The organism is Acinetobacter sp. CAU_H_60 (assembly GCF_058599385.1).
In genome coordinates, this window is the sequence record NZ_CM178653.1 from 461,372 (window position 1) to 519,042 (window position 57,671).

Annotated in this window: 53 protein-coding genes and 1 pseudogene (2 of these 54 running past the window's edge); 37 read left to right on the plus strand and 17 right to left on the minus strand. The window is 42.6% G+C overall.

Translation table 11 applies throughout. The features are described from left to right. The 3 genes in view from AC4MBN_RS02140 to AC4MBN_RS02150 are tightly spaced (at most 10 nt apart) and all read right to left on the minus strand, a layout consistent with a single transcriptional unit that may run on beyond the window. Positions 1-1,081: the 5' portion of an efflux transporter outer membrane subunit gene (locus AC4MBN_RS02140; protein ID WP_419374810.1), read on the minus strand. 332 nt of this gene lie to the left of the window's left edge; only the first 1,081 of its 1,413 coding nucleotides appear in the window; it begins with the start codon at positions 1,079-1,081; the stop codon falls past the left edge of the window. Positions 1,082-1,091: 10 nt separating this feature from the next. Then, complete coding sequence (locus AC4MBN_RS02145; protein ID WP_491880573.1) at positions 1,092-3,068, minus strand: MacB family efflux pump subunit; 1,977 nt, start codon at positions 3,066-3,068, stop codon at positions 1,092-1,094. 2 nt (positions 3,069-3,070) lie between these two features. Then, positions 3,071-4,444: a MacA family efflux pump subunit gene (locus AC4MBN_RS02150; protein WP_491880574.1), complete on the minus strand. Its 1,374-nt coding sequence runs from the start codon at positions 4,442-4,444 to the stop codon at positions 3,071-3,073. A gap of 599 nt (positions 4,445-5,043) precedes the next feature. Here AC4MBN_RS02150 and AC4MBN_RS02155 point away from each other — a divergent pair. Further along, positions 5,044-5,491 (plus strand): annotated as a pseudogene (locus tag AC4MBN_RS02155) (bacteriohemerythrin). Here AC4MBN_RS02155 and holA read toward each other — a convergent pair. The 4 genes from holA to AC4MBN_RS02175 all read right to left on the minus strand — a co-directional run bounded on the left by holA (position 5,488) and on the right by AC4MBN_RS02175 (position 10,405). Next, on the minus strand, positions 5,488-6,486 hold the full coding sequence (gene holA, locus AC4MBN_RS02160) for a DNA polymerase III subunit delta (protein ID WP_491880575.1): 999 nt from the start codon (positions 6,484-6,486) through the stop codon (positions 5,488-5,490). The pseudogene AC4MBN_RS02155 and the gene holA sit on opposite strands and share 4 nt — an antisense overlap. A 9-nt stretch (positions 6,487-6,495) precedes the next feature. Next, a complete protein-coding gene (locus AC4MBN_RS02165) occupies positions 6,496-7,029 on the minus strand; it encodes an LPS-assembly lipoprotein LptE (RefSeq protein ID WP_004782084.1) in 534 nt (177 codons plus the stop codon). Between the two features lie 282 nt (positions 7,030-7,311). Continuing rightward, positions 7,312-9,933 carry a leucine--tRNA ligase gene (gene leuS / locus AC4MBN_RS02170; protein WP_491880576.1) on the minus strand — a complete coding sequence of 874 codons (2,622 nt, stop codon included), beginning with the start codon at positions 9,931-9,933 and terminating at the stop codon, positions 7,312-7,314. Positions 9,934-10,054: 121 nt separating this feature from the next. Next, positions 10,055-10,405: a DUF4124 domain-containing protein gene (locus AC4MBN_RS02175; RefSeq protein ID WP_491880577.1), complete on the minus strand. Its 351-nt coding sequence runs from the start codon at positions 10,403-10,405 to the stop codon at positions 10,055-10,057. A gap of 682 nt (positions 10,406-11,087) precedes the next feature. On the opposite strand from AC4MBN_RS02175, the gene AC4MBN_RS02180 reads away from it, so the two are divergent. The 15 genes from AC4MBN_RS02180 (at position 11,088) to AC4MBN_RS02250 (ending at position 27,106) form a co-directional block, all read left to right on the plus strand. Then, positions 11,088-12,815: an acetolactate synthase 3 large subunit gene (locus AC4MBN_RS02180; RefSeq protein ID WP_004782089.1), complete on the plus strand. Its 1,728-nt coding sequence runs from the start codon at positions 11,088-11,090 to the stop codon at positions 12,813-12,815. After that, complete coding sequence (ilvN, locus tag AC4MBN_RS02185; protein ID WP_004782091.1) at positions 12,812-13,303, plus strand: acetolactate synthase small subunit; 492 nt, start codon at positions 12,812-12,814, stop codon at positions 13,301-13,303. The genes AC4MBN_RS02180 and ilvN overlap by 4 nt, the downstream gene beginning before the upstream one ends. A gap of 107 nt (positions 13,304-13,410) precedes the next feature. Beyond that, the gene (gene ilvC, locus AC4MBN_RS02190) at positions 13,411-14,427 is read left to right on the plus strand and encodes a ketol-acid reductoisomerase (protein WP_005232140.1); all 1,017 of its coding nucleotides are present in this window, start codon (positions 13,411-13,413) and stop codon (positions 14,425-14,427) included. Positions 14,428-15,549: 1,122 nt separating this feature from the next. Beyond that, the gene (locus AC4MBN_RS02195; protein ID WP_004782094.1) at positions 15,550-16,101 is read left to right on the plus strand and encodes a phosphatase PAP2 family protein; all 552 of its coding nucleotides are present in this window, start codon (positions 15,550-15,552) and stop codon (positions 16,099-16,101) included. 88 nt (positions 16,102-16,189) lie between these two features. Then, on the plus strand, positions 16,190-16,390 hold the full coding sequence (gene iscX / locus AC4MBN_RS02200; protein ID WP_005232138.1) for a Fe-S cluster assembly protein IscX: 201 nt from the start codon (positions 16,190-16,192) through the stop codon (positions 16,388-16,390). Between the two features lie 109 nt (positions 16,391-16,499). Next, positions 16,500-16,931, plus strand: coding sequence for a nucleoside-diphosphate kinase (ndk, locus tag AC4MBN_RS02205; RefSeq protein ID WP_004782097.1), 432 nt, complete (start codon positions 16,500-16,502; stop codon positions 16,929-16,931). A gap of 121 nt (positions 16,932-17,052) precedes the next feature. Continuing rightward, positions 17,053-18,288, plus strand: a complete 1,236-nt coding sequence (rlmN, locus tag AC4MBN_RS02210; protein WP_005232136.1) for a dual-specificity RNA methyltransferase RlmN — start codon at positions 17,053-17,055, stop codon at positions 18,286-18,288. A 14-nt stretch (positions 18,289-18,302) separates the two neighbouring features. Beyond that, positions 18,303-19,103, plus strand: a complete 801-nt coding sequence (gene pilW, locus AC4MBN_RS02215; RefSeq protein WP_004782101.1) for a type IV pilus biogenesis/stability protein PilW — start codon at positions 18,303-18,305, stop codon at positions 19,101-19,103. Next, the gene (locus AC4MBN_RS02220) at positions 19,094-19,879 is read left to right on the plus strand and encodes a RodZ domain-containing protein (RefSeq protein WP_419374815.1); all 786 of its coding nucleotides are present in this window, start codon (positions 19,094-19,096) and stop codon (positions 19,877-19,879) included. The genes pilW and AC4MBN_RS02220 overlap by 10 nt, the downstream gene beginning before the upstream one ends. Before the next feature lie 23 nt (positions 19,880-19,902). Next, complete coding sequence (gene ispG / locus AC4MBN_RS02225) at positions 19,903-21,024, plus strand: flavodoxin-dependent (E)-4-hydroxy-3-methylbut-2-enyl-diphosphate synthase (RefSeq protein WP_004782104.1); 1,122 nt, start codon at positions 19,903-19,905, stop codon at positions 21,022-21,024. A gap of 3 nt (positions 21,025-21,027) precedes the next feature. After that, complete coding sequence (hisS, locus tag AC4MBN_RS02230; RefSeq protein WP_419363604.1) at positions 21,028-22,323, plus strand: histidine--tRNA ligase; 1,296 nt, start codon at positions 21,028-21,030, stop codon at positions 22,321-22,323. Between the two features lie 30 nt (positions 22,324-22,353). After that, complete coding sequence (locus tag AC4MBN_RS02235; protein ID WP_005232125.1) at positions 22,354-23,052, plus strand: YfgM family protein; 699 nt, start codon at positions 22,354-22,356, stop codon at positions 23,050-23,052. Beyond that, a complete protein-coding gene (gene bamB, locus AC4MBN_RS02240) occupies positions 23,049-24,197 on the plus strand; it encodes an outer membrane protein assembly factor BamB (RefSeq protein ID WP_180002361.1) in 1,149 nt (382 codons plus the stop codon). The genes AC4MBN_RS02235 and bamB overlap by 4 nt, the downstream gene beginning before the upstream one ends. A 176-nt stretch (positions 24,198-24,373) precedes the next feature. After that, positions 24,374-25,786, plus strand: coding sequence for a ribosome biogenesis GTPase Der (gene der / locus AC4MBN_RS02245; protein WP_004782108.1), 1,413 nt, complete (start codon positions 24,374-24,376; stop codon positions 25,784-25,786). 97 nt (positions 25,787-25,883) lie between these two features. Beyond that, a protein-coding gene (locus AC4MBN_RS02250; protein WP_491880288.1) for an IS3 family transposase occupies positions 25,884-27,106 on the plus strand; the annotation gives its coding sequence in 2 pieces (ribosomal slippage) (positions 25,884-26,220 and positions 26,220-27,106; 1,224 coding nt in all). A 50-nt stretch (positions 27,107-27,156) separates the two neighbouring features. On the opposite strand, the gene AC4MBN_RS02255 is transcribed toward AC4MBN_RS02250, so the two are convergent. After that, the gene (locus tag AC4MBN_RS02255; protein ID WP_491880578.1) at positions 27,157-27,726 is read right to left on the minus strand and encodes a hypothetical protein; all 570 of its coding nucleotides are present in this window, start codon (positions 27,724-27,726) and stop codon (positions 27,157-27,159) included. A gap of 268 nt (positions 27,727-27,994) precedes the next feature. Here AC4MBN_RS02255 and AC4MBN_RS02260 point away from each other — a divergent pair, with 268 nt between their 5' ends. Continuing rightward, entirely contained in the window at positions 27,995-28,609 is a 615-nt protein-coding gene (locus AC4MBN_RS02260) for a 4'-phosphopantetheinyl transferase family protein (RefSeq protein WP_491880936.1), read from the plus strand. Positions 28,610-28,634: 25 nt separating this feature from the next. Here the strand turns inward: AC4MBN_RS02260 and AC4MBN_RS02265 are convergent, their stop codons facing one another. Continuing rightward, on the minus strand, positions 28,635-29,405 hold the full coding sequence (locus AC4MBN_RS02265; protein ID WP_491880579.1) for an SDR family oxidoreductase: 771 nt from the start codon (positions 29,403-29,405) through the stop codon (positions 28,635-28,637). Positions 29,406-29,494: 89 nt separating this feature from the next. Between AC4MBN_RS02265 and mazG the strand changes: the two genes are divergently transcribed. The 16 genes from mazG (at position 29,495) to AC4MBN_RS02345 (ending at position 45,684) form a co-directional block, all read left to right on the plus strand. Then, the gene (gene mazG, locus AC4MBN_RS02270) at positions 29,495-30,307 is read left to right on the plus strand and encodes a nucleoside triphosphate pyrophosphohydrolase (RefSeq protein WP_491880580.1); all 813 of its coding nucleotides are present in this window, start codon (positions 29,495-29,497) and stop codon (positions 30,305-30,307) included. Then, positions 30,267-30,692: a ComEA family DNA-binding protein gene (locus AC4MBN_RS02275; RefSeq protein ID WP_419363594.1), complete on the plus strand. Its 426-nt coding sequence runs from the start codon at positions 30,267-30,269 to the stop codon at positions 30,690-30,692. Before mazG ends, AC4MBN_RS02275 begins: the two co-directional genes overlap by 41 nt. A 136-nt stretch (positions 30,693-30,828) precedes the next feature. Further along, positions 30,829-32,304 (plus strand): polynucleotide adenylyltransferase PcnB, encoded by a 1,476-nt coding sequence (gene pcnB / locus AC4MBN_RS02280; protein ID WP_419363592.1) that lies wholly within the window; start codon positions 30,829-30,831, stop codon positions 32,302-32,304. Beyond that, positions 32,301-32,786 (plus strand): 2-amino-4-hydroxy-6-hydroxymethyldihydropteridine diphosphokinase, encoded by a 486-nt coding sequence (gene folK, locus AC4MBN_RS02285; RefSeq protein WP_419363590.1) that lies wholly within the window; start codon positions 32,301-32,303, stop codon positions 32,784-32,786. The genes pcnB and folK overlap by 4 nt, the downstream gene beginning before the upstream one ends. A gap of 52 nt (positions 32,787-32,838) precedes the next feature. Then, positions 32,839-33,648 (plus strand): 3-methyl-2-oxobutanoate hydroxymethyltransferase, encoded by an 810-nt coding sequence (panB, locus tag AC4MBN_RS02290; protein WP_004782128.1) that lies wholly within the window; start codon positions 32,839-32,841, stop codon positions 33,646-33,648. A 1-nt stretch (position 33,649) separates the two neighbouring features. Then, a complete protein-coding gene (gene panC / locus AC4MBN_RS02295; RefSeq protein WP_005232104.1) occupies positions 33,650-34,498 on the plus strand; it encodes a pantoate--beta-alanine ligase in 849 nt (282 codons plus the stop codon). An 18-nt stretch (positions 34,499-34,516) separates the two neighbouring features. Next, a complete protein-coding gene (gene rapZ, locus AC4MBN_RS02300) occupies positions 34,517-35,368 on the plus strand; it encodes an RNase adapter RapZ (RefSeq protein WP_004782131.1) in 852 nt (283 codons plus the stop codon). Then, entirely contained in the window at positions 35,365-35,634 is a 270-nt protein-coding gene (locus AC4MBN_RS02305; protein WP_034169914.1) for an HPr family phosphocarrier protein, read from the plus strand. Before rapZ ends, AC4MBN_RS02305 begins: the two co-directional genes overlap by 4 nt. A 2-nt stretch (positions 35,635-35,636) precedes the next feature. Then, positions 35,637-36,170, plus strand: coding sequence for a ribosome biogenesis factor YjgA (gene yjgA / locus AC4MBN_RS02310; protein WP_005232100.1), 534 nt, complete (start codon positions 35,637-35,639; stop codon positions 36,168-36,170). Between the two features lie 654 nt (positions 36,171-36,824). Then, positions 36,825-38,093, plus strand: coding sequence for a sensor histidine kinase (locus tag AC4MBN_RS02315; RefSeq protein ID WP_491880581.1), 1,269 nt, complete (start codon positions 36,825-36,827; stop codon positions 38,091-38,093). Positions 38,094-38,179: 86 nt separating this feature from the next. After that, positions 38,180-40,930 (plus strand): bifunctional [glutamate--ammonia ligase]-adenylyl-L-tyrosine phosphorylase/[glutamate--ammonia-ligase] adenylyltransferase, encoded by a 2,751-nt coding sequence (gene glnE, locus AC4MBN_RS02320; RefSeq protein ID WP_491880582.1) that lies wholly within the window; start codon positions 38,180-38,182, stop codon positions 40,928-40,930. Between the two features lie 24 nt (positions 40,931-40,954). Beyond that, positions 40,955-41,881: a branched-chain amino acid transaminase gene (locus AC4MBN_RS02325; RefSeq protein ID WP_005232095.1), complete on the plus strand. Its 927-nt coding sequence runs from the start codon at positions 40,955-40,957 to the stop codon at positions 41,879-41,881. Between the two features lie 394 nt (positions 41,882-42,275). After that, positions 42,276-43,046, plus strand: coding sequence for a glycosyltransferase (locus tag AC4MBN_RS02330; protein WP_419363578.1), 771 nt, complete (start codon positions 42,276-42,278; stop codon positions 43,044-43,046). 21 nt (positions 43,047-43,067) lie between these two features. Then, on the plus strand, positions 43,068-43,811 hold the full coding sequence (locus AC4MBN_RS02335; RefSeq protein ID WP_432241858.1) for a hypothetical protein: 744 nt from the start codon (positions 43,068-43,070) through the stop codon (positions 43,809-43,811). 2 nt (positions 43,812-43,813) lie between these two features. Beyond that, on the plus strand, positions 43,814-44,620 hold the full coding sequence (locus AC4MBN_RS02340) for a glycosyltransferase family 25 protein (protein ID WP_491880583.1): 807 nt from the start codon (positions 43,814-43,816) through the stop codon (positions 44,618-44,620). Positions 44,621-44,631: 11 nt separating this feature from the next. Next, positions 44,632-45,684 carry a glycosyltransferase gene (locus tag AC4MBN_RS02345; protein WP_491880584.1) on the plus strand — a complete coding sequence of 351 codons (1,053 nt, stop codon included), beginning with the start codon at positions 44,632-44,634 and terminating at the stop codon, positions 45,682-45,684. A gap of 3 nt (positions 45,685-45,687) precedes the next feature. On the opposite strand, the gene AC4MBN_RS02350 is transcribed toward AC4MBN_RS02345, so the two are convergent. The 6 genes from AC4MBN_RS02350 to AC4MBN_RS02375 form a co-directional block, all read right to left on the minus strand. Next, positions 45,688-46,710, minus strand: coding sequence for a glycosyltransferase family 2 protein (locus tag AC4MBN_RS02350; RefSeq protein WP_491880585.1), 1,023 nt, complete (start codon positions 46,708-46,710; stop codon positions 45,688-45,690). A 1-nt stretch (position 46,711) separates the two neighbouring features. Continuing rightward, positions 46,712-47,830: a glycosyltransferase gene (locus AC4MBN_RS02355; protein WP_491880586.1), complete on the minus strand. Its 1,119-nt coding sequence runs from the start codon at positions 47,828-47,830 to the stop codon at positions 46,712-46,714. A gap of 21 nt (positions 47,831-47,851) precedes the next feature. After that, entirely contained in the window at positions 47,852-48,715 is an 864-nt protein-coding gene (locus tag AC4MBN_RS02360; protein ID WP_491880587.1) for a lysophospholipid acyltransferase family protein, read from the minus strand. Positions 48,716-48,733: 18 nt separating this feature from the next. Further along, a complete protein-coding gene (locus AC4MBN_RS02365) occupies positions 48,734-48,955 on the minus strand; it encodes a hypothetical protein (RefSeq protein WP_005232078.1) in 222 nt (73 codons plus the stop codon). A gap of 115 nt (positions 48,956-49,070) precedes the next feature. Further along, positions 49,071-50,855 carry an aspartate--tRNA ligase gene (gene aspS, locus AC4MBN_RS02370; protein ID WP_034704264.1) on the minus strand — a complete coding sequence of 595 codons (1,785 nt, stop codon included), beginning with the start codon at positions 50,853-50,855 and terminating at the stop codon, positions 49,071-49,073. Between the two features lie 161 nt (positions 50,856-51,016). Beyond that, on the minus strand, positions 51,017-51,781 hold the full coding sequence (locus AC4MBN_RS02375; protein ID WP_491880588.1) for a DUF4184 family protein: 765 nt from the start codon (positions 51,779-51,781) through the stop codon (positions 51,017-51,019). A gap of 141 nt (positions 51,782-51,922) precedes the next feature. Between AC4MBN_RS02375 and znuD the strand changes: the two genes are divergently transcribed. Together znuD and AC4MBN_RS02385 are read left to right on the plus strand one after the other, a co-directional pair. Beyond that, on the plus strand, positions 51,923-54,037 hold the full coding sequence (gene znuD, locus AC4MBN_RS02380; protein WP_491880589.1) for a zinc piracy TonB-dependent receptor ZnuD: 2,115 nt from the start codon (positions 51,923-51,925) through the stop codon (positions 54,035-54,037). Positions 54,038-54,142: 105 nt separating this feature from the next. Beyond that, positions 54,143-55,606 (plus strand): phospholipase D family protein, encoded by a 1,464-nt coding sequence (locus AC4MBN_RS02385; RefSeq protein ID WP_491880590.1) that lies wholly within the window; start codon positions 54,143-54,145, stop codon positions 55,604-55,606. An 82-nt stretch (positions 55,607-55,688) separates the two neighbouring features. On the opposite strand, the gene AC4MBN_RS02390 is transcribed toward AC4MBN_RS02385, so the two are convergent. Then, positions 55,689-56,147: a hypothetical protein gene (locus AC4MBN_RS02390; protein WP_484457957.1), complete on the minus strand. Its 459-nt coding sequence runs from the start codon at positions 56,145-56,147 to the stop codon at positions 55,689-55,691. Positions 56,148-56,325: 178 nt separating this feature from the next. Between AC4MBN_RS02390 and AC4MBN_RS02395 the strand changes: the two genes are divergently transcribed. Further along, the gene (locus AC4MBN_RS02395; protein WP_004782152.1) at positions 56,326-56,766 is read left to right on the plus strand and encodes an RcnB family protein; all 441 of its coding nucleotides are present in this window, start codon (positions 56,326-56,328) and stop codon (positions 56,764-56,766) included. A gap of 91 nt (positions 56,767-56,857) precedes the next feature. Here AC4MBN_RS02395 and AC4MBN_RS02400 read toward each other — a convergent pair whose 3' ends face one another. Next, on the minus strand, positions 56,858-57,355 hold the full coding sequence (locus AC4MBN_RS02400) for a phosphate-starvation-inducible protein PsiE (RefSeq protein WP_005232065.1): 498 nt from the start codon (positions 57,353-57,355) through the stop codon (positions 56,858-56,860). A 173-nt stretch (positions 57,356-57,528) separates the two neighbouring features. On the opposite strand from AC4MBN_RS02400, the gene AC4MBN_RS02405 reads away from it, so the two are divergent. Beyond that, positions 57,529-57,671, plus strand: partial view of a hypothetical protein gene (locus tag AC4MBN_RS02405; protein WP_125279369.1) — the 5' portion only. 64 nt of this gene lie beyond the right edge of the window; 143 of the gene's 207 nt are visible here — the first part of the coding sequence; it begins with the start codon at positions 57,529-57,531; the stop codon falls past the right edge of the window.

Genomic DNA, 57,671 nt, shown 5'->3' on the forward strand with positions numbered 1-57,671 from the left:
CCTGTAAATCACGTTTCATGTCATTCCATTGCAGGAATGGCAGGCTGAGTCCTGCACCTAAGGTTGCCACCGGATTTTTAAGTGCATCTGACAATGATGAACTGGTGCCCACGCCAGTACTTAGGCTGCCAGTCAGGCTGATCGAAGGATAATAACTGGCCTTGTTGGCATCCTTGTTGGCCAAGGCTTTACGCAAACGCAGTTCAGTGGCTCTCAAGTCAGGACGACGGGAGAGAAGGCTAGCAGGCAACCCAGCTTCAATCGACGGTAAAGCAATATTCGGCAAACGTTTAGGTTCATGAATCGAAAGCTGTTGCACAGGCATATTCATGAGTACTGCCAGCGCTGTACGTGTTTCCACACGCTGCTGCTCAATCTGACTTAAGGTCGCTTGCTGGCTTTGGATGGCCTGTTCAGCTTGGGTTAAATCCAAACCAGAGACAGCACCGGCGCGATATTGAACATTGACCAGATCATAAGTACGCTGTGCGGTTGCCAGGTTTTGTTGAACCACACTATAACGTTCATTTAGATAACCCAGCTGCCAGTACAATTGCGCAGTTGTGCCAATCAGACTTTGTGCAGTCGCCTGCAAGTCCTCTTCAGATGCCAGAGCTTCCCAGCGTGCTGCTTCAGTCTGATTGGCCAGTTTACCGAACAGATCCAGTTCATAGCTTAAGCCAGGGAAATTGACACCAAAACCGGATGAACTGCTGCCATCTTCCAGATCAAAGCTTCTACGCGTGGTTAATCCAGCATCACTGATACGTACACCTTGCTGGCTTTGTGTCTGTCTGGCCTGAATACGAGCTTGCTGTAAATTGATCCCGGCCACGGCCAGATCACTATTGGCTGCCAGTACGTCATTCACCAGACTATTCAATTGGGGATCTTTAAATAGAGTCCACCATTGGTCTGCCAGAATATCAGCATGAATTTGCTGGCTTACAGCTTTACTGTTTTGAAAGTTGTTAGGCACCTGTACAGCAGGTTGTTCATACGGTGTTTTCACCACGGCCGCACAGCCGACCAGTGAACTCCCGAGGAGTAGGGCACTGGCAAGTTTGGTAAGAGTATGCATATCAGATTCCTTATTCTCGAGAAAGTGCATCGACCGGATTCAAACGGGCTGCGTTACGTGCCGGGATAAAGCCGAACACAATACCGATTAGGCTTGAGCAGACAAAGGCTGCGATAATCGATGTGGTCGAGTATGCCATCTGGAAGGTTCCTCCAGCAAAATGGGTAATCAGTTGACCGATACCGAGTGACAGCAATACGCCTAAGATGCCGCCCAGAATACAAACCAGAACAGCTTCAATCAGGAATTGCTGCAGAATGTCGCTTTGGCGCGCACCGACCGCCATCCGTACCCCGATTTCCTGAGTACGTTCAGTCACGGAAACCAGCATAATATTCATTACCCCGATCCCACCGACGACCAGTGAAATCACTGCAATTGCAGAGATCAGCAAGGTCATGGTTTGAGTCGTTTGCTGAATCGTTTCACGGATACTGTCTGCATTTTGTGTAAACACATCCTGCGCACCGTGACGTTGGACCAGTAGATTTAAAATGGCATTTTCAGCGGCTGCACTTGGATATTCATCCTTAATACGCACAATAATCTGACGCACATTGGGCTGACCCAGCATACGGCTCATAACAGTAGAGTAGGGCAGATAGACATTCAGGCTATCATTATTGCCCATCATGCCTTTTTGCGCATCAATGACGCCAATCACCCGGCTCGGTACACTGCCTAAGAGCAGCACCTGACCGACAGGATTGGTGCCATCTGCAAAGAAAGTATTTTGGGTGTTGGTATCAATTACCACATCCTGCGCCTGCTCAGTAATACTTTCTTTATCAAATGGCTGACCTGATTTAAAGGTCATACCTTTGACATAGAAGAAGTCTTCACTGACGCCGTTGACAGTAGTCGATGCTTCGATCTCTTTGAAGCGTCCGGTGACACTACTGTTGACCGATGGACTGACCCCATCCACATAAGGCTGTTCTGCCAGTGCATCGGCATCAGCGGGAATCAGGGTCTTGGATTGGGAGGAACGTGAGTTATCCCCGAAGCCCCGGCCCTGGAACACGGTAATGGTATTGGTCCCGAGACTGCTGATATTTTCCAGAATCTGCTTTTGTGAACCGTTACCGAGCGCAACGACTGAAACCACCGACGCGATCCCGATAATGATCCCGAGCATGGTCAGGAAGGTTCGCATCCGGTGTGCATTCATGGCCAATAGAGCCATACGGAAAGCTTCACCGAGACGGTCTACCGCGGAACGCCAGCTTGAGATTTTCTTCTGTTCATTTCGGACCAGATTTTCTTTCTCGAAACCATCATCAACTTCAGGCACATTCGGTTTATCTGAAATGATATTCCCGTCTGAAATCTCGATAATGCGCGTCGCATTTTTTGCCACGTTATGATCGTGTGTGACCAGAATAATAGTATGACCTTTGGCATTCAGCTCACGCAGAATCCGCATCACTTCAATACCGCTATTCTTGTCGAGTGCACCGGTCGGTTCATCGGCAAGAATCACGTCACCGCCGTTCATCAAGGCACGGGCAATCGAAACACGCTGCTGCTGACCACCAGACAATTGACTCGGACGGTTCTGGGTTTTTTCACCCAAGCCCAAATCAGTCAGTAACTTGACAGCACGTTCATGACGGGCATCTGAATCTGCGCCAGCATAAATTGCAGGAACTTCAACGTTACCTGCCGCACTTAAATCACCGAGCAGATGATAACGCTGGAAAATAAAGCCGAAATATTCACGACGTAATTGCGCCAGTTCATCGGCTTCAAGTTCGCGGGTTTCACGGCCTTTAACTTTATAGCTGCCCTTGGTCGGCTTATCCAGACAGCCCAGAATATTCATCAGGGTAGACTTACCCGAACCGGACTGACCGACAATAGCGACCAGTTCCCCCGGATAGATCTCCAGATTGACCCCTTTGAGAATCTGGACCGTGCTTTCACCCGCAGGGAATTCACGAACCAGATTTTTGACCTCGAGTAGAGGTTGCTGTTGTTGATTCATGCTTACATTCTCATTGGGCCGGCGCCACCAGGACCACGGCCACTGCCGCCACGTTTAGCACCGTCATTAGAAGTATCAGAGCCATCTGCAATCACAACCTGATCACCACGTTTCAAGCCTTTGATCACTTGTGCGGTTACACGGTTATTCAGGCCAATCAGGACAGGAGTTGGTTTTGCTGTACCGTCTGCCTGCAATACACGAACCATGGCACGCTGAGCTTTACCTTGTTCAATCAGGGCACGTTCCGCATCAGAAAGTTCTAAGCGAGGAGGGCGGTCACCTTCTGGACGTTTACTATCGCCACGGGCTTGATCCTGACCTTCGCCACGTCCAGATGGGTCACCAGCACCGCGAGAGCCTTCACCACGATTCGGACGTTGTGGGCGGTTAGAACCTTGAATGGCAGCTGCCGGAACAGTCAGTACATTTCGTGCTTCATCCAGCACGATATAAACTTGTGCCGTCATATCAATACGCAGCTTGCCATCTTCATTCGGGACATCAAACAGGGCGTTGTAATACACTGCAGAGCCTGAAGTCGAGCTTGAAGTATTGGTTTCGGTATTAATTGAATTTGGTGCAGGTTCGACCTGACGAAGTTTGGCGTAAATTTTCTTGTCAGTATTCCCCAAAGTAGTGAAGTACACTGTCTGGCCTTCCTGAACTTTCATCACATCGGCTTCGGAAATTTCAGCCTTAATGGTCATGGTATCCAGCTGCGCCAGTTTCACAATCGTTGGTGCACTTTGATTGGCGTTTACAGTCTGACCTTCTTCAGTCACGATCGCTACGATAGTTCCATCCATTGGCGCCACAATTTGGGTATAACCCAGATCTTCTTTCGCGGTTGCCAAGGTTAAACGTGATTGTTCGATCTGTGCATTAATCGCAGTGATATCTGCCTGAGCCGTTTTGTAGCTGGCTAATGCAGATTCCAGTTCTGAACGCGAGGTTGCATCTTGGGCATACATGGCTTGCTGACGCTTATACTCGGCTTCCACCTTAGCGAGGTTGGCCTGTTTCACGGCAAGCTGTGCCATCTGGTTTTTAATGCTGGCTTCAGCAGTCTTTAAATCATTTTCCTGACGAACAGAGTCAATTCGGGCAATTAACTGGCCTTGTTTGACCTGATCGCCGAGTTGCACATACATTTTTTTAACCTGACCCGAAACCTGGGCACCGACACTGACCATTTTGGTGGCTTCAAGTACACCAGTTGCCAGTACCGAATTTTCAATATCCCCTTGGGTCACTTCAGCTGTAATGTATTGTGGCTGCTGCTCTTTTGGTTTCAGAAAATACCAGGCAGTGACTGCCACCAGGATGGCAATTACAATCGCCATAATGAGTTTCGTAGGTTTTATTTTTGGCATATGGATTCAGATTCGGGTCGTAGGATAACAGTTGATTATAAAAGCGAAATTAGGATAAAACGTGAATTTTTTTTATTTAAAATGAGAACTATTTTCCACTGCCTGGTTTAAAAAAGCATATAAGATAAAACCTGATTTTATATAAGGGATTCATTGAACTACTCCTATTAGAGTTATCTTTTTTAGGTGAAATTTTATACGATTTAGCTATCTAAAAAATATTGATCATATGATGAATTAATTAAAACTTCATGGGAGTATAAAGTACTTCTCAGACATACTGCATGCAAAAACCTGGCCACTAAACTGCTGGTAAAAATACGCCATAATGCTGCTGAATATCATGGAAGTTTTTAATGATATTTGTTGTAAAAATAATTCTGCGCTAAAGCCAACCTCTTTCATTTTTAATCTAATTTTTCGAACGATGTGTTCTACTAAAATTTAAAAAATCTATGTTTTACATATAGATTTAAGCGAATAAAGTTTATAATTTTTAATTCCATAAAAAAAATATGGGTTTATTCATTAAGAGAATATGCTCATTTAATGAGCGGAAAATAATGCGACTTTACTAAGAAAATTGATGAGGTTCATAGATGAAATGGAATGAAAGTTACAATATTGGAATTGAGGTGATTGATCATCAACATCGCCAGATTCTGGACTATATAAATGCTTTAGAGCAGGTCAAAAGTACCGGAGATCGCGATAAAATCCGGGAAGTTTAGATGATTTGATCGACTATACCCAGTCACATTTCAGCTTTGAAGAAAACCTGCTGGAACAGGTGAGTTTCAATATTTGCCTTCACATCGCGGCATACATGAATTATTTGTCAAAAAATTAAATGATTATCGTCTGAAGTTTGAGCAAGGTCAGTCCATTGAAAAAGATTTATATCGTCTTCTGTCCAAATGGCTCATCAACCATATTCAGCACGATGATCAGGATTATGTAGAAGCAGTACGGGACAATATGCTGAGCTACCTGCGAACGCAGGAGAAGAAAAAAGGCAAAGGCTGGTTTGCGCGTTTCTTTAGTTAGGCACTCGGAGATGCAAACAAGCTTTGACCGCACATTTCAGCAATGGCCTGCAAGATCAGATGTTCAGGGTTCTCTCTGGACATCCCTTTGATTGCAGCATCGATCCGGATCAAAAGCTGAGGCCAGCTTAAAAAGCGCTGTGGACTTAAACGACGCAAGGCTTGCTGATATAAGCTCACTTTAGTCTTCCAGATACCGATTTGTAAGGCATTTTGTGGCTGTTCAAATAATTGCATCAATAGACGCATTTCTTTGCTGATACTCCACAAAATCAGGCTCATCGGTTCACCTGAGGCAATCAGATAATGAAAGATCTTAATTGATTGTGCCAAATTCCCATTCAGCAAGGCATCACTCAGATCATAGGTGCTGTAACGGGACTGATCCTGCAAGCAGGCATATAGATGGTCAATCTGGATAATATCTACTTCAGCAAAGGTATCTGCTACGCGCATCAGGCTATTTTTGGCTGCCAGCAAATTGTGCTCATGATGCTGCTCTAGCCATTGCCAGGCGTCATTGGCCAGCTTAATTCCTAGTTTTTCCGCTTCAATTCCGAGGATCTGTTGACGATCTTTTGGGTAGTTGGCCACTAGCGATACATTTACGCCATTGGCATCAATGGTCTGGAAAAAGCTGGATTTCAGGCTGCTGGCATCCTGCTTCGGCATAACTACCAATAGCAGGTTATCACTGTCCTGTTGCAGATAGTTTTTTAACAGTTTGAGACCACTGGCATCCGGTTTGATATTGCCATGCACTTCAATTGCCAGTTGGCTAGAAAATAATGACAGGCTGTTTAAAGCATTAAAGACATTTTTCCAGTCAGAGGCAGAGCTAATATCATAACGCTGGCGTTCAACTTCACGACTTTGCCAGCTGCTACGAAAGGCATCTACCAGATTCTGTTCCAGCAAAGGCTCCTGACCATGTAACACCCAGGCACCGCGAGCTTCATTGACACGTTTTAATGCCTGGAGGTAGTCAAGTTTCATTGGGTCGTCTTATTGGGCTGGTTGAGTCGAAGTTTCTGGTTTTGCCAATGGCAAACGATTCGATGAAATTTGACGGGCAATCTGCTGGGCCACATCATCAATCAGGACCTGATTTAAGAATTTTTGTTCCTGGTCATCCGTATTCACGGTTTCAATATCATATTGATAGGTACGGGTCGCGATTACAGTACGAGGTTCAGTCACCGGATTGCCTTGTGCATCTTCGATTCGGAAAGTCACATTCAGACGCAATAAGGTTTCCACCAGTTTGCCATTCAATTCTAAACGGCGAGGGGTGTAATCTAGGACACGTAAGACATAAGCATCAGGTGCATTACTCAGCTGTACTCCAGCAGCACCCAGGTAAACAGCCAGTTTTTCCTGAAGATCTTCAGTATTGTCAGGGAGGGCCAGACTCATGACTGAGTAAGCTACAGGTGCGGAACTCGGATTGGTTCCTTTTAAATGAAAGCCACAGCCGACGAGGCCTGCACTTAGACCACAAGTTAAAACAATTGCTGCTAAACGTTTGCCTAAATGCATGAGTATCCTCTTTTCCCTTGGGGAAATATTTGAAATCCTGAACCGGATTGTAAAGTCAAAGCCCGTTGGCTGGCAACGGGCTTTGTTTGGAATTGTGAAATCCTTTCTCTCATCCTAACCTTCTCCCAAAGGGAGAAGAAATTTCCCTCTCCTACAAGGAGAGGGTTAGGTAGAGGTTAATTTAATCCCTCCCGACCTCCCTTTAAAAAAGGGAGGAGACTTCATTTTTTTATTTGAAGTGGGAAGTCCCCCTTTTGTAAAGGGGGATTTAGGGGGATTAAATTAAACCACCAAGTTCACTAACTTATTCGGCACCACAATTTCTTTCTTGGTTGGACCCGTCAAGAATTGCTGAACTTCAGGCAAGGCTTTGGCTTGAGCAAGAATGTCATCTTTAGATGCATCTACAGACACTTCAAGTTTGCCACGAAGTTTACCGTTCACCTGAACCACGATGGTTTGTGTATTACGAGTCAATGCAGATTCATCCACTTGTGGGAATTGCGCTTGAGTTAACTCAATCCCAAACTGAGCCAATAAAGTCTGGCTTAAGTGCGGTGCAAATGGTGCCAATAAAGTAAGAAGCGTAGTGATTGATTCACGTGCTACAGCAACGTCATTATCATCTTTCGCTTCAAACTTGTTGTTCGCATTTAACAGTTCCATCATCGCTGCAATGGCAGTGTTAAATGCATGACGACGTTCAATGTCATCACCCACTTTCTGGATGGTTTCGTGAGTCTTGCGGCGTAAATCTTGCGCAGCTGTAGAAAGTTTCGCTTTATCGAATTCAGTCGCAGTATTATCTTTTTCAAGGAAACCTGTTGCCAAACGCCATACACGTTTCAGGAAGCGGTTTGCACCTTCAACACCGGCATCAGACCATTCAAGTGATTGATCAGGTGGGGCTGCGAACATCATGAATACACGTGCAGTGTCTGCACCGTATTGGTCAATAATCGCTTGCGGGTCGATACCGTTGTTTTTCGATTTCGACATTTTTTCCTGACCGCCAACAGTGACTTCTTGACCATCACCTTTGTATTTGGCAGAAAGAATACGACCTTTTTCATCGCGTTCAAGTTCGATGTCGGCAGGGTTGAACCAGGTTTTCTTGCCTGATTCAGATTCGCGGTAATAAGTATCCGCAAGCACCATACCTTGAGTGAGCAAGTTAGTGAACGGCTCGTTACCTTGTACCACGCCTTCGTCACGCATCAATTTGTGGAAGAAACGTGCATAGAGCAAGTGCAGAATCGCGTGTTCAACACCACCGATGTATTGGTTTACTGGAAGCCAAGTTTGACCTGCTTCTGGTTTCACCATGCCATCAGTAAAGTCTGGAGATGCATAACGTGCATAGTACCAAGATGATTCTACGAATGTATCTAGCGTATCTGTTTCACGACGTGCATCGCCACCACAGCAAGGACACTTGGTTTCATAAAATTCAGGCATTTTGTTTAACGGGTTACCTGAACCATCTGGAACCACGTCAGTTGGAAGAACAACAGGAAGTTGATCTTCAGGTACCGGCACTTGACCGCACTTGTCACAGTTGATCATTGGAATTGGGCAACCCCAGTAACGCTGACGAGATACACCCCAGTCACGTAGACGGAATTGAACTTTTACATTCGCAAGACCTTGTGGTTCTAATTTTGCAAGGAATGCATCAAATGCGCCTTGGAAGTCTAAACCGTCAAATTCGCCTGAATTGATCAATTTGCCTTCTTTAGAGCCGTACCATTCTTGCCATTGTGTTGCATCAAAGTCTGCATCTTCTGCGCCTTTAGCATCAATGACTTGCTTGATGGTTAAGCCATATTTATTGGCAAATTCGAAGTCACGTTCATCGTGTGAAGGTACTGCCATCACCGCACCTGAACCATAAGACATAAGAACGTAGTTTGCGATCCAGACAGGAACTTCTTCACCTGTCACAGGATGTTTTACAGAAAGACCTGTTGCCATGCCTTTCTTCTCAGCAGTCGCAAGATCTGCTTCTGCCACAGAACCCATACGGCATTCTTCGATGAATGCTTGAAGCTCAGGATTGTTCTCAGCTGCTTTTAGCGCCATTGGATGTTCTGCTGCCACTGCAACATAAGTCACACCCATTAAAGTGTCGGCACGTGTTGTGAATACTGTTAAGCCGTTTGCATACACGTCTGGATTCGCTGAAGGGAAGGTGATTTCCATACCTTGTGAGCGACCAATCCAGTTGCGTTGCATGGTCAAGACTTGTTGTGGCCAGCCGTCTTTCAGTGTTTCAAGATCGTCCAGTAATTCTTGCGCATAATCTGTGATGCGGAAGTAGTACATTGGGATATCACGTTTCTCAACCAATGCGCCTGAACGCCAGCCGCGACCATTTTCAACCTGTTCATTGGCAAGAACGGTTTGATCCACTGGATCCCAGTTGACTGTTGAAAGTTTACGGTAGATCAGGCCTTTTTTATAAAGCTGAACGAATAGCCATTGTTCCCAGCGATAGTATTCTGGTGTGCAGGTTGCGAATTCACGATCCCAATCTACAGACAGGCCAAGTTTTTTCAACTGATTACGCATGTAATCAATGTTTTCAAAGGTCCATTTTGCAGGAGCGACCTGGTGTGCAATGGCAGCGTTTTCCGCAGGAAGACCGAAAGCATCCCAACCCATTGGTTGTAATACAGTTTCGCCTTTTAGACGGTGAAAGCGGCTGATCACGTCACCAATCGTATAGTTACGCACATGACCCATATGCAGTTTGCCACTTGGGTAAGGGAACATCGAGAGGATATAACGACGTGGACCTTCTACAGTGTCGGCAACTTTAAAGGCTTTGCGAGATTCCCAGTCCTGTTGGACTTGAGGCTCAATCGCACTGGCTTGATATTCTGAGTCAATGTGAGTAGTCATATACGTAATACAAGAGAACGGTTAAAAAAATATAAGGCACAGCATAGCGCAAAACGCACCTAAAAGTGAATTTTGCATACGGGATTCTGCAGGAAAAATCTAAATTGGCAGACGAGTATGATTAGAAGGCTACACGCTCAGACTGACCACGTTGTAAAGCTTCATTGGCTTCACGCTGTTGCTGCTCATTTTTAGAAACGACAGGCACAGGTGCAGATGAGTTTGAGTTACCCGTTTCGGTCTGGTTCTCATTTTCGGTTGTTCTTGCTGGGGTAGGCGCGGAATTGTTCCAGCCATAGGTTTCTACTTTGCTTTTGTGCTTGGCATTTTTAGGAGGCGGGGTTTTAGTGTAGTGAGTCACGCCTTTGGCATCGACCCATTTATAATATTCAATCGCTAAAGCAGAGCTGCTTGCTACACCTAAAACAAACGTAGTGGCAAAACTTAATGCGGTCAGGAAAGATCTTTTCATGAGTAAAAGTCCTGAAAATTTCAAGCGGTTAAATAGGGTTGTTATTGTAGAGAATTTTTTGCCATAAGATGATTTTTAATTCAATTAATTTTGTGATCAGTAGTGATCTTAATGTTTTGAGCTGATACCTAAAAAGAGTAATTTTATATAAAAAGAAATTTATTTATAAACAGTTGCATTGAATTTCTTAAAAATTCATTCAATTTTTTTATATAAGACATATTAAAAATTTATAAAATTAAAGTTTTAAGTATATGAAATTTATTAATTTAAATTAGAATTTTAAAGCTAAAAACCAGAGTTAAAGTCGAAATTGCCTGTAAAAGCAGCAAATTTTAGACGTATAAACAATAATAGCCTGTTTTTTAAACTTGACTTTAAAGGCTGAAAACACAAGAATGCAGCAATAGTTTTATATGCCTTAGATCGATCACCCTTCGAATAAGTGTCATGTCATGCAATGGGCAATTTTTCTAGCCGAAAAATTGAACAAAGCGAACAAAATATGTTTACCCCAACATGTTTTAGATCTTGTATTGCTCGAACAGCAGGTAGATCGGATTTTTTATTCCTATTGCTTTGAAAACTATGAAATTTGTGTGCTATAACAGTGCAGACAGTTAATGAATGAACACTGCAAATGCCTCCCATTTGTGCAGTGAATAATATAGGGTGAATCACGTTGGAACTTCTATCTGGTGGTGAAATGCTCGTTCGCGCATTAGCGGATGAAGGCGTTGAACATGTTTTTGGATATCCAGGCGGCGCAGTACTGCATATTTATGATGCGCTATTTCAACAAGACAAAATTAATCATTACCTCGTACGTCACGAACAAGCTGCCGGTCATATGGCGGATGCTTACTCACGCGTAACAGGTAAAACTGGTGTTGTGCTGGTCACTTCTGGCCCTGGCGCGACCAATACCGTTACTCCAATTGCAACGGCTTATATGGATTCCATTCCAATGGTGATCCTGTCTGGTCAGGTCGCAAGCCATTTGATCGGTGAGGATGCGTTCCAAGAAACTGATATGGTCGGTATTTCTCGCCCAATCGTGAAGCACAGCTTCCAGGTTCGCCATGCCAGCGAAATTCCTTCAATTATCAAAAAAGCATTCTATATCGCGTCATCTGGCCGTCCAGGTCCGGTGGTTGTTGATATTCCTAAAGATGCAACCAATCCAGCAGAGAAATTTGCTTACGAATATCCTGAAAAAGTGAAGATGCGTTCGTATCAACCACCATACCGTGGTCACTCAGGTCAAATCCGTAAAGCGATTGATGAACTGATTCATGCGAAACGCCCAGTGATTTACTCAGGCGGCGGCGTGGTTCAGGGCAATGCTTCAGCACAATTAACTGAGCTTGCACATCTATTGGGTTACCCAGTTACCAATACCTTGATGGGTCTTGGCGCATTCCCGGGCGATGATCCACAGTTCATCGGCATGTTGGGTATGCACGGAACTTACGAAGCAAACATGACCATGCACAATGCAGACGTGATTCTGTGTGTAGGCGCGCGTTTCGATGACCGTGTAACCAATAATCCTGCGAAATTCTGTCCGAATGCCAAAGTCATTCACATTGACATCGATCCGGCGACCATTTCTAAGACTATCATGGCGCACATTCCAATCGTGGGTGCAGTAGAACCTGTGCTGAACGAAATGCTGAACCAGTTGAAGCAAATGAATGTGTCCAAGCCAAATCCTGAAGCGATTGCGGCATGGTGGAAACAGATTGATGAATGGCGTCAGGTTCATGGCTTGAAGTTCGATGTACCGACTGATGGTTCTATGAAGCCACAGCAAGTGGTTCGTGCTCTAGATAAAGTCACCAATGGCGAAGCGATCATCACGTCTGACGTTGGTCAGCACCAGATGTTCGGCGCGTTGCACTATCGCTACAAACGTCCTCGTCAATGGATCAACTCTGGTGGTCTAGGTACGATGGGTGTAGGTCTGCCATATGCAATGGCGGCTAAGCTTGCATTCCCGGATCAGCAAGTGGTTTGTATTACTGGTGAAGCGTCTATTCAGATGTGTATCCAGGAACTTTCTACCTGTAAGCAATACGGCTTGAACGTTAAAATCCTGTGCCTGAACAACCGTGCCCTAGGTATGGTGAAACAGTGGCAGGACATGAACTACGAAGGCCGTCACTCTAGCTCTTATGTAGAGTCTTTACCTGACTTTGCAAAATTGATGGAAGCTTATGGTCATGTAGGTATTCAGATTGACCATGCGGACGAGCTTGAGTCTAAGCTTGAAGAAGCGATGGCAATCAATGATAAGTGCGTATTTATTAACGTAATGGTTGACCGTACAGAACACGTATATCCAATGCTGGTTGCGGGTCAATCGATGCAGGATATGTGGTTAGCAAAAGGGGAGCGCACGAAATGAGACATATTATCTCTGTACTCGTAGAAAACGAAGCAGGCGCGCTTTCTCGCTTGGTGGGTTTATTCTCACAACGCGGCTACAACATTGAAACATTGAACGTTGCGCCAACTGAAGACCCAACACTTTCACGTCTGACTTTGACCACGTATGGTGATGATCACAAGATCGAACAGATCACCAAACAGCTGAACAAGCTGGTAGAAGTGGTTAAAGTAGTGGATCTGTCTGAAGGTGCGCACATTGAACGTGAGTTGATGCTGATCAAAGTGAAAGCTTTAGGTGCAACCCGTGATGAAATCAAACGTACGACCGATATTTTCCGTGGTCAGGTGGTTGACGTAACGCCAACAACCTACACGATTCAAATCGCGGGTACGACTGAAAAAATCGACGGTTTTATTGATGCATTAGCAGAAAACACGATTCTGGAAGTGGTGCGTTCAGGCGTATCAGGTATCGCACGCGGCGAAAAAGTACTAACCATCTAAATTTTTTAAATTATTTCCTCATTCTAATAAGAAGGGGGCTTCAGGCAATGTGATCAAGGATCATTGCCTGATGAAACGGACACACAAGCATTTAAGCGGAGACAGCAATGCAAATTTTTTACGATAAAGACTGCGACTTATCTATTATCCAATCTAAGAAAGTAGCAATCATTGGTTATGGTTCACAAGGTCACGCACACGCGCTTAACCTTAAAGATTCTGGTGTTGACGTAACTGTTGGTCTACGCGCGAATTCTACTTCTTGGAAAAAAGCTGAAAACGCTGGTCTTAAAGTTGCTGAAGTTCCTGCTGCTGTAGCTCAAGCTGACGTAGTCATGATCTTGACTCCAGATGAGTTCCAAGCTCAACTTTATCGCGACGTGATCGAGCCAAACATCAAAGAAGGCGCGACTCTTGCATTTGCTCACGGTTTCTCTGTTCTTTATAACCAAGTTGTTCCACGTAAAGACCTAGACGTAATCATGGTTGCGCCTAAAGCTCCTGGTCACACTGTACGTTCTGAATACCAACGTGGTTCAGGTGTTCCTGACTTAATCGCGATCCACCAAGATGCTTCTGGTAACGCACGTAATGTTGCGCTTTCTTACGCTTCAGGTGTAGGTGGCGGCCGTACTGGTATCATCGAAACTTCTTTCCGTGAAGAAACTGAAACTGACCTGTTCGGTGAACAAGCGGTTCTTTGTGGTGGTGCTGTTGAACTGGTTAAAATGGGCTTTGAAACTCTGGTTGAAGCTGGTTATGCACCTGAAATGGCTTACTTCGAATGTTTACACGAACTTAAACTGATCGTTGACTTGATGTTCGAAGGCGGTATTGCTGACATGAACTACTCAGTATCTAACAATGCTGAATACGGCGAATACGTAACTGGCGTTGAAGTAATCAACGAACAGTCTCGTGAAGCAATGCGTAATGCGCTTAAACGTATCCAATCTGGTGAATACGCGAAGATGTTCATCCAGGAAGGTGCGTTGAACTACCCATCTATGACTGCTCGTCGTCGTCAAAACGCTGCACACGGTATTGAACAAACTGGTGCTAAACTGCGTGCGATGATGCCATGGATTCAAGCAAACAAAATCGTTGATAAAGAGAAAAACTAATTTCTTGAATCATTTGATTTGAATGCGAAAACCCACTCACTAGAGTGGGTTTTTTTATATAGTCGAATAATAATTTAAATAAATATAAAAAGATAAGATGAAAGATCGAACTGAATTTTTAATATAGAAAATCATATCTATGCTTGGACTGAAGTAGGAGTAGGTGATCAAGAGTTTGAGCAATATGCATTCGAATTAAAAAATACCAAAACTTCATGGCAGCAAATCCAAACAATTATTTATCGTGATGTATTGTGGGGTAGTTGGCTTTCATTAAGTTTGTGGTTAGCTGTCTTAATTTTAATTTTATTGCTTAGAGCAGCTTTGTTGGTTGACTGGGGATTTGAAGATAAAAGGTTATCTCAAAAAATAAATCATATTCAAAAATGGCAACTATTTTACAAGTTGAATTCATTGGCATGGATCAGGTATTTAATCGGTTATTAGTTGAGCATAAGTATAGTAAAGAAATTGAAAAGGTAGATGGAACAGACATAAAGCATCAGCAAGTTTGATAATGTAAGAAATGCTAAGCTCCCATAAATCAATTCATAAAACAGTCACACTTGAACCCCATACTTAATCAAAAGTATGGATAGTTATATCTCATTAACTTTTAAATGCTTTGAAATAACCAAATTTTGAGTAAGAGCAAGGCAAGAAGCGGCTTCCAGATACATTTTCACCAAAGTCTTGGGCGCTATAACTGCACTATACTCGAAGCACATTCGATCCTTCTCAGGTTTTGTTCAGACTTATTTCAATAAATACCAGTACAAATAAATCATCTATTAACAGTTCAAGGATAGGTCGGATTGAAAGGTTAAAAATATAGTGCAGGAGGCGATGGCCAGCGGTGGAGCAGTGATCGCTAATGATCATGGACGTACTGATTTACAGGTGCAACATGATTGGACAGGTTGGCTGAGTAGGTTGAGATAGTGGCAAGAATTCATCTGTTAGATGTCTGAATTAAGCGATTTATAACGATTACAGAAGGATGCGGACATTAACAAACTAAAAAGGTGAATAGCGATTATCTCATGTGTCAATTTGAACAAGCTCTATTTTTCAGTCGTGCAAAACCTGAAATACAGGGCATAAAACAATAAGAGCTCTACAATGAAATTTCAGAATGCAAAACTAAAATTTTTAGAAATTGATTTAAAAGGCTGTATTTATCTTAATCATTTTTCACATTCAGAACGCATTGCAGCTTTTTTCAAAATCATTAGCCGGTTGGGCAATGGCGTATTCTGGTATTTGATGCTCATTGCCGTCTGGCTGATTCAGGGCCTGATGTATACCTTGCAGATTGTTTATCTGGTGTTTGGCAGTATGGTCGGAACCCTGATTTATAAACTTCTAAAAACCAAAACAGTACGTCCACGTCCTTATCAGGTGCATCAGGTGATTCGGCTCTGTGAGCATCCGCTGGATCATTTTAGTTTTCCTTCGGGACATACCTTGCATGCAGTGATGGTAACCATTGTGCTGGGTTATATTGTGCCTTTTTTACTATTTTTGATGCTGCCATTTGCCATTCTAGTCGCGATCTCCCGAATGGTTTTAGGCTTGCATTATCCAAGTGATGTGGCGGTAGGAGCCATATTGGGCGCACTGGTGGCCACCATGATTGTATTTACGGCACCTTTTTTTAATATCATGTTGTAAAAAATCACGAGATGATCCGGCAAAGACTCGCAGAATTTTGCAGATTTGCTAAAGTACTACATCACAGTAAATAGGCTTAGGAATAGACATGGGTTTACGTTGGACAGATACCCTCGATATCGCGATTGAATTGTATGAAGCGCATCCAGACGTGGATCCGCAATGGGTTCGCTTTACCGACCTGCATGCCTGGGTATGTGCACTTCCTGATTTTGAAGACGATCCAACCAAATCAACCGAAGGGCTTCTGGAAGCCATTCAAATGGCATGGATTGACGAAGCACGTTAATTGCCAATTGAAAAAAGCAATTTTTTTACAGTTTAAAGGCAGAAAAAAGTCCATTATTCGGTATAATGCGGCAAATTTTCATGTCAACAATTGACTTAAGGAGCCAATCATGGCTATTGAACGTACATTATCTATCGTAAAACCAGACGCAGTTGCTAAAAACCACATCGGTGACATCTTTGCTCGTTTCGAAAAAGCAGGTCTTAAAATCGTTGCGACTAAAATGAAACACCTGACTCAAGCTGAAGCTGAAGGCTTCTACGCTGAGCACAAAGAACGTGGTTTCTTCGGTGACCTAGTTGCATTCATGACTTCTGGTCCAGTTGTTGTTTCAGTTCTTGAAGGCGAAAACGCTGTTCTTGCTCACCGTGACATCCTTGGCGCGACTAACCCTAAAGAAGCTGCTCCCGGTACAATCCGTGCAGACTTCGCTGTAAGCATCGATGAAAACGCTGCTCACGGTTCTGACTCTGTAGCATCTGCTGACCGCGAAATTAACTACTTCTTCGCGCAAACTGAGATTGCTCCACGTACTCGTTAATACGCAGTATTCAAACCAGATAAGTGTTATTATACTTATCTGGTTTTTTTATTCTCTGAATAATTCTTTGCTCAGATATTGAGCTTCTCCTTTCATCTTTAGACATGGTTTAGGTATACACATGAGTACTGAAGTGGTCGCTACATCAGCAGTTTCTGATGCACAGCAACAATCTCCGTCCACTCCTGCACAGCAAAATTCTGTGGAAAAAGTGAACTTACTAGGCATGTCACGTCCGCAAATGGAAAAATTCTTCGAAGATATGGGCGAGAAGAAGTTCCGTGCCGGTCAGGTGATGAAATGGATTCATCAGTATTTCGTGACTGATTTTGCCGAGATGACCAATATCTCAGGCAAGCTGCGTGAAAAACTGGAAAAGATTTGTGAAATTAAAGCACCAGAAGTGGTGCATAAAAACTATTCCAAAGACGGTACCCGTAAATGGGTGTTCCGTGTCGGTGATGGTGATGGCTCTTTGGTTGAAACCGTGTTGATTCCGGCAGAAGACAAAACCGGCTCACGTAAGACCCTGTGTATTTCTTCACAAGTGGGCTGTGCTCTGGACTGTTCATTCTGTTCAACCGGTAAGCAAGGTTTCCAGCGTGACTTGACTCAAGCTGAAATCATTGGTCAGTTGTGGATGGCCAACTATTCCTATATGGAAGAAGTGCCTGTGGCTGAGCGTGAGCGTTCAGTGACCAACGTGGTGATGATGGGCATGGGTGAGCCACTCCTGAACTATGACGCTGTATTAAATTCTATGCGCATTATGCTGGATGATTTTGCTTATGGCATGTCTAAACGCCGCGTAACGCTTTCAACGTCTGGTGTCGTGCCGAAAATTGACCAGTTGGCCCAAGATATTGATGTGGCTTTGGCGATTTCATTACACGCAACCAATGACGAGCTGCGTAATGAGCTGGTACCAATCAACAAAAAATATCCATTAGAGCAGCTTATTGCAGCCTGCCAGCGTTACATTACTAAAGATGGTAATGAAAGTGCGCGTAAGCACGTGACCATCGAATACGTGATGCTGGATGGCGTAAATGACAAACCTGAACATGCCCAACAGATGATCAAGCTGCTCAAAGATCTGCCAAGCAAGATTAACCTGATTCCATTTAACCCGTTCCCGCATGCGCCATATGGCCGTTCAAGCCGTAACCGGATTATTTCTTTCCAAAAAACTTTGTCTGATGCCGGTTTTGTGTGTACGATTCGTCAGACACGTGGTGATGATATCGACGCTGCGTGTGGACAACTGGTAGGACAAGTTGCTGACCGTACCCGTCGTGCGGAACAGTGGAAAAAGAAAATTGCGCAGTCCAATGAGATTATGCGCTCACAAGGATAACAAGAGGTCGCCAATTGAGTAATCTGACATCTAAACTTGCTTTGGTTTCAGTAGTATGTGGGTCTTTGGTTTTAACTGCGTGTCAAACACCAGATCTGGGTCAGAAGGATCCGGAAAAAGCCACCAAGGTTCGTACTCAGTTGGCGGTTGAATATCTTAAAAACGGTGATCTGGATTCAGCCAAACGTGCGCTGGATCAGGCACTGGAAACCAATCCGCGTGATTCGCAAGCCAATATGATGATGGGCGTGCTGCTTCAGCAGGAAGGCAGCAAACCTAATCTTGAAAAAGCCGAAGGTTATTTCAAGCGTGCAATTTCGGCAGATCCCAAAAATGCCCAGGCACGAAATAACTATGGCACCTATTTATATCAGCTTGAGCGCTATAAAGATGCGATCGAGCAGTTCGAAATTGCCGGCGCAACTTTAGGTTATGACCAGCGATTTCGTGCCCTTGAAAATATGGGGCGAATTTACCTGAAACAGGGTGATCTGGCGAATGCTGAAAAATCATTCAAACAGGCACTACAGGCTAATCGCGCTTCGTATATATCAATGTTAGAGTTGGCAGAAATTTTTTATCTGAACCAGCAGTTCCCGGCCGCGACTCAAATGTATGAACAGTTTGTGCGTGGTGTGGGGCAGAAAAACCAGAGTGCCCGTGCGCTCTGGATTGGCATTCGCACTGCGCGTGCCAGTGGCGATCAGTTAGGCATGCAGGTATTGGTGAATCAATTACGTGCATTGTTCCCTGAAAGCCCGGAATACCAACGTTATTTGCAATTACAGTACAGTACTGAGGCCGTATGGAAGTAAATCCTAATTCAGATTCGAATAATTCGAGCGTAGCTCCAAACGCGTTAGGAAATGTTCAGCGTCCAGGTGAGTACTTACGCAAGATTCGTATTAATCAGCAACGTGAGCTTGAAGACGTTGCCAAAGAACTCAATATTCCGGTAAAGACCCTGAATGCCTTGGAAAAGGATGATTATAAATCCTTGCCTGAAGCAACCTTTATCAAGGGCTATTACCGCACCTATGCCAAATATCTCGGTGTCGATGCTTCTAGCCTGATTCAGCGTTTTGATGAAATTTATGCCAGTGATACCGGTATGGTCGCAACGCATGCCCTGAAAGATTCTCCAATCAAGATCATGGGTAAATTGCCAGGATCAAAGCGTGATCGTAACCGCAAATGGTTAAAGCGTGGCCTGATTGCACTGGTTATAGTACTGATTTTGGGTGCACTGGTCGCAATGATCCAGAACTGGTCAGAGAGCAGCGAGAATAGTGCCGAAGTTGCGGACACCTCTTCTGATGTCGAAATTTTAAATCTGGATGCCGGTGCTGCCATGTCCGGTGATCAGCTTAAGCTTGATTTTAGCCGTCCGACCTCTGTGCATATTGTAGATGCAGGTGGTAACGTGCTGGCCACTGGCCGTCAGGCGTCTACTTTAGAGCTGAACGGTGAAGCGCCATTCCAGATCCGACTGGATGATGCGACCGCAGTATCACTCAGTTTAAATAATGAAAGTATTGCATTGTCACCTTATACGGTTAACGGAAAAGCAGATTTCCGTTTATCACGTTAATGGTGAGCAGATAGGGCGAAATCATGATCGTAAATCCAATTCAGCGCCGTCCAACACGTAAAATCCGTGTCGGTTCTGTCTATGTCGGTGGTGATGCACCGATCACTGTTCAGTCAATGACCAATACTGAAACCTGTGATGTCGCAGCAACTGTTGCACAAATTCAGCGTTGTGTGGATGCAGGCGCAGACATCATGCGTGTCTCTGTCCCAAGTATGGAAGCAGCAGCGGCTTTCGGTGAAATTCGTAAGCAAGTCGATGTACCACTGGTTGCAGATATTCACTTCGACTATAAGATTGCGCTGGCTGTTGCTGATCTGGGTGCAGACTGTCTGCGTATTAACCCGGGGAATATCGGCTCAGAAGCCAAGATTCGTGAAGTAGTGGCAGCGGCACGTCACAACGACATTTCTATGCGTATTGGCGTGAATGCCGGTTCACTGGAAAAAGATATCCAGAAAAAATATGGCGAGCCAACAGGTGAAGCATTGCTGGAATCTGCGATGCGTCATATCGACATTCTGGATCGTCTGAATTTCCATGAATTTAAAGTATCGGTCAAAGCATCAAACGTGTTTTTGACTATGGATGCTTATCGTCTGCTGTCTAAACAGATTGATAATCCATTGCACTTGGGTGTGACGGAAGCGGGTGTATATCGTACCGGTTCAGTGAAATCAGCGATTGCTTTGGGTGGTCTGCTGATGGAAGGTATTGGCGATACCATGCGTATTTCTCTGGCAGCTGAGCCTGAAGAAGAAATCAAGATTGGTTTTGATATCCTGAAATCGCTGGGCCTTCGTTCTAACGGAATTAACTTTATTGCCTGCCCAAGCTGTTCACGTCAGGAATTTAACGTGATTAAAGTAATGCAGACCCTTGAAGAACGTTTGGAAGATGTCCGTGTTCCGATGGATGTGTCTGTGATTGGCTGTAAAGTGAATGGTCCGGGCGAAGCCAAAGAAGCCGATATTGGTGTAGTAGGTGCAAGTCCGCGCTCACTGGTGTATCGTAATGGTGAAAAGAGCCATTTAATCGATACCAATCAACTGGTTGATGAAATCGAATCAATGGTTCGTCAACGTGTTTCCGAGCTTGAAGAAGCCAAATCAAAAGAAATTATTCGCACAAGTTTTTCTGAGTAGATCATGAGTTCAATCGTCGCAATCAAAGGTTTTAATGACATTCTCCCAACGCAAACCCCAGCTTGGAGACGTCTTGAACAGCATCTGTCAGGTCTGATGGATGCCTATGGCTATCAACAAATCCGTTTGCCGATGGTTGAACAGACCAATCTGTTTAAACGTTCGATCGGTGATGCCACAGATATCGTTGAAAAAGAAATGTACACCTTTCTGGACAAAGGTAATCCGCCTGAGTCTCTGACTTTACGTCCTGAAGGAACAGCAGGCTGTGTACGTGCGATGCTGGAACATAACCTGCTTCGTGGTGCAACACCGAAAGTGTGGTATATCGGACCGATGTTCCGTTATGAAAAACCGCAAAAAGGCCGTTATCGTCAGTTCCACCAGTTTGGTGTAGAAACCTTTGGTGTGGCAACGCCTGATCAGGATGCAGAATTGATTCTGATGACAGCACGTCTTTGGAAACGTATGGGCGTTGCTGACAAAGTTCAACTCGAACTGAATACATTGGGCGAGTCTGACGAACGTGCGAATTACCGTGCGGCACTGGTAGAGTTCCTGCAGGCGCATAAGGCTGATCTGGATGAAGACTCACAACGCCGTCTGACGACTAATCCACTGCGTATTCTGGATTCTAAAGATGCCAAAACTCAAAGTATCCTAGAAAATGCGCCAAAACTTCACGACTTTATGGGTGAAGAAACACTGGCACACTTTAACCAGTTGCAACAGTATTTATCAGATGCCGGTATCAGCTTTGTCATCAATCAGAAACTGGTACGTGGTCTGGATTATTACAACAAAACTGTATTTGAATGGACCACGACTCACTTGGGTTCACAAGGTACTGTGTGTGCCGGTGGTCGTTACGACGGCTTGGTCGGTCAATTGAAAGGCAAAGCGGATCAATCTGTGCCTGCAGTTGGTTTCGCGATGGGGATGGAGCGTTTATTGCTTCTACTGGAACAGGTTGAAGACAATACGCCAGTACGTGATTGCGAAGTATTCCTGGTTGCCGATCCTGCTTCTCAAGGTAAAGCGCTGGTATTGGCCGAACAGATTCGTGATCAATTGGAAGCTGCAGGCAGTAACATTCGTTTGAAAGTCGGCTCTCAAGGTTCAATGAAATCGCAAATGAAAAAAGCCGATCAGGCCGGTGCTTTATATGCAGCCATTATCGGTGAGCGTGAACTTGAAGCACAAAGCTTTACGGTGAAAGAGCTGGCGACTGCAGAGCAATCTACTGTGCCATTTGCTGACTTTGTCGCATTTTTCAGTACTAAAATTTCTTCAAAATAATCGATAAAACATTAGGAAAAAGGTAATCGCATGAGCGCAATGACTGATGATGAACAACTTGAAAGTTTAAAATCCTTCACGAAGAAGTATGGTTCTTCGATCATTATCGGGATTCTAGTTGCGCTGATTGCCTTTTTCGGATGGGAATATTGGCAGAAGAAAAACCTGGCGGAATCGCAAATGCAGACTGCCAAGGTTCAGCAACTGATGGATGAAGCACAGGCTGCAGATGGTGATGCTTTTGCCAAGCTATCTGAAACTGCAGACAAGATTGTCAAAGAAGCGCCAGATTCAGCTCAAGCGATTCAAACCCAGTTGGTCATGGCGAAACTGGCTTATGACAAGCAGGATTACGCTGCCGCTGAGAAAGCATTACAAAAAGTTGAAAACTCTAAAGTTGATGATAAAGGCCTGGTTCAGGTCGTTAAATTGCGTCTGGCTTATGCACAATTAGCACAGAAAAAATATGATGCAGCCCTGAAAACTTTGGATGCAGTGACTGAACCTGCATTTAAAGCAACTGCTGATGAAGCACGTGGCGATATCTATGTTGCCAAAAATGATATTGAAAATGCCAAAAAAGTATATCAAAGTGCATGGGATGCTTTGATTGAACGTAAAGAAGAACGTCAAATTTTACAAATTAAGCTCGAAAGCGTAGGCGTGTTGGTCGATGACCCGGAAATCGAACGCCCAATTATAGAAACACAAGTGGAAGAAGCTGAATGAACAGAACATATAAAATCACCTGTGCTTTAACTGTTTTAACTCTTGCACTCGCTGGCTGTGCGGGTAAGACCAATAAAGTACCAGAAGTAAAACCGAATCCACTTCCAAAAATCAGTCAGACTAAAACACTTGTTCCTGTATTTTCGACCAGTGTTTCTTCAACAGAGAAGGCTGATCCGCTACGTTTACGTCTGGATGCGGATAACGGAGTCGTATTTGCGATCGACCCTAAGGGTGAAGTCACTGCTTTTAATGGCAAGCAGCGCCTGTGGCAGAAAAAAGTCAGCAAAGATACGTTAAGCTCTGGCGTTGAAGCCGCTGATGGGATCGTGGTGGTTGGCAGCAACAAAGGTCAACTGATCGCACTGGATCAGCAGACTGGCGAACAACGCTGGACTGCACAATTGACTGGTGCCATCTTGGCGCCTTCACTGATTCATGCAGGTCGCGTAATTACTGTCACTAATGACGGTACTGTATATGCCCACGAAGTGGCTTCAGGCGCTCAGGTCTGGACTTACGATTTACCGAATGTCCAGTTTAGTCTGCGTGGCATGGCGGCTCCGGTGCCTTTAGATGCACGTAATGTATTGATTGCGACTTCAAATGCTTATATCTATGCAATTGATGCCTTAAGTGGTGTGCCTAAATTGCAGCGCCGTGTTGCGATCTCGGATGGCCGTTCGGACATTCAGCGTTTGATCGATATTGATGGTGATCCAGTAGTAGCGGGTCAGTTTATTGTGACCACCAGCTATCAAGGTCAGGTGACTGTATTTGATCTGGCTTCACAACAGGTGATCTGGAGTGAAGATGCCAGCAGTATCCAGCGTCCGGAAGTGGTTGGCAATGGCGTCTTCGTTGCCCAAACCGATGGTAAAATCAGTGCTTATGAAATTACCACTGGCCAGCCTTTATGGGAAAATGATCAGTTGTTGAATCGTCAGCTGAGCAATCCGGTAATGCTCGGAACTGAGCTTGTCGTAGGTGATCTGGACGGAGTATTGCACCTATTAGATCCATCGACAGGGCAGATTATTGGCCGTGCCAAAACCTCTGGTGAAGTGCGTCATTTACGCGTAATTGACAACCAGCTCTATGTTTCTACACGCAAGGGTGCATTAAGCATCTGGCAGAATCGTTAATTTTTGTTTGGCTTATGCTAAAATAAGCCAACCGTATTTTTTACGCGGGGTGATTGAATGTTCAATGCCCCGTGTTTTTATTTATTTTAGGCTTTAATCCTATTCCCTTTTTCTTCCAAAACTTTCTGATGTTCAGGCCATTTTTAGACAGCCTGATATTGAATAAAGGTTAATCTATGAAACCCGTAATTGCGCTCATTGGTCGTCCGAACGTCGGAAAATCAACTCTGTTTAACCAGATAACCAAGAGCCGTGACGCATTGGTAGCAGACTTTGCAGGTCTGACACGCGACCGTAAATATGGTGATGCGATCTATCAAAACAAATCTTTCATTGTCGTGGATACTGGTGGTATCGGTGAAAATGAAGGCGGCATTGACTCCTACATGGCTGAGCAGTCTAAAACTGCGATCCATGAAGCCGACATGATTATTTTTGTGGTCGATGCACGTGCAGGACTTCTGGCATCTGATGAACAGATCGCTCGTGAACTGCGTACTTTGGGCAAGAAAGTTTTCCTTGTAGCTAACAAAGTTGATGGCGTACATGCTGAAGCTGCTCTAGTCGAGTTTTATAAACTCGGTATGGGCGAGCCGATGCAAGTGGCTGCCAGCCACGGCCGTGGTGTACAGCAAATGCTGGAAGAAGTACTTGAAGATGTGCCTGAAGATGAAAGTCCGGAAGAACATGACAAGAATACTGGTCTACGTCTTGCAATTATTGGTCGTCCAAACGTAGGTAAATCGACACTAGTAAACCGTCTATTGGGTGAAGAGCGTGTTGTAGCGTTTGACCAGCCAGGAACGACGCGTGACTCAATCTATATTCCTTTTGAGCGTGATGGTCGTCAATACACCCTGATTGATACCGCTGGGGTACGCCGTAAAGGTAAGGTTGATGAAATGATTGAGAAATTCTCAATCGTGAAAACCTTGCAGGCGATGAAAGATGCGCACGTAGTGGTGATCGTGGTGGATGCCCGTGAAGGCATTGTAGAGCAGGATTTGCACCTGATCGGTTATGCATTGGAAGCTGGCCGTGCCATGGTGATTGCGATCAATAAATGGGACAACATGTCCGAATATGATCGTAAACAATGTAAGCTCGATGTGGAGCGTCGTTTTGACTTTATTCCTTGGGCGAAAATCCATTTGATTTCTGCGCTACACGGTACAGGTGTCGGTGAGATGTATCCATCGATTCACCGTGCTTATGATTCTTCACATCTGAAAGTATCACCAGCGAAGTTGACCCAGATCCTGAATGATGCCACTGAAGCACACCAACCGCCTACTGTACAAGGTCGTCGTATCAAGATGCGTTATGCGCATATGGGCGGACAGAATCCACCGACTATCGTGGTTCATGGTAATAAGGTAGATAAGACACCTGCAGATTATCGCCGTTACCTGGAAAACGTATTCCGTAAAGTGTACAAACTTGAAGGTACACCGGTAAAAATTGAATTTAAAACTTCAGAGAACCCGTTTGAAGGTCGCAAGTCACAACTGGACGAACGTACTGCTGCGCGTCGCCGTCGTTATGTACAGAAATTCAAGAAAGCTGAGAAAAAATTTAAACGTGGTTAATTGTCATATTTAAATAAAAAAGCCTGCGAAAGCAGGCTTTTTTATTTATTCATATGTCCCGTCCTGAAATAAGTTTACACCTTAAGAGACTTATTTTATGGAACATGCACAAGAACAACGAGTTAAACGCACACAACGTGATTATAGCTTCGCCTTTAAAATGATGGTTGTACATGAAGTAGAAAAAGGGCAAATTACTTATAAACAAGCTCAGGCAAAATATGGTATTCAAGGAAGATCAACTGTGCTGGTATGGTTACGCAAGCACGGACAACAGGACTGGACTTCGAATATGCCGACTTCTTCTAAACGCCAATTAACCCCCCAACAACGAATCCGCCAATTAGAAAAGCAGTTAGCCGCAGAAAAGCTTAAAACTGAATTTATTCAGGATGTGATTTATCACATTGATAAAGAATGTGGGACTGATCTTGGAAAAAAGTATACCGAGCACGTTTCAAAGATTGGCAAAGCCAAAGAAGACTAAGCGTTTCACGTTATTGTCAGTGGTTGGGAATCACCCGACAAGCTTATTATCAAGCAGAAAAACGTGCTCAAATGGCTGCACAAGCAACTGAACAAATACTTGAGTTGGTTATGGAATATCGTTGTCTCATGCCAAGTATCGGAACACGTAAGCTGTATTGGCTTATTAAAGGCAAATTGTTGCAGCGTGGTTTAAAGTGTGGACGGGATCAGTTATTTAAAATATTGAAAGAGCATAATTTATTGATTCGCCCCAAGCGTCGCTATACAAAAACTACGGATAGCAAGCATTGGATGAAGAAGCATCCAAATTTATTAAAGGATTATTCAGCAGTGCAAGCCAACGAAGTCTTTGTTAGTGATATTACTTATGTTGAGAGTGCTGAAGGCGTACATTATTTATCCTTAGTGACAGATGCTTATACCCGTCAGATTAAAGGTTATAAGTTATCGAATGATATGCATGCGGAGAATGTTGTGCAGGCTCTACATATGGCGATGCAGCATGTGACGGATCGAGCGACAAGGATGATTCATCATTCAGACAGAGGCTCTCAGTATTGCTCTGAACTATATCAATCGGCATTACGCCATTATGGGGTATGTCCTTCTATGACAGATGGAGGAGACTGTTACCAGAATGCATTAGCAGAGCGGATTAATGGAATATTAAAGCAGGAGTTTTTAATTACACGATGTCAAACCATGAAGGAGTTAGATCACTTAATTGCGGAATCTATTATGATTTATAATTGCTATAGACCACATTTAAGTTTAAATATGAACACCCCGAATCAGACGTATGAGCAAACTAAAACCGAGCTAATTGCTTAACTCGGTTTGAAGTGGAATACTGTCAATCTATTTCAGGACAAGACAATATTTTAGATTGAGCATTTTTTTGCTTTTTGATAAATACGGATATTTTCAAGATTAGCTAAAGCTACGTCAGCATCGGCTTGAGAAGCAGCAATATTATTTTGATTATTATTACCAGTAAAAGCATTGGTGATTTCAGTTGCGCGCGCAACTGTTTGTGATTGACCTGCAAAAGCAGATAGTGCACCACTTGCAATGCCTGCCAATTTAGAAACAGGATTATTGGCTTGAGCATTCGCTTGGTTGAGTGCATTTTGACTTGCTTCTAAGGTACGTTCAAAACTGCGCGCCTCTACTGCCAAATCTGTACAATCTAAACCTTTTAAGTACGTTGTTGAGTAGACACCATTATTTTGATTTGAAGCATTATTATAATTGGAAGCATAAGCACGATCTGCACGTGCAACAGCAGCATTCGCCTGTGCGCGGCTACGTTCCATATTTGCTTCAGCCTGATCCATGATTGCGCCGTTTCTAGCTCCCATCACTGCAGTAGCAGCTTCTAGCCAGGAGCCAGCTTGTGTTGAAAATGATAGTACAGCAATTGTCGTACTGAGTATGATTCGCTTAAACATATGACCCTCTGTTTTTCTATGTATAAAATTGTAGTTGGATTGTAACTATTTTTTATTCGATTAAAAATAGCTTGAAAGCTCAATTATTTATTTTGATTTACAGTATATTTTATTGTTTTATTTAAGTTTTATTAAAATATATTTTAAGATATTACCTATAGTTTGTTAGAAAGGCAATCAGGTTGATTTATACTGAAGGCCCTAAAAGTAACATTTTTTATAAGGGCGACTATTTTTGAAGTCTATTATTCATATTGATTGGGTCGCGCTGGCACCACGACTTAGGCATTTACAAGACTTAGATCGAAAAACCTATATTCAGCAGCGTAAACAATTAATTTATAGCTATCGTAATCAGTTGCTAGCTGCACATTTAGGTTGTGTTATTGACCAGCAGGACTTTACTACAACCGAATACGGCAAATCCTATCTTCCAGCCCATCCAGACTTTGGTTTTAATCATACGCATAGCCAAAACTTTTATGGATTAGCAACAAGCAAACATATTCAGAATTTGGGAATCGACATTGAAGAGCTGAATCGAAATGTACGTTTTGAAGCCCTAGCCCAACACGCTTTTCATCCTGAAGAGCTGAAACAGTGGCAGGCATTAGATTACGATCCTGAATACTGGTTTAAAGTCTGGACCACCAAAGAGGCGGTCCTAAAAGCGTCAGGACTCGGAATCCGGATGAACCTGAATGAACTGAATACCCAAATCCATCCACATCAGGATGGGGGGCGTTGTGAACATCCAGAAATTGGAATTTATGCCTATCAAAATTATATTTTAGCGGGCTGCATGCTCACTGTGGCCTGGCAAAGCGAGCATTCCTGTAAAGGTCTAAGATTTCCAATGATTCAGATTCATCAAGCTGTTTGAAAGTAGAGTAAGCCCAAAATATTTCTTATTGTTTGGCAATCATTAAATTACTCAGCCGGTTAACGAACTGTGGGCTCATTCGAGATAAATGGAATAAAAATTTACTCTTGAATCCGACCGGATGATGCGTCACTTGCCAGATGGAGTCCTTTAATTGTGCCAATTTGAAAATATCTTGTGCAACATCCTCAGCTTTCAAATGCACACCCATTTTTTTGATACTTTTAGCCTGCATATCTTTCACCATTGCAGTGCTAACAAAAAGGGGCATCACATCGAATACCCGAATCCCATATTTTTGCCATTCAATATCTAAGCCTTCAGTCAAACCACGAACCGCAAATTTGCTGGTTGCATAGGAAGCCAGATCCGCTTGGCCATAAATCGCTGAGGCTGAAGACAGGTTAATGACCCGAGCAAAGGAAGCCTGCTTTAAATAGGGCAAAGCAGCATGACAGCCATTCAGAACGCCTTTGATATTCACGTCAAGGGTGCGATAGTGGTCTGTAATATTCGTTTCTTCAAAAGGACCGGAATATAAAATCCCGGCATTATTTACCAGAATATTGATTTCACCGGCCCAGGGTGCGAATTCAGATAGAGCGGTTTCCCAAGAAGCATAATCGGTCACATCCAGAAAACCGGCTTTGGCATGCTCACCGAGTTGCTGGGCCAATTGTTCTGCCTGTTCAAGATTAATATCATAAATTCCGACTTTATACCCTTGCTGATAAAATAGCTTGGCTGTCGCGGCACCGATTCCTTGTGCAGCACCACTAATCAATATACTGTGCATGTGCTTGATCTCCTTATTGTCTTTTTTTCTTGAGCATAGCAAGAAACAGGCAAAATAATGCGGCTATTTGGTAAAGAAGAGGTTTTACGGTGGAACAATTACTCCAAGTCATGCGTGAGTTACGTGAAAAATGTCCATGGGATCAGCAGCAGACTCCCGAATCTCTGACCAAATATGCGATTGAGGAAGCCTATGAAGTAGAAGCGGCGGTGCGCTCTGGCCAAGCTGATGAGGTGCGGGATGAGCTGGGTGATCTGCTCTTACAGGTCGTGTTTCAGTCACAAATGTATAGCGAGCAGGGCGCTTTTGATTTTCAGGATGTGGTACAGGCGATTACCGATAAACTGATCCGACGCCATCCGCATGTATTTCAGGCTGAACAGTTTGCACAGCTGAGCCCTGAAGATGTCTCGGTGCTCTGGAAAGAAATCAAGCAGAAAGAAAAACAGGGTAAGCCACGTTCACGTTTGGATGAGGTTAAGCATGCGCCCGCACTGCAACAGGCGGATGAGATCCAGAAAAATGTCGCCAAAATCGGCTTTGATTTTCCAGATGTCGCAGGTGCCTATGGCAAGCTGGAAGAAGAACTGGCTGAACTCAAGGAAGCCGTTGCTGGACAAAATTCCGATGAAATACTCGAAGAATTTGGAGACTGCTTATTTTCACTGGTGAATGTTGGTCGTAAACTTGGTGTCTCAAGCGAGATGGCATTATTGGGCACGATCCATAAATTCCGGACCCGCTTTGCCCTGATGGAAGATCGGGCAGAACAACAGCAACTCAATCTGGAAAGCCTGTCATTGGCTGAATTGGATCAGCTCTGGGAACAGGCCAAATTAGAATTAAAACAAAGAGCCGCTCATGAACAAAGTACAACATCGCATAGGTCCAGTATGGATTAATACTGTCCTGCTAGGCATTTGGCTGGCCTATACTTCAATTGGCACAGTACACGCAACTGCAACTGATTATGCAGAATGGAAAGTACGTCAGCAGCAACATGATGCACGCCTGAAGAAGAAAGTTGCTGCTACACCACCTTCTGAAAACAATCATTATCTGGCTAAACCTGCATTATCCGCCTCTTCAGCTGCTGATAAAATTAATCTGAATCAGGCCGGTATTGAGCAGTTACAGCAGTTAAATGGCATCGGACAGAAGAAAGCGGAAGCGATCATTGAATACCGGCGGAAAAACGGTAAATTTAAAACAATTGAAGATATTCAACAGGTCAAAGGAATTGGGCCGGCCTTATTTGCCAAAAACAAGGATAAACTGGCTTTGTAACCCTGCTGAATTTATTGTAAATAAGCCATCCATCTGAACCATGAGAATGACATAATCAAATTGCCCTTTAGCGGTGTAAGCGATATGATTAGCGTCATCTTAGAATTTTACGTTCAGACGTAGGAGACAGCGTCTTTTGCAAACTTTGCGCGCGTCAAAATGTGGTTTATCAACCGCTCAATTACCTTCTTATATTCTCGATGTGATTGATGCCTTAACCAAGGCAGGCTATGAAGCTTATATCGTAGGTGGTGGTGTCCGGGATCTGATGCTGGGTTTAAATCCCAAAGATTTCGATGCAGTGACCAATGCTACACCAGCTCAGGTTAAAGAAGTGTTCGGACGGCGTTGCCGGATTATCGGACGACGTTTCGAGCTGGCGCATGTCTATTCGGGCCGTGAACTGGTTGAAGTGGCAACTTTCCGTGCGCCTCCTAAAAAAGCAGTGACCTCTGCAGCAGGGATGATTCTGCGCGATAATAACTGGGGCACCATTGAGCAGGATTTTGCTCGTCGAGATTTTTCAATCAATGCCATGTATTACCAGCCACGCAAAGGTATCGTGCTGGATTTTTGTAATGCAGTAGATGATATTAAACATAAAACCCTGCGTTTACTGGGTGATCCGACTTTAAGATTTGAAGAAGATCCAGTCCGGATGCTGCGAACTTTACGTTTTGCAGCCAAACTCAATTTCAGTATTGATGAAGCCATTCTGGATATTTTCACTCCGGAAATGACCCAGCTTCTACGTGATGTGTCTCCACACCGTCTCTATGATGAATCGCAAAAGCTATTCACTATGGGACATCTGAATCGTGTGATGCCAATGCTGATCGATTTTGGCATCTGGCGTCAGCTGTTTGCCGATATCAAGCCAGACATTACTGCATTTATTGAACTGGCAGCAAAAAATACCGATCAGCGTATTTCAATTGGCAAGACCATCAACCCGGCTTTCTTCTATGCGGTATTGTTGTGGCAACCGTTCCTGGAGCGCTGTGATTTCTATCTGTCCAAAGGTGTGGTACCTGCGGAAGCACGTGCGCAGGCAGGACTGGATGTACTGAAACGTCAGGCTACCCGTACTGTGATTCCACGCTTTGCGGAAACTTTCATTCGTGAAGTCTGGGAAATGCAAACCCGCTTGCTCAATCCAAAACCGCAACAGATTGAAGCATTATCAGGTCATGCACGTTTCCGTGCCGGCTTTGACTTTTTGTTGCTGCGTGAAAAATCAGGCGATGAAACTGCACAGGGTATGGGAAGCTGGTGGGAAGCCTATCAGCAAATGGGCAGCGATGAAAAAGAGCGTGCCATTGCCCAATATAACCGTCAGCGTGCCAAGAGCCGTCGTAAGGCTTCTCAGGAAGAACATCTGGAACAGCGTCTGGCTGCACAAGATGTAGCAACTGAGATTGAACCTCTGGTGAATGAGCCGGAACCACGTAGCCGTCGTGCACGTAAAGCCAAATTTGAGAATGAGCGTAGCAAACCGGTTTCTCATGTGGCGGCCAGTGCCAGCGGTGACATTGGGGCAGACCATCCAATTACCAAGCGTAAACGGGTGCAGCGTGATTTAAGCCAGGTTATTTTTGGGCCTACACAATGACAGTGACCTATATCGGTTTAGGAAGTAACCTGGGCGATTCACGCCAGATTCTGGCTGAAGCCGTGCAAAAGCTGGCAAGTCTGGGGCAGGTCAAAACCTCGCATCTGTATCAAAGCCCACCTATGGGGCCACAAGATCAGCCGAATTATTTTAATGCTGTCGTACAGCTAATTACGGATTTGGCACCGCTGGATCTGCTGGATCGTCTGCAAGCCTTCGAACAGGAAGCTGGGCGTGTACGTCTACGTCATTGGGGTGAACGTACCTTGGATCTGGATCTGCTGATCTACGGTGATGAACAAATTCAAAATGAACGTTTAACCGTGCCGCATGTGGGCGTGCTGGAACGTGATTTTGTATTGGTGCCATTACTGGATATTGATGCCAACTTGCAGATGAATGGAAACACATTAAAAGACCTAGACATCGTCAAGCAATCAACCTTAACGGTTTTTGACCGCACGAATTGGGCAAATATTTAATTTTTAATTATTGGCATGTTCGAGAGAACTTCAATAATAGAGGAACATCTTCATGATCAGTCTCAGTGATTTAAGACGATATAAAGCGGAAGGACGCAAATTTTCTTGCCTGACTTGCTATGACGCCAGTATGGCCAAAGCCATGGAAATTGCTGAAGTTGACAGTATTCTGATAGGCGACTCTTTGGGTATGTCGATTCAGGGACGTGATTCAACTTTACCTGTGACTGTAGAAGATATGGCTTACCATACCGCAGCGGTACGCCGTGGCAATCAGCATGCACTGATTATGACTGATCTGCCATTTATGAGTTATGCCACTCTGAATGATGCATTACAAAGCTCAAAAACGGTGATGCAGGCCGGTGCACAAATGGTCAAGATGGAAGGTGGTGCCTGGTTGGCGGAAACCGTTCAGGTTCTAACCCGTAACGGGATCCCAGTCTGTGTTCACTTGGGTCTCACACCGCAGTCGGTGCATGTCTTTGGTGGCTATAAGCTACAGGCCCGTACCCGTGAAGCGGCCGATCAACTGATTGCTGACTGTAAGGCAGTGGTTGAAGCCGGTGCAGCAGTGCTGTTGCTGGAATGCGTGCCTGCACAATTGGGTCAGGAAATTACTGAACTTTTCCCACATATTCCAGTGATTGGTATTGGAGCAGGGGCAGCCACTGATGGCCAGGTATTGGTCGTTCAAGACATGCTTGGTCTAACCTTTGGCCATACCGCGAAATTTGTACGTAACTTTATGAAAGAACAGTCTGGTGCGACTGCAATTCTGGATGCATTTAAAGCCTATCATGCGGCTGTTTTAGATGGTTCATTCCCAGCACCTGAACAAACATTCCAAGTCGAGTTGTAACATGAAAACAGAAACAACCATCCAAGGATTATCTGCTTCGCTCAATCCTGCACGTTCTGCGCGTAAAATTATTGGTTTTGTCCCGACCATGGGCAACCTGCATCAGGGGCATCTGAATCTGGTGCGTGAGGCGCGTAAACTGTGTGATGTCGTTGTTGTGAGTATTTTCGTTAATCCGATCCAGTTCGGACCAAATGAAGATTTTGATAATTATCCACGTACTTTAGAGCAGGATCAGCAGTTACTGGCAGATGTAGGTTGTGACATTGTCTTTGCCCCAACGGTAGAGCAGATGTATGGTAACAAGCCACGTCTGACCAATATCAGTGTGTCTGGTATTACTAATGATCTATGTGGCTTACAGCGTCCAGGTCATTTTGATGGTGTAGCGGTCGTGGTGACCAAATTATTTAATATTGTTCAGCCCAACTATGCCTTCTTCGGTCAGAAAGACTATCAGCAACTGGCTGTGATTCGTCAGTTTGTTCAAGACTTGAATATTCCGCTGGAAGTGATTGGTGTGCCAATTGCCCGTGCTGAAGATGGTCTGGCACTCAGTTCGCGCAATGGCTATCTAAGCGAGCAGGAACGTGCAACAGCACCAGTTATTTTCCAGAGTCTGAAAACTGCTGAACAGCAGTTACATGCAGGTAAAACTTTGGAGGAAGCACTGGCAGGTATCCGTCAAACTTTGACAGATGCAGGTCTGGTAGTGGACTATGTAGAAGCTCGTACACCGGAATTGCAGAAAATTGATGAATTTAATCAGGATGTCGTGATTCTGATCGCGGCGAAATTAGGAAAAACTCGTCTGATTGATAATCTGCAGATCAAATACGCAGCTGGATAAGTAAAAGGATCGTAAGGCATGAAGCGCATTTTAATTGTGACAGGACAATCTGGCTCAGGTAAATCTTCTGCATTGCAGGTACTTGAAGACTTGGGTTATTACTGTATTGATAATCTGCCTTTGGCCTTACTTCCTGAAATTGTGGCGAAGCTGGATTGTGAAAATAATCTGGAACAGTTAGCGCTTGGGGTGGATGTTCGTAGTACCCGTGCAGATTTGCAGGAATTCGACCATGTGTTTGAACAGCTGCAACAGCATGGTACGGTGGATGTCATCTATCTGACCACGCAGGATCAGGAGCTGATTGCCCGTTTTAGTGCGTCACGCCGTCCGCATCCTTTGGCTGCCCGTTTCAAGAGCCTGCATCAGTGTATTCAGGAAGAAAAAGTCCTGCTGATGCCAATCCAGCTGCGTTCTACAGTGCATATCGATACCACCGATAAAAGCGTACATGATCTAAAACATACCTTGCTGTATAAGCTAGGACAGACTGATAACCTGATTGTGATTCTGCAATCTTTTGGCTATAAGCATGGCATTCCTTTAGATGCTGATTATGTTTTTGACGTCCGTCATTTGCCGAATCCGCATTGGGAACTTGAACTGCGCAAATATTCGGGTCTTGATCAGCCGGTACAGGAATTCCTGGAGAAAAGTGATCAGGTCGAAGACATGTTCCAGGATATTTATCACTTTTTAGACAAATGGCTGCCGACCTTTGCTGAGGGTCATCGTCATTATATGACCATCTCGATTGGTTGTACTGGCGGCCAGCATCGTTCTGTTTATATTGTGGATAGACTAAAAAAAGCGCTTGAGGCAAAATGGTCTATTCAAGTCCTCCACCGAGAAATGAAGCACTGGTCATGATTGATACGACTGTTGACGTAATTAATAAACTAGGTTTACATGCGCGTGCATCAGGTAAACTCATTGAAGTTACCACCAAATTTCGTTCCAGTATCCAGATTGGCAAGTCGGACAAATTGGTTGATGCCAAAAATATTATGTCCTTGCTGATGCTTGGTGCGGGCAAAGGAACAACTTTACGCTTAGTGATTGAAGGTGCAGATGAGGAAAAGGCCTTATCTGAAATTCAGGCACTGTTTGCGGCAAAATTTTATGAGGCAGATTAATCGTGGCACGTCGACCGAGCAGTTTAACTGAAGAAGACTTTGAATCTTTAGAGGGACGCGCAAGTAAAACCGAACAGAAAAAAGCAGTTCAGCGTATGGCTGCTTTAGGCGCACAGTTGGCAGAACTGAGTGCGAAACAAATTAAAAATTTACCCGTTGAAGAACGTCTGATTGAAGCTTTGCTGGATGTCCAGCAAATCAGTTCACATGAAGCACGTCGTCGTCAATTTTCACGTATTGGTAAATTACTTCGTAATGAAAATGAAACCGTGATTCTGTCTTATCTGACTCCGAAACAGGGCTTAAAAAAGACAGCACAATTGCAGCGTTGGGTTGATCGTATCGTGAAAGATGGTGATCCTGCAATTAATGAATTTACCAAAACCTATAATGCGACAGAGCGTCATACCTTACGTCAGCATTATTTACGTGTGCATCGTGATCTAAAAAATCAGGCACCGGAAGAAGAAGTGGCAGCCTCAAAGCAAAAGCTGTTTAACTATGTGCAGCAAGTTGCCCTGATTTCAGATAACTGATTGTAATCTGAATTAAAGAAAAGCGACATTTTGTCGCTTTTTTATTCACTATAATTAATTTTTATTTTCCATGAAAATTCAAGAATGTTCCTATAAGTCATTGTTAACTGTAAAAAAATGTAAACTTTTAATATTTTTGATTACGTAAGAAATTGGTTTTAGTGCATAAATAAACTATTTAAATCACTCAATATTTTATGATTATTAAGAATATTTAAAAGATAGAAATAAATTTAGGTCAAAGTTAATATTATTAGCGATCTATTTTTTCAAAAAGTGACAATAAGTATTTTCTATATATTTGAAAATTCAAAAGCTTTTATTTACCTAAAGATCAGGAGAAAAATGAGCTGTTTTTATCTTCCTTAGATTTCAGAACTCAGATGATATTGAAACAATTTGAAATGAATTCAGGAATTTCAAATAATTATATGTAATTTTTTATAAGAGGAATATTTTTTCAAGTAATTCTTAATATTTAAATATCAAGGTATTAAAGCTATCAATGTATCTTTAGAGAAATAAGTTAACAAATCCTTTGGTCGATAAATGAGATTTTAATGTTGAGTAAATATAGAATCTTTGTTATTGATTGTATCAATTTAGTCGGTTGTAATTTTTATCCTATATTCCATAACATCCAGAGAGGCAGACATGGAACTAAAACTGCTAGAGATCGGTCAGAATACGGAGCAGTTAAGCTCATGCCGTATATCTCTCATTTTAGGTGTCTATACCTCTGACAATTTATTAGACACCTTCTGTAAGGTCGCGCGTAAAGTGCTCGGCGCCAAGACCTGTATCATTGGATTCCATACGGAACCCTATATCTGGTACAGCTGTCCGCTCGGTTTTCGCGGTTTGCACGTACCACAGAATGTGGGCATACCTAAATATCTGCAAGAAACAGATGTGATCGATCAAAATCATCCTGCATATGCAGAACTATCAGATCATGTGAACAGCCTTGGCGTAGCCCATCAGCGGCTGGTGGCATTCAATTTAAAATCAGCCCAAGGCCAGTCTTTGGGGCAGGTGGTTTTCTTTGATGATCAGACTGAAGTATTTGATCAGGAAGCTATTATTATCGTCCAGCAATTTGCTGAAACTTTAGTCAAGCGAGTCAAACTGAATGAGGAACATACACAGCTGAAAGAGTTATACGAACAGCAGTGTGCACAAAACTTCAGTAAAACCAAATTCTTCCAGATTATTGCTCATGACCTGCGTGCACCTTTCCATGGCCTGTTAGGCTTCTCGGAAGTGCTGGCACAGGAACGTGACACTCTGGATGAATCCAGTATCCAGAGTATTTCTGATTACTTATATGATACGGCTCAATCGACGTATAACCTGTTAGAAAGTCTGTTGACCTGGGCGATGGCCGAGGGTGGGCGTTTCGTTTATCATCCAATTAATTATGAATTAAAACAGTCTACTAAAATTGTCTGTGATGTACTGAAAAGTCTGGCGCTGAAAAAGAATATTGAGCTGATTGACCAGGTTCCTGAAGATATCAAGGTACATGCTGATATCAACATGATTACTTCGGTCTTGCAGAACCTGGTATCGAATGCGCTGAAATTTACTCCAGTGGATCAGGGTGGGCAGGTGATTCTGGCTGCTGAAATGGAAGGTGAGCAAGTCAAGATTACTGTTCAGGATACTGGTCTCGGTATGACTGAAGAACAGATGGAAAATCTGTTTAGACCCAATCTCACAGTGAGCTTAAAAGGCACAGACAATGAGAAAGGCGCAGGTCTGGGTCTGGTACTGTGTAAGCGTTTTGTGGACCTGAATCATGGACAGATTGCCGTAGATTCTAAAGAAGGCGCTGGAACCACCTTTACTGTGCATTTACCAAAAGTGACCAATGATCATCAGGCATTGGTACTTGAAGGTCTGCATACTGAAAAGTCCTGAAAGTCATAAATTTCTTTTAAAACCGTTCCCACTCGACGTGAACTCCTGCTATAACTAAATAAAAGTTTTGAGGGAATCACCGAGTGATGGACGCGGTACAATTGCAGAAAACCTTAAGAGCCAGTCAGTATGCAGAACAGGTATTGGCCAATCATCAAGATCTATTGAATCAGGATTATGCAATTGATCAGTTTCAGGGATCACTCGGCACTGAACAGATTCAAAACTTAATCTATTCCAATCTATTAAATATCAGCGATGAAACCATGTGGATGCGTAGCTTACGTATTCTGCGTGCCCGTCTGATGTTTCGCTGGATCTGGCAGGATGCCAATCAACTTACCAATGTCATCACACTGACTCGCGAGCTGTCTGATTTTGCTGATGCCTGTATCTGTGCTGCTAAAGAATTTGCCCGTATTCCTTTAATCGCTAAATATGGCCAGCCAATTGGCTATAACGGTAAAGTTCAAGATCTTATTATTATTGCGATGGGTAAGCTGGGCGCTCAGGAACTCAACCTTTCCAGTGATATTGACCTGATTTTTGCCTTTGATGAACAGGGTGAAACGGATGGACGTAAATGCATTGACGTTCAGCAGTTCTGTATTCTGTGGGGGCAAAAGTTAATCTATCTACTAGACCATATCACTGCTGAAGGTTTTGTGTTCCGTGTTGATATGCGTCTGCGACCATGGGGTGATGGTTCTGCTCTGGCTATCAGTCATGCCGCACTAGAAAAATATCTCAGCCAGCATGGCCGCGAATGGGAACGCTATGCCTGGATCAAAGCCCGCATCGTCAATCCGAGTCCAGAAGGTGATGAACTGCTGGACATGACCCGTCCTTTCGTATTTCGTAAATATGTCGATTACAGCGCTTTCGAAGCGATGCGTGAAATGAAAGCAATGATTGAGCGTGAAGTACAGCGCCGCAATATTGAAGACGATATCAAGCTTGGGGCTGGCGGGATCCGTGAAGTTGAATTTATTGTGCAGGTTTTTCAGCTGATTTATGGCGGAGCCAAGTTAGAGCTGCAGGATCGGCAATGTCTGGTCAGCCTGAATCATCTGGATGAGGCTGAACTGCTGGATGAGCAGGCAGTGACTGACCTTGAAGATGCCTATTTATTCCTCCGCCGGGTAGAACATGCTATTCAAGCGCTGCATGATCAACAAACCCAATGTTTGCCGACAGAGCCAGATTTACGTCAACGTATTGTAGATACTTTAGGCTTTGCAGACTGGTCCGCCTTTATGGAGGTGCTGGATCAAAAACGCGCTAAAGTGATTTATCAGTTTGAGCACTTGATCAAGGAAAATGGACCAGAGCCCCAAGGCAAAAGTTTTTCTCAGCTGGAACAACAGCTGAATGAAGTTTTAGATGATCATGCGAAAAATCTGGTGCATGAATTCTGGCATGGGCATGCCTTAAAAAAACTGCCAGCCAAAGCTATTCAACGTTTAAAAACATTTTGGCCCTACCTGATTGAAGCGATTCTTGAATCAGATAAACCGCAAGTTGCACTGGTCCGTCTGATGCCATTGGTTGAATCAGTCATGCGTCGTACGGTGTATCTGGTGATGCTGATTGAAAGCAAGGGTGCTTTACAGCGTTTGGTAAAAATGGCGACTGTCAGCCCCTGGATCTGTGAGGAACTTACCCATTATCCGGTGTTACTGGATGAGTTCCTGTCGATGGATTTTGAATTGCCTAAACGTCAGGATCTGGAAGATAGCTTACGTCAGCAATTGCTCAGAATCGAAATTGATCAGGTCGAAGATCAGATGCGGGTGCTACGCCTGTTTAAAAAATCCAATGTACTTGCGGTAGCTGCCAGTGATGTGCTGGCGGAAAGTCCTTTAATGAAAGTCTCGGATGCCTTAACAGATATTGCAGAGGTCTCAGTGAATGCTGCGCTGCATCTGGCTTATCAGATTGTGGCCAAAAGACATGGTTTTCCGCTGGATGCAGAAGGGCAGCGCTGCTCGATAGAACATACAGCTTTTGCCGTCATTGGTTATGGCAAAGTTGGCGGCATTGAATTGGGCTATGGTTCGGATCTGGATCTGGTCTTCATTCACTATATGGGTGAGCAGGCTGATACGGACGGTCTCAAGCCAATTAGCGGTTTTGAGTTCGCTATGCGCGTAGCACAGAAGTTTATGTCACTGATGACTACACAAACACTGGATGGACGTGTCTATGAAGTCGATACTCGTCTACGTCCTTCTGGAGAAGCGGGGCTGCTGGTCACTAGCCTGAAAGCATTTGAGCAATATCAATTGAAAAATGCATGGCTGTGGGAACATCAGGCCTTGGTGCGTGCACGCTCCATTGCTGGGGAAGATAGCCTGAGAGAGACATTTGAAGCACTACGTTGTAAGATTCTCACCCAGAAACGCGATATCTGTCATGTACGTAGTGAAGTTCTGAAAATGCGTCAGAAAATGAAAGATCATCTGGGTTCTTCCAAAGAGCAAAAAAAAGATGGGATTTTTCATTTAAAACAAGATGCAGGTGGTATCGTTGATATCGAATTTATGGCACAGTATGCGGTGTTAGCTTGGAGTGGGACGAATAAAGATCTCGCCCATTACTCCGACAATGTAAGAATCCTTGAGGATGCCGCAAAATCAGGTTGCTTATCCAGCGACGATGCGACTGCTCTGATTCAAGCTTATCTCCGTGAACGCGCCGAGAGCCACCGCTTAGCCCTTGCAAATCAATCCATGCAAGTGTCTGCAAGCGACTGGCACGATACCCGAAAGACCGTTTGCAAGTTATGGCAAAGACTGATTGATCCAAGTGCAGTATTTGCACTGGATAGTGAATAATTGTGAAAAATTGGAGTTTGTGGCATGAATTTGGCTGATCGTGATGGTTTCATTTGGCAAGATGGACAACTAGTAGACTGGCGTGAGGCGAAAACTCACGTATTAACACATACCTTGCATTACAGCATGGGCGTGTTTGAAGGTGTCCGTGCTTATGAAACCCCGAATGGAACGGCTATTTTCCGTCTGAAAGAACACACCAAACGTTTGCTCAATTCTGCAAAAATCTATCAAATGAAAGTTCCATTTGATCACGCAGCTTTAGAACAAGCTCAAATTGATGTGGTTCGTGAAAATAAATTGGCATCTTGCTATTTACGTCCAATTATTTTTATTGGCTCTGAAAAATTGGGTATTGCCGCAACTGACAATACAATTCATGCTGTAGTCGCAGCGTGGAGCTGGGGGGCTTACCTTGGTGATGATGCGATGGCGAAAGGTATTCGTGTAAAAACTTCATCATTCACACACCATCATCCAAACGTGACGATGTGTAAAGCCAAAGCATCTGGTAACTACACATTGTCGATTCTTGCTCACCAAGAAGTGGCACATTCTGGTTATGACGAAGCAATGCTGCTTGATCCGCAAGGCTATGTATGCCAAGGTTCAGGCGAGAACGTATTCCTGGTACGTGATGGCGTCATTCACACTCCAGACATCGCTGGTGGTGCATTAGACGGTATCACTCGTCAATCGATTATTACCATTGCTAAAGACCTTGGTTATGAAGTGGTAGAGCGCCGTATTACTCGTGACGAGTTTTATATTGCAGATGAAGCTTTCTTCACTGGTACTGCTGCTGAAGTAACGCCAATCCGTGAATATGATGACCGTCAAATTGGTGAAGGGGTACGTGGTCCAATCACAACTCAAATCCAGAAAGCTTATTTTGATGCAGTTCAGGGTAAAGACCCTAAATATGCACACTGGTTAACTTATGTAAAATAAGTTAAATCTATGAAAAAGGGACTCATTTGAGTCCTTTTTTTATTTTAGTGACTCTTTCTCAAAATATTAAACTATTAGGTTGTTAGGTAGAGAAGCCAATAAATTGCAGAAAAAATGACGACTCTCATATTATGGAAAGTTATATATTCACTATAAAAATAAACGAATAAGCGTAACGAACAACTAAAATTAGTGTTGCTCTATATGTATCATTCAAATATGAACTTTATTTTGATATAAGTTGCTGGAAAAATATTCAATTCTTGTGATGAAAAAATGAAGATTATATTTCTTCATGAGATTTGCGGTAAACTGTGCAGAAATGAAAAGCAATAGGCTCAGTCAGTACCAGTAATGGTATGATACTAATATTGCATAGGTGGATGATGGGTGCATGAACGCAAAGCAAAATGACCTTAAGACTCAGGGTGAACAATCACCTGAGCAAAATATTGTGATCTGTATGAAATGGGGCACAAAATATGGGTCTGAATATGTCAATCGCCTTTACAATATGGTGAAGCGACACACAACCGTTGATTTTCAAATGGTGTGTTTAACTGACCGTACCGAAGGGATTGATCCAAATGTGCAATGCTTTCCTATTCCACCGTTGGCTTTGCCAGAAGGTGCACCAGAACGTGGCTGGAATAAACTTTCAACGTTTGAGCCAGATTTGTATGGCTTAAAGGGTAATGCATTATTTTTGGATTTAGACGTTGTTATCGTAGATAACATCGACGAGTTCTTCACATACCCTGGAGATTTTCTCATCATTCATGATTGGAAACGTCCTTGGCGTATTACAGGTAATAGTTCGGTTTATCGTTTTAAACTTGGTGCTTTCCCAGGTCTATTGCCATATTTCCGTGAGAATTTTGACGAAATTCGTAATAAATTCCGTAATGAACAAGCCTATTTATCTTGGTATGTAGATAAAGAAGGTAAGCAGACGTATTGGCCTGATAGTTGGTGTAAAAGTTATAAATATCACTGCCTACAAAAAATTCCGATGGCATTCTTTAAGCCGCCGGTAAAACCTGAAGGTGCAAAAATTATTATTTTCCACGGTGAAATTAACCCACCTGATGCGATTAATGGTGGTGGAGGTAAATGGTACCGGTATGTACTGCCTTCGAAATGGATTAAAGATGCTTGGCAGTAATTCAAATTAAATGGTTTAAACATGCCCGTAAGAAAGAAAAGTAAGTTTGAACAATGGTTTTCATTTAGCCGACATCAGCGTCGCTTTGGTGCTGACAAGGTTTATGCCCAATTCGATGATATTGATATTGAGCAATTAAAAACTGAAATGATCGCTGGCGATACTCCGAATTATACGCATGGTTCAGCCAAAGATCTCAATGAACATATCGAACAGCTGCAATCAGAATTTATTGGGCAGCCTAAATTAAATTATTACCATGCCAGTCTGATTGTCTTGATTCGCCGTGAGGTTGATACTCAAAATAATTATGCGAAATTTAAAGCATTATGGATGACTGAACGGGATTTTCTTATACAGTCGCTAAATATCCGCTGGCTAATTTCGGCATGTGATACTTTTATTGATTTTGATGAAGATATTACTTTAAAAGCGATTCTTATGAATGCTGTGGTCCTTATTAATACTTTAAAACTACAGGAAACTGAGCGTTTTTTATGTGATCAGTCTTTAGTAGTAAATCAGCAACATCAGCATTTATTACAAAACCAGCGTTATGCACTATTTGACGGTACATCTGCATTTGCGGTAGGTACAGATGATACTTTGCGAAATATGCGCTGGCGTTTGGAACAGATCTGCGATATTCATCCACTTGGGCAAATTGTACTGGACATTTTTGATCGGCTTCAGCTAGAGCAAAATAATAATGTCTATTCCCGTTTTAAGCAGCGTCATACACGTGAAAAAACCAGGTGGTGGTAAATATGGATATTTTAATTATTCATTTAAATACTGCGACAGAGCGTTTAGATTTTCAAAAAGGACAATTTAAACAGCTAAATTTAGCTTTTGAAATTGTAGAGGCATGTTCAGTAAGTGACATAAGTGAGGAAAGCTATCAGTCTTTAGGCTTTGGTTGGCAACGTCCCTTGCGTAAAGTTGAAGTTGCTTGTTTTTTAAGTCATCAAAAAGCGTGGGAAACAGTTTTAAAAAAGCAAAAGCCCTGTTTAATTTTAGAAGATGATGCTGTTTTAGCAAAACGTGTACCTAAGTTACTTAAAGATATTGAGAATGCTGATTTTCAGGATATCGATCTAATTAATCTAGAAGTCCGTAGTCGGAAAAAGATCATTTCCAAAGCGGTATTTCATGGTTTTCAGGATAGCAAAACCAAGTTATTTGAACTCTATCAGGATCGTACAGGAGCAGCTGGCTATATTCTTTATCCATCAGGTGCACAGAAACTTTTAGATCGGCTCGCTATATCGGCACCTGCAATTGCGGATGGATTTATCTTTAGTCATTATGGATTAAAAAGCTTACAAGCAGAACCAGCAGCGATTATTCAGGAAGATCAAATGGTGCCATATGGTTTGGTCCCTGCAGCTCAATTTGATTCTATCATCGGTCGCTCAGAGCATTTTAAACCTGAATACGCCTCCTTTAATGAAAAGTTTAAATTTAAGCAGCGACGTTTAGCTGGGCAAATTGCAATGGCATTTAGATATATCCAAGTAATAGCTAAAGCTGAAAAGCGATTTATTAAGTTAGATAAAAAAGATTTTATATAAGATTGTAAGAAATGAAGAAGAAAGTTGTTTTAGCTATTTTTACTTTACAAGGGAATGGCGCTGAACGTTTTGCTTTAACCTTGGCAAAAGGTTTAATAGATGCTGGGCATGAAGCTCATATCGTACACTTTAAAAATATAATTGATTTACCTATACCTGAAGGGGTTAATCTGCATTTTTTTGACTATCAGAAATATCGCCTAATTCCAAAAAGTTTACGGCCAAAATGGGCGGCCAAAGCATTTGATCGATTTGTCTTAAAAAATATTGGTACACCAGATCTTGTGCTTTCAAATTTATTTCCTGTCGATTTTATATTGTCAAAAAGTCGACTCCCGAATATTCATTTAGTGATTCATAATACTACTAGTCTCGAATATGGGGAGAGACTGAAAAAGTTAAAAAATCAACTTGCCCAAGTTTATCTATCGAAACCGTGTGTAGCTGTTAGTCAGGGGGTTGAGAAAGATTTTCGGGAGGTTTTTGGTTCTGAAAGTCGAATTACTACTATTTATAATCCGATTGATATTGAGCAAGTAGTTTCAACAGCCAATGAATATCTGCCAGATATTGATGAACCATATATTGTAAATGTAGGAAAGTTTAAGCAGCAAAAACGACATGACATTTTAATTAAAGCTTATGCCCAAGCAAATATTAAAGAAAAGCTAGTCTTAGTCGGTACGGGCGAGTTGTTAGAATCTTCTAAGCAATTAGTCAAAGATTTAAAAATTGAAGATAAAGTAATTTTTACAGGTTTTAAAAAGAACCCATATCCATACATCAAATATGCAAAATTAATGGTGTTATCATCGGATTTTGAAGGGTTAGGATTAGTAATTTTAGAATCCCTAGCCTTAGGTACGCCTGTAATTAGCACTGATTGTCCTTCGGGGCCGAACGAAATTTTACCTACATATTGTTTGACCATGATTAATGATAGCCAAGTATTATCAGATAAAATTAATAAAGCTCTACAAGATTCAAAAAATTATAAAACTGTTTTGAATAACAAGTTTTTACCTGAGTATGCGGTAAAAAAATATTTAAGTTTAATCACCTAAACATTATTGGTGGTAGGGTTGTCCTAAGCGTTTTTTTGCTGAACGTAAGAGTCGACTAATAAATTTAGACAGGTAAAAACCGTAAAAACCGAATTTTAAGCAATGATACAAAGTTCGATTATGTTCATTTTTAATTAATGGGGCTAAATTAGCCATTTCTTGAATCTTAAATGAAAATTTTTTCCAATTAGTTTTTGCAATCTTCTTATTTTTAAATCGAGTACTTTGGTACAAGTAAATATAAAAAAAATGCATGAGTGGAATAATAAAAATAGGATATATCTTAGCTTGTTCAATAAAGGTAGGGAGTAATTGTTCTAGACAATTTAAAGATCTATCAATATTGTAGGATTTTTTTGAATTTGTGGCACTACTCGAGCGTATACGATATCCATATAAAGGTTTATTAATATTATAAAAAGATTTTGCTTTTATAATCATACAGGGAATAGTAGCGGCATCTTCATAGTGAGTAAGATCGGGGAAATTAATCTCTTTAAATAAATTTGCTTTATATAAGCGGATTCCGGAAAACCAACGGTTATAATTGAAAAGTTGTATAAGAATATTTTGATTACTTGCTTGATAATTTTCATTATTATCAAATAGGTTTGGAATAAAATATTGAGCAGTGGGTTTCAGATTTTCGGAAAGATTTTGATATCCAAAGGTAATAATATCTGCATTACTTAAAAGAGCTGGCTTTATTTCTTTAGAGTAAGAATTTAAAAGAATATCATCAGAGTCAAGAAAAGTAATGTACATACCTTTTGCATGAGCAATTCCTAAGTTTCTAGCAGAACTTACACCCAAATTTTCCTGTTGTAATATTTTAATATTTTTTGAAATAGATTTTGGTATTTGATCAAGATAGGTTTTCAATAGTTTAATGGAGTCATCTGTAGAACCATCGTCAATACATATTACTTCAATACTATCATCTATTTGCTTAATGATACTTTGAATACAGTCAAGGATATATTTTTCTACATTATAGATTGGAACTATTATGGTCAATTTAAACATTTTAGAAGTTATTATCCTTATTAATAAGCTTTAAAAAGCTTTCAACCATTTGTTCATTAGTAAGTAATTTTTTTCCAAAGTTTGGAAGGTACTCTTGGCTAAGATTTTGATCTATTTTTGCTGCCAATTCATCAATATCTTGAGGTGTGACTAAATTGTTTTGTAGGTTAGCAATAGTTAACTGATGAGAAATAGCTTCACTGACATTATAAGCTACCACAGGAACATCCAGATAAAGAGCCTCAGATATCACTAGTCCATAACCTTCACTAGCAGAACTTAAAATCAATAATTTACTTTGTTGAATGTATGGGTAAGGGTTTTCTGCCCAGCCAATAAACTCAACACGGTTCTCAATATTTAGCTGTTTACATAGTTCTTGCAAAGTTTGTTTAAGAGCGCCATCCCCTACAATTAAAAGACTTTTAGCCTTTTTAGATTTAGCAAATGCTTTAATTGTATGTTCTGCTTGTTTTTCGTAAGTTAAACGACCTACAAAAATACAATCCCAAATTTTTTGATATTTTAATAATTTTTTTTGATCAATACTTGTAGCATCAATCCCATTATAAATTGTTAAAATTTTTGCATCTGGTAATAAGTTTTTATAGTTTTTTTCTAAATCTTGATTGACTGTAATAATGTTTTTTCCATTAAAAAGTTTAATAAAGTATTTTTTTTCTAAGTAGTATCGACGATATTCTTTATACCATCTGAATGGATTGTTGGTTTTAGCTTTAGAAGATTTAAAAATTTCCCCATGCATCCATAACCATATATTTCCCTTTATATAATTTGAAATGCAAAATGCAAATGCGTGTGACAAAATAATTAAATTTGGCTGTGTTTCAAAAATAATCTGATTAATGATTTCAATATCAGACTTTAATAAATTTCGCTTTCTTAATAATTTTCCAGAGTATGCTGTTTTGTCAAAATGTCTTTGCAGGAAATTAATATTCTCTGGTATAGGCATTTTAATATCATGAGGATTCAATGGCATAATAGTTACATCATGCTCAAGGTTTTTTAAATTGATTGCAACATCAAGAAGAATTTTTTCTGCACCACCGCCTTGTAGGTGATCAACAATAAAAAGAATTTTTGCTTTATCTTGCATTGGAAACCTAATATTCTAACCTTATTTATATAAATTCTTTGATTGTTCTAATTTCCTAAACCTTTTATAACCCCACAAATACTGCTCTGGAGCAATGTTAATCATTCGCTCCATTTCCTTGTTTAAGGTATCTACAGAAAGCTGTAAGTCTTTAGAGAGAATATCTGTTGATAACTCAGTTACATGAATATCAAAGCCGTTTAGATCATCATGACGTAAACAGCTTAAGCCAATCACAGAGCATTGGGTTTTTGCAGCTAACTTAGACAGTAGGGTAGAAGATAGAGCATTCTGTCCATAAAAAGGTGAGTAAATACCACCACTTTCTTTGGGTACATGGTCAGGAAGAATGGCAGCGAATCCCCCTTGTTTTAGATGCTTGAATAAAGCCCGTACTCCCGTTTCATCAGTTGGGACAAGGGTAGCATTTAAACGCTGCCGTGCTTCGAGCATAAACCGATCCACATCAGGATTTTTGCTCGGTTTATACATGATGACTGGACTAGTGTGTTGATTCACCCAGGCATTAAGTAGCTCCCAAGTGCCAAAATGAGGAACGACTGCCAAAGTTCCATTCGGATTTTTTAGTGCATCAGTGAAAATCTCTGGATGATGAATATTCCGGATTTGTTTTAATGCGAACTCAGGTTCAGAGCCCCAAATTTTGACTGACTCGGCATAGGTCATACATTGGTTTTGGACACTTCGTTTTGCTAGTTGTGTACGTTCCGATGCTGACAGTTCAGGATAGGCAATTCCTAAGTTAATTTCTGTAGTACGGCGAATCGATGAATTTGTAATATAGAGAAGTGATCCAACACTTTTCGCCAAATTTTGAATGAATCTTAATGGGAGTTTGGAGAAGTTCTTGAGTAATGCGTACATGGTGGGTAGCTTGCCTGATTAAGATTCTTGATCAGGATTGCCTTTAAGCACCATATAAATTAAACCTACAAAAATGACGAGTGCACCTAAAATACTGCTCAGGCAGAAGTACACAATACGGTCATTGGTGTCCAGATTAAACAGGTTGTTTGCAAGGATATAGCGCATGAACAGCCATTGTACGACTGAAAACACGATCAGCATGATGCCACGGTTACGAACAGCAGGACGCATCGCCATTGCCAAATCACCTAAAAATAGAAACTGAAGCTATTATGCCACTGTCGTGCAGGCTTCTCAATGCAATAAAAAAGCCCTGCTAGAACAGGGCTTTTTTACTTAAATCATCAAGAAATTATTCTTGAGATTCAGCTTTTGGTTTTTCACGTAGGCGAATACCCAAATCACGTAGTTGAGTTGATTCAACTGGTGCAGGTGCTTGAGTCAATGGACATTCAGCAGTTTTGGTTTTCGGGAATGCAATCACGTCACGGATTGAAGATGCACCAGTCATCAACATGACTAGACGGTCAAGACCGAATGCCAAACCACCGTGAGGAGGCGCACCGAATTTCAATGCATTTAACAGGAAGCTGAATTTCTCTTCTGCTTCTTCTTCAGAAATACCCAGCGCTTCAAAGATCGCTTTTTGCATTTCCAAAGTATAAATACGCAGTGAACCACCACCGATTTCAGTACCGTTCAATACCATGTCATAAGCAACAGACAATGCCTCACCTGGATTATTCTTCACATCTTCAACGCTTGATTTAGGAAGCGTGAACGGATGGTGAACAGAAGTCCATTTGCCATCATCAGTTTCTTCGAACATTGGGAAGTCAACCACCCAAAGCGGAGCCCATTCGCAAGTTGCAAGGTTCATGTCATGACCAATTTTCACACGAAGTGCGCCCATTGCATCATTCACAACTTTAGCTTTGTCTGCACCGAAGAAGACGATATCGCCATTTTCAGCACCAACACGTTTCAATAGATCCAGCACGATAGGCTCGATGAATTTAACGATAGGTGATTGAAGACCTTCGATACCTTTTTCAAGTTCGTTGACTTTGATGTAAGCCAGACCTTTCGCACCATAGATACCAACGAATTTAGTATATTCATCGATTGCACTACGTGGCAGTGAGCCCGCACCTGGTACACGAAGCGCAACAATACGCCCTTTAGGATCTTTCGCAGGACCTGCGAATACTTTGAACTCGACGTCTTGCATCAAGTCTGCAACATCGACAAGTTTCAAAGGAATACGTAAGTCTGGTTTGTCAGAAGCATAGTCACGCATTGCTTCTGAATAAGGCATGCGTTGGAATTTGTCGAATTTGATGCCAAGAAGTTCGTCGAACATCTTAACAGTCATGCCTTCCATCAAATCCATAATATCGTCATCGCTCATGAACGATGTTTCGATGTCGATTTGAGTGAATTCAGGCTGACGATCTGCACGTAAGTCTTCGTCACGGAAACATTTAGCGATCTGATAGTAACGGTCTACACCACCTACCATTAACAACTGTTTGAACAGCTGTGGTGATTGTGGAAGAGCATAGAAGCTACCATTAGATACACGGCTTGGAACTAAGTAGTCACGCGCACCTTCAGGAGTCGCACGAGTCAAGATCGGAGTTTCAACGTCCAGGAAACCGTGATCGTCTAAATAGTTACGGATCAGGTTGGTCACTTTAGAACGGAAACGTAAACGATCGATCATTTCAGGACGACGGATGTCCAAGAAACGATATTTCAAACGGATTTCTTCAGAAATGCTTGTGTTTTCGTCATTTAATGGGAATGGAGGAGTTTCGGATTGAGCAAGAACTTCGATTTCTTTACCCAATACTTCGATTTGACCACTCACCATGTTGGCATTTTCAGTACCCGCATAACGGCGACGTACACGGCCTGTAATTTTTAATACGTATTCAGAACGTGCTTTGTCTGCTGTTGCAAACGCTTCAGGTGTATCTGGGTCGATAACCACTTGAACAAGACCGTCACGGTCACGCATGTCAAGGAAGATGACACCACCGTGGTCACGGCGACGGTGTACCCAACCGCATAATGTTACGGTCTGGTCAATTTGAGCTTCGGTTAAAGAACCGCAGTAATGAGTTCGCATCATAGCGTTAAAAATCCAACTATATGGGTTAAGGAAGCGTATACGTAAACAGCGTACCGCCTTTAGCAAAGGTAGGATTATGCCTCTTTGGGCATGTTGTCACAAGAACTTGAGGCAAAAACAGTATCATTTTAAAGTGAATAAGCAGGAAGTAGGAGATTTTCCTAGCCCATACGCCGATCACGATCCAGAAATAAAAATAGCAGACAGCCCAGACTAAAAGTGATTAAAAAGCCTTGGCTAAATTCATTGATAGAGCGGCCGGTAAAATAATACAGATTAGAACGCCAAGCATCATCCGGAATATAGCGTATATAGTCCCATGTCGAAAATAAACCTGTGAGCGTAGATAGACCGAATAGACCCCAGCAAAAGATGAGGATCTTGTGACTGACGCTTAGATATTGCCGATGAGTTTTATAGTAATGCAGACTCATCCACAGAATAAAAGGTAGCGCAAGAGCAGAAGTGCCGATCTGTAAAATCCGGTGTAGGGGATAAGTTCGTCCTAAAATTTGATACTGCTGGCTGAGAATGTCATAAAAGGCAAAGGTTCGAAAATCCGCATGGGTGAGACCATCCCAAATAATATGGGTGGCTGTCCCAATCACCACTGCAATACACATAGCGCAAATAAATCTGAACGCTGAAAATAGATTATGAATGTTTAAATCATGCTGTATGCCAATGAAACGATAAATCACTGGCCGGTAAATCAGGTACCAGACCGCACAAAAAATAAGACCAATCCATAAATCGGGGTGAATCAGCGAAGACCATAAATGGGTGATATTAGAATTTTTATGGGTGAAAAGCCGGTATAGGTCTGGAACCATACTGCCAATTGCTAGCGCAGCAACAGGAAGCCGGTTGCCGGTCAAATATGAAATAGGCGGTGCGAGTACAGCATGTGATAAAGTAAAGGGCATAAAAAATAGTGTTTTACTACAGTGAAAAATATTCAAACGACATTCTAATAAAATATCTCATTGATTATCGTAAAGGATTGCAAAAGCAATGAAATGTTATATTATAACACTATTCGAAATTGCTGAATTTGAGCTTGGGTCATGTCCTTTTCTAAGAATCTAATAACACTCTCAATTTTTGCTGTAGTTACACCTACGGTATTTGCAGAACAATCATCTTCTTCTATTCCTGTACAAACTATGGATACCATTCAGGTACAAGCTCATCCATTAGTACAGACTGCGGCAGATTTTGCAGTTGCTGATCTGATGGTGGACCAGAAAGCTTTGTCTGAACGTGCAACGACTATTGGTGATGCGCTGGCTGATGAACTTGGGGTGTATTCAAATCAGTATGGAACCGGAGCGAGCCGACCGGTAATTCGAGGACAAGATGGTCCACGTGTCAAAGTTTTGCAGCATGCTTCCGAAACGGCTGATGTATCTACTCTATCTCCTGACCATGCGGTGACGGTTGATCCGATTCTGGCCAAACAGGTCGAAGTGATTCGTGGCCCATCAACTTTGCTTTATAGCGCGGGAACCGTCGGTGGTCTGGTCAATGTCACTGACCAGAAAATCCACACTCAAATGCCGGAAGATGGTCTGGAAGGAACAGTCGGCCTGCGTTACAACTCGGGTAGTGATGAAAAACTGGCAAGTGCAGGCGTGACTGCTGCAGTCGGTGAAAATTTTGCCCTGCGTGTCGAAGGTACTAAACATAAGGCCAATGACTATATTGCTCCGGATTATGTTCATGAGCATGGTGATGAATTAGAAAAAGAACGTCGTGTAGGTAATACCTTTGCTGAAGGCCAGACCGTGAATATTGGTGGATCATGGATTCATGATCGTGGTTTTGTGGGGCTATCTTATAGTAACCGTCAGGATGAATATGGTTTGCCGGGGCATAGTCATGAATATCATGGCTGTGTATTGCATGGTGATCATTTCCATGGCTGTCCAGAGCCGGGGGCTACCGCAGAGCATGAAGAAGAGCATGGCGGACCATGGGTAGATCTGAAATCTGAACGTTATGAAGTACGTACTGAACTGGAACAGCCTTTTGCCGGTTTTGACAAGTTACGTGCCCATGCCAGTTTTACTGATTATGAGCATGATGAGCTGGAAGAAAATGAAGTCATTAGTAATTTCAAAAGCAAAGGCTACGATGGTCGTTTAGAACTAGTCCATATTCCGGTTGCTGGTTGGGAAGGAGTAATTGGCACCCAATATAGCCAGCAGAAAATCAATCTGGCTGCTACAGAACATGATCATCATGAAGATGGTGACGAGGATGATGAAGAACATCATGTCCATGGTTCAAGTGTGGTCATGCCAGATACCAAAACTGAAAAATACAGTCTGTTTGCCCTAGAGCATAAACAACTCGGTGATGTGCATGTCGAACTGGGTGCACGTATCGATCATCAAAAAGTACAAGTTGAATCTGAACAGAAAAATTATTCAGGCACAGGCGTCTCTGCTTCTGCCGCGGCGAATTGGGAATTTGCCCCGAACTATAAGTTATCCATTGTAGGTTCACATCAGCAACGTTTACCACTGGCTCAAGAGCTATATGCCAATGGCCTGCATTTTGCCACCAATACCTATGAAGTTGGTAATCCTGATCTGGATAAAGAAAGCTCGAATAACCTGGAGCTGGGTTTCGAATATGAAGGTGATAAGCTGGATTATCATGCGCATATTTACCATAACTGGTTTGATGACTATATCTACGGCGCGACTACGGCGAGAAATGGAAATTTGCGTGGGGTAGAATATACCCAAGACAAAGCCCGTTTCTATGGGGCTGAAGCAGAAGCTACTTATGCATTAAATGACACATACAAGCTTGGTGTATTCGGTGATTACGTGCGCGGCAAAATTGAGGGTGAAAATGCACCCCGTATTCCAGCAGGCCGCTTAGGAACCAAGGTTGAAGCAGACTTTGCCGATGGCTGGTCAGGAATGGCAGAGTATTATCATGTCTTTAATCAGGACAAAACGGCCAGTTATGAAGATGAAACCCAAGGCTATAACATGGTCAATGTCGGTCTAAGCTATGCCAATAGCATTGCTGATAAAAATGCCTATCGGGTTTATTTTAAAGCCAATAATCTGCTCGATGATCAGGTCTATTCGCATAGCTCATTCCTGTCGAATATTCCGCAAGTCGGACGTAATTTCACAGTCGGCGTACAATATGATTTCTAGGATTCAGATGAAATAACTGACTGAATCCAAGTACTGTCACTGAAATAGACTTGAAAAATCATCAGATTAAACCTAGCCTGAGCATATTGGGTTAGGTTTTTTCTTATGCGTATCTTTCAACGAATTCACAATAAACTGAACTGGTCAAACCGCCGTTATGCGGCCTTGATCATTGGTGTGCTGATGGCCAGTTATCTGGCTTCAGCAATTTATCATACTTATAAACCGTTACCTGAAGGGCTGAATTACACGGGTAAGCTGCGCCACGCACAGGTGAAATTTCTGGTCGATCAGACTTATCTGGATGCACAGGGCAAGCAACAACTGGATCATCAGATTTTTAATGAAATGCTGAAGATGGTTGAGGAAGCAAAATCCCTGATCGTGCTGGATATGTTCCTGTTTAATCAGCAAACCGGTGCCTCTAAACAGGAACATCAGGCACTCAGCAAACAGCTCACAGAGGCCTTACTTAACAAGCGATTAATGCAGCCTGAAGTGGAAATCAAATTTATTACCGATCCGATTAATTCTGTCTACGGTGGAATTACAGCACAGCATTATCGTGAACTGCGTCAGGCAGGGGTGGATGTAATCGAAACCAATCTGACACCGCTGCGTGCTTCTAATCCAAGCTGGTCAGGTTTCTGGTATCTGTGCTGTCAGGGGATTGGCAATAATCCGGAAAAAGGCTGGTTGCCGAATCCGTTTGGTCCAGAAAAAGTGACCTTACGCAGTTATTTCGATTTGTTTAATTTCAAAGCCAATCATCGTAAAACACTGGTCGTCGATACAGATCAGGGCTGGAAAGCACTGGTCACTTCAATGAACCCCCATGATGGCAGTTCACGGCATTCCAATATCGGTCTACTGGTTTGGGGCAGAACAGCGATTGATATTCTTGCGACAGAACAGGCGGTCGGGATCATGTCTCAAGCCAATATGCCGGCTGTGATTGCAGGTGAGTTTGAAGCAGAAAAAAAACAGCCTCAAGTTCAGGTGCTAACTGAAAAAGCCATTTATGAGGGAGTTCTAAAGCTGCTTGAAACGGCGAAAGCAGATGAGCAGATTGATCTGGCCATGTTCTATCTGTCAGAACGTAAGATTGTGAAAGGGTTGATTGCAGCGCATGAGCGCGGAGTGAAACTTCGGGTTTTACTTGATCCAAATAAAGATGCATTTGGTCGTGAAAAAAATGGCATTCCTAACCGGCAGGTGGCTTCAGAACTGCATAAAGCTGGTATTCCGGTACGCTGGTGTAATACTCAAGGCGAGCAATGTCACAACAAAATTCTGATGAAATCCGGTGCCCAGCAAGCTGAAATGATTTTAGGTTCCGCCAATTTCACGGCACGTAATCTGAAAAATTATAATCTGGAAACCAATCTGCGTGTGGTGGGTCAGCCTCAGGCAGAAGTCTTTAGCGATGCGCAGCAGTATTTCAATACGGCCTGGTCTAATTTGAATGGCCGTTCCATGAGCGTGGACTATGCTCAATATGCTGAAGAGTCATTCTGGAAATACTGGCTCTATCGTTTTATGGAATGGAGTGGCTGGTCGACGTTTTGATTTTAAATCCCTCCTAACCTCCCTTTAAAAAAGGGAGGAAAGTCCCTCTTTATCAAAGGGGGATTTAGGGAGATTTCTAGTATTAGCTTTTCGGTTCCGGATTCGGCGGAACCAGTTGATCCAGTTCTTTATCTGTCAACTCATCCAGTTCAGAAATATCAGTCTTGATTTTCCATTGTGCTTCATCATCCACCGGATTTGGTAAACGTGCTTCTAGCCAGTCACATACCACATCTGGTGGAAAGTCGGCATGATTGCACTGGATGACCCAAGATAAGAAATCTTTGGCTACACCATTCATATAAGGCGGTGGAGAAACTGGCAGAAACTGAGTCGGCAGGCGCTCATTTTTAGAAATATAGTTCAGGACATGACCCAATTCCTGCACAGTTTGCCATGCTAAAGGATGATCAACATTAATCTGAAATTTAAACCACCAGGCCTGTTTCCCATCCGAGCCATAGCTATCAATCAGTCCTTTTTGAACACTGGGTACCTTGCAAAAATATTCATATAAACGATCGAAATTTAAATCAGACACAGTATGCAACTCAAAGCATTAAAAAAGTGATATTAGCATACGCACTTCAGCGCTCATCACGCAAGCCTGTTAAAGTCATGGAATCAATTACAAAACTTTGCAGCAGCAGGGAATTTATCCATATTTTCTGCATGGGTTTTGGTTAAAATATGGTCAGAAATCTTTGGAGGACGCACTTATGAAAAAATTAGCTTCAGGTGCATTGCTGGCTTCATTTCTGTTCGGTATTGCGGTGCCCGCTTGGGCGGATAATGCCTGGGTAGGCTATACAGGTGTTGATCGTTCTAAACCTCAACATCGTCCTCCATCGCGTCCTCATTATGCACCACAGCCGCCTCATTCGCAGCGGCCTTATTATCCGCAACGTCCGTCCCATGGCGGATATTATCCTCCTGCGCAGAGTCAAAGCGGGTTCAATATCCAGTATCAGGCACCGACCACGATTTACCAGAATTCCAATAGCTATAGTTGGGTCAATGGTGATCCGAATGTAGCCCACATTGAAAGTTCGAGATATACAGTGATTACTGACTGGCAGCGTTTGGGATTACCGGCACCACCACGCGGAAGTTACTGGATTTATGAAAATGGACGTTATGTGTTGATGAATAACCGTTAAAAGAAATTCCCTCTCTTGTTAGGAGAGGTGATTAATTACCCTCTTGCGAAGCAGTGCTTCTCACCTTTTGCAAAGGGGGACTTTTCTATGACTATGCCAACTCATCATCTTCAGGACGTGGAGTTTTACCTTCTGGTAATGGCTTTTCGCTATGCTTGTCACGAATGACAGATGGATAGGTCCAGGATGCATAACGGACCACCAGAATGGCAAAAGCCAAAATCAGAATCGAACCGGTAATAATAACCTGATCCATGCTGGCTTTGTGCGTATGCTGAATATCAGAAATCAGTAAACGGGTCAGGGCAGTAATCGCAATATAAATCAAGAACCGAACCGGCATATGATTGGTCTTGAAATAAATGCCGACCATGGCACCAAGTTCCAGATAGATAAACAGCAAAAGAATATCGTCAATGGTGGCAAACTGTTTGACGGTTAAAATGTCAAATACGGTATGACCTGCGGACCAGATCACCATACAGCCAATAATAAACAGCGCAAGATAATGGAAACTTTCAACGGCAAGGTTGCCAAAACGGTCGAGGAGAGTTTCTATTCTTTTTACTTTAGACTCAGATTTACTCATGTTCTCCTCCAGATTTTTCATGTGAAATAACATATGAACAGGAAAGAACTAGCAAAGATCATGCACAAAAAGAGAAAAATAAAATAAAAGTGAAATTATTCGAACTTTTGCACTTTTTTTGCACTAACTTGTTATATTGTATGAGAACTACATTGAATAAATAGGAGAAAAAAATGTTGGACAAAATTCAAACAAAAATTAGTCAATTAGAAGCAGGAAAAAAATTAATCCTGGGCACGGGGATCAAAGCTGAAGAGATGCAGAAGGTACTTGAACTGTGTGAATCTCTAGAGTCGCAAGGGGGAATTAAAATAGT

Excerpts from the sequence above, each read along its gene's own strand:
- AC4MBN_RS02145 (WP_491880573.1), bottom strand. The coding sequence starts at position 3,068 with ATGAATCAACAACAGCAACCTCTACTCGAGGTCAAAAATCTGGTTCGT.
- AC4MBN_RS02150 (WP_491880574.1), bottom strand. The coding sequence starts at position 4,444 with ATGCCAAAAATAAAACCTACGAAACTCATTATGGCGATTGTAATTGCC.
- holA (WP_491880575.1), bottom strand. The coding sequence starts at position 6,486 with ATGAAACTTGACTACCTCCAGGCATTAAAACGTGTCAATGAAGCTCGC.
- AC4MBN_RS02165 (WP_004782084.1), bottom strand. The coding sequence starts at position 7,029 with ATGCATTTAGGCAAACGTTTAGCAGCAATTGTTTTAACTTGTGGTCTA.
- leuS (WP_491880576.1), bottom strand. The coding sequence starts at position 9,933 with ATGACTACTCACATTGACTCAGAATATCAAGCCAGTGCGATTGAGCCT.
- AC4MBN_RS02175 (WP_491880577.1), bottom strand. The coding sequence starts at position 10,405 with ATGAAAAGATCTTTCCTGACCGCATTAAGTTTTGCCACTACGTTTGTT.
- ilvN (WP_004782091.1), top strand. The coding sequence starts at position 12,812 with ATGAGACATATTATCTCTGTACTCGTAGAAAACGAAGCAGGCGCGCTT.
- ilvC (WP_005232140.1), top strand. The coding sequence starts at position 13,411 with ATGCAAATTTTTTACGATAAAGACTGCGACTTATCTATTATCCAATCT.
- AC4MBN_RS02195 (WP_004782094.1), top strand. The coding sequence starts at position 15,550 with ATGAAATTTCAGAATGCAAAACTAAAATTTTTAGAAATTGATTTAAAA.
- iscX (WP_005232138.1), top strand. The coding sequence starts at position 16,190 with ATGGGTTTACGTTGGACAGATACCCTCGATATCGCGATTGAATTGTAT.
- ndk (WP_004782097.1), top strand. The coding sequence starts at position 16,500 with ATGGCTATTGAACGTACATTATCTATCGTAAAACCAGACGCAGTTGCT.
- rlmN (WP_005232136.1), top strand. The coding sequence starts at position 17,053 with ATGAGTACTGAAGTGGTCGCTACATCAGCAGTTTCTGATGCACAGCAA.
- AC4MBN_RS02220 (WP_419374815.1), top strand. The coding sequence starts at position 19,094 with ATGGAAGTAAATCCTAATTCAGATTCGAATAATTCGAGCGTAGCTCCA.
- ispG (WP_004782104.1), top strand. The coding sequence starts at position 19,903 with ATGATCGTAAATCCAATTCAGCGCCGTCCAACACGTAAAATCCGTGTC.
- hisS (WP_419363604.1), top strand. The coding sequence starts at position 21,028 with ATGAGTTCAATCGTCGCAATCAAAGGTTTTAATGACATTCTCCCAACG.
- AC4MBN_RS02235 (WP_005232125.1), top strand. The coding sequence starts at position 22,354 with ATGAGCGCAATGACTGATGATGAACAACTTGAAAGTTTAAAATCCTTC.
- bamB (WP_180002361.1), top strand. The coding sequence starts at position 23,049 with ATGAACAGAACATATAAAATCACCTGTGCTTTAACTGTTTTAACTCTT.
- der (WP_004782108.1), top strand. The coding sequence starts at position 24,374 with ATGAAACCCGTAATTGCGCTCATTGGTCGTCCGAACGTCGGAAAATCA.
- AC4MBN_RS02255 (WP_491880578.1), bottom strand. The coding sequence starts at position 27,726 with ATGTTTAAGCGAATCATACTCAGTACGACAATTGCTGTACTATCATTT.
- AC4MBN_RS02265 (WP_491880579.1), bottom strand. The coding sequence starts at position 29,405 with ATGCACAGTATATTGATTAGTGGTGCTGCACAAGGAATCGGTGCCGCG.
- AC4MBN_RS02275 (WP_419363594.1), top strand. The coding sequence starts at position 30,267 with ATGAACAAAGTACAACATCGCATAGGTCCAGTATGGATTAATACTGTC.
- folK (WP_419363590.1), top strand. The coding sequence starts at position 32,301 with ATGACAGTGACCTATATCGGTTTAGGAAGTAACCTGGGCGATTCACGC.
- panB (WP_004782128.1), top strand. The coding sequence starts at position 32,839 with ATGATCAGTCTCAGTGATTTAAGACGATATAAAGCGGAAGGACGCAAA.
- panC (WP_005232104.1), top strand. The coding sequence starts at position 33,650 with ATGAAAACAGAAACAACCATCCAAGGATTATCTGCTTCGCTCAATCCT.
- rapZ (WP_004782131.1), top strand. The coding sequence starts at position 34,517 with ATGAAGCGCATTTTAATTGTGACAGGACAATCTGGCTCAGGTAAATCT.
- AC4MBN_RS02305 (WP_034169914.1), top strand. The coding sequence starts at position 35,365 with ATGATTGATACGACTGTTGACGTAATTAATAAACTAGGTTTACATGCG.
- AC4MBN_RS02315 (WP_491880581.1), top strand. The coding sequence starts at position 36,825 with ATGGAACTAAAACTGCTAGAGATCGGTCAGAATACGGAGCAGTTAAGC.
- glnE (WP_491880582.1), top strand. The coding sequence starts at position 38,180 with ATGGACGCGGTACAATTGCAGAAAACCTTAAGAGCCAGTCAGTATGCA.
- AC4MBN_RS02325 (WP_005232095.1), top strand. The coding sequence starts at position 40,955 with ATGAATTTGGCTGATCGTGATGGTTTCATTTGGCAAGATGGACAACTA.
- AC4MBN_RS02330 (WP_419363578.1), top strand. The coding sequence starts at position 42,276 with ATGAACGCAAAGCAAAATGACCTTAAGACTCAGGGTGAACAATCACCT.
- AC4MBN_RS02335 (WP_432241858.1), top strand. The coding sequence starts at position 43,068 with ATGCCCGTAAGAAAGAAAAGTAAGTTTGAACAATGGTTTTCATTTAGC.
- AC4MBN_RS02340 (WP_491880583.1), top strand. The coding sequence starts at position 43,814 with ATGGATATTTTAATTATTCATTTAAATACTGCGACAGAGCGTTTAGAT.
- AC4MBN_RS02345 (WP_491880584.1), top strand. The coding sequence starts at position 44,632 with ATGAAGAAGAAAGTTGTTTTAGCTATTTTTACTTTACAAGGGAATGGC.
- AC4MBN_RS02350 (WP_491880585.1), bottom strand. The coding sequence starts at position 46,710 with ATGTTTAAATTGACCATAATAGTTCCAATCTATAATGTAGAAAAATAT.
- AC4MBN_RS02355 (WP_491880586.1), bottom strand. The coding sequence starts at position 47,830 with ATGCAAGATAAAGCAAAAATTCTTTTTATTGTTGATCACCTACAAGGC.
- AC4MBN_RS02360 (WP_491880587.1), bottom strand. The coding sequence starts at position 48,715 with ATGTACGCATTACTCAAGAACTTCTCCAAACTCCCATTAAGATTCATT.
- AC4MBN_RS02365 (WP_005232078.1), bottom strand. The coding sequence starts at position 48,955 with ATGGCGATGCGTCCTGCTGTTCGTAACCGTGGCATCATGCTGATCGTG.
- aspS (WP_034704264.1), bottom strand. The coding sequence starts at position 50,855 with ATGATGCGAACTCATTACTGCGGTTCTTTAACCGAAGCTCAAATTGAC.
- AC4MBN_RS02375 (WP_491880588.1), bottom strand. The coding sequence starts at position 51,781 with ATGCCCTTTACTTTATCACATGCTGTACTCGCACCGCCTATTTCATAT.
- znuD (WP_491880589.1), top strand. The coding sequence starts at position 51,923 with ATGTCCTTTTCTAAGAATCTAATAACACTCTCAATTTTTGCTGTAGTT.
- AC4MBN_RS02385 (WP_491880590.1), top strand. The coding sequence starts at position 54,143 with ATGCGTATCTTTCAACGAATTCACAATAAACTGAACTGGTCAAACCGC.
- AC4MBN_RS02395 (WP_004782152.1), top strand. The coding sequence starts at position 56,326 with ATGAAAAAATTAGCTTCAGGTGCATTGCTGGCTTCATTTCTGTTCGGT.
- AC4MBN_RS02400 (WP_005232065.1), bottom strand. The coding sequence starts at position 57,355 with ATGAGTAAATCTGAGTCTAAAGTAAAAAGAATAGAAACTCTCCTCGAC.